The 54,484-nt window shown below is 61.8% G+C and carries 50 protein-coding genes and 1 tRNA gene; 35 read left to right on the top strand and 16 right to left on the bottom strand.

Annotated elements, in window-relative coordinates:
* Positions 1-221: 221 nt before the first annotated feature.
* Entirely contained in the window at positions 222-863 is a 642-nt protein-coding gene (locus tag BM413_RS29060) for a cysteine hydrolase family protein (protein WP_091918334.1), read from the bottom strand.
* Positions 864-999: 136 nt separating this feature from the next.
* On the opposite strand from BM413_RS29060, the gene BM413_RS29055 reads away from it, so the two are divergent.
* On the top strand, positions 1,000-1,971 hold the full coding sequence (locus BM413_RS29055) for a helix-turn-helix domain-containing protein (RefSeq protein WP_091918343.1): 972 nt from the start codon (positions 1,000-1,002) through the stop codon (positions 1,969-1,971).
* Between the two features lie 7 nt (positions 1,972-1,978).
* On the opposite strand, the gene BM413_RS29050 is transcribed toward BM413_RS29055, so the two are convergent.
* Together BM413_RS29050 and BM413_RS29045 are read right to left on the bottom strand one after the other, a co-directional pair.
* Positions 1,979-2,533, bottom strand: coding sequence for a sugar O-acetyltransferase (locus BM413_RS29050; protein WP_091918333.1), 555 nt, complete (start codon positions 2,531-2,533; stop codon positions 1,979-1,981).
* Positions 2,534-2,567: 34 nt separating this feature from the next.
* Entirely contained in the window at positions 2,568-2,990 is a 423-nt protein-coding gene (locus BM413_RS29045) for a MarR family winged helix-turn-helix transcriptional regulator (protein ID WP_244538085.1), read from the bottom strand.
* Between the two features lie 216 nt (positions 2,991-3,206).
* On the opposite strand from BM413_RS29045, the gene BM413_RS29040 reads away from it, so the two are divergent.
* Positions 3,207-5,621, top strand: a complete 2,415-nt coding sequence (locus BM413_RS29040; protein ID WP_091918331.1) for a membrane-bound PQQ-dependent dehydrogenase, glucose/quinate/shikimate family — start codon at positions 3,207-3,209, stop codon at positions 5,619-5,621.
* A 325-nt stretch (positions 5,622-5,946) separates the two neighbouring features.
* A complete protein-coding gene (locus tag BM413_RS29035) occupies positions 5,947-7,074 on the top strand; it encodes an SH3 domain-containing protein (RefSeq protein WP_139238688.1) in 1,128 nt (375 codons plus the stop codon).
* A 55-nt stretch (positions 7,075-7,129) separates the two neighbouring features.
* On the opposite strand, the gene BM413_RS29030 is transcribed toward BM413_RS29035, so the two are convergent.
* Positions 7,130-8,251: an acyl-CoA dehydrogenase family protein gene (locus BM413_RS29030; RefSeq protein ID WP_091918329.1), complete on the bottom strand. Its 1,122-nt coding sequence runs from the start codon at positions 8,249-8,251 to the stop codon at positions 7,130-7,132.
* A 201-nt stretch (positions 8,252-8,452) separates the two neighbouring features.
* On the opposite strand from BM413_RS29030, the gene BM413_RS29025 reads away from it, so the two are divergent.
* The 5 genes from BM413_RS29025 to BM413_RS29005 all read left to right on the top strand — a co-directional run bounded on the left by BM413_RS29025 (position 8,453) and on the right by BM413_RS29005 (position 15,157).
* Positions 8,453-9,145 carry a winged helix-turn-helix transcriptional regulator gene (locus tag BM413_RS29025; protein WP_091918328.1) on the top strand — a complete coding sequence of 231 codons (693 nt, stop codon included), beginning with the start codon at positions 8,453-8,455 and terminating at the stop codon, positions 9,143-9,145.
* Between the two features lie 159 nt (positions 9,146-9,304).
* Positions 9,305-10,492, top strand: coding sequence for an MFS transporter (locus tag BM413_RS29020; RefSeq protein WP_091918327.1), 1,188 nt, complete (start codon positions 9,305-9,307; stop codon positions 10,490-10,492).
* 222 nt (positions 10,493-10,714) lie between these two features.
* Complete coding sequence (locus tag BM413_RS29015) at positions 10,715-12,904, top strand: anthranilate synthase (RefSeq protein WP_091918326.1); 2,190 nt, start codon at positions 10,715-10,717, stop codon at positions 12,902-12,904.
* 172 nt (positions 12,905-13,076) lie between these two features.
* Positions 13,077-13,985 carry a cation diffusion facilitator family transporter gene (locus BM413_RS29010; RefSeq protein WP_091918325.1) on the top strand — a complete coding sequence of 303 codons (909 nt, stop codon included), beginning with the start codon at positions 13,077-13,079 and terminating at the stop codon, positions 13,983-13,985.
* An 83-nt stretch (positions 13,986-14,068) separates the two neighbouring features.
* Positions 14,069-15,157: an AbrB family transcriptional regulator gene (locus BM413_RS29005; protein WP_091918324.1), complete on the top strand. Its 1,089-nt coding sequence runs from the start codon at positions 14,069-14,071 to the stop codon at positions 15,155-15,157.
* Between the two features lie 67 nt (positions 15,158-15,224).
* On the opposite strand, the gene BM413_RS29000 is transcribed toward BM413_RS29005, so the two are convergent.
* Together BM413_RS29000 and BM413_RS28995 are read right to left on the bottom strand one after the other, a co-directional pair.
* On the bottom strand, positions 15,225-17,129 hold the full coding sequence (locus BM413_RS29000) for an ABC transporter ATP-binding protein/permease (RefSeq protein ID WP_091918323.1): 1,905 nt from the start codon (positions 17,127-17,129) through the stop codon (positions 15,225-15,227).
* A 299-nt stretch (positions 17,130-17,428) separates the two neighbouring features.
* Positions 17,429-18,328 (bottom strand): DMT family transporter, encoded by a 900-nt coding sequence (locus BM413_RS28995; RefSeq protein ID WP_244538083.1) that lies wholly within the window; start codon positions 18,326-18,328, stop codon positions 17,429-17,431.
* 107 nt (positions 18,329-18,435) lie between these two features.
* On the opposite strand from BM413_RS28995, the gene BM413_RS28990 reads away from it, so the two are divergent.
* The gene (locus BM413_RS28990) at positions 18,436-18,996 is read left to right on the top strand and encodes a helix-turn-helix domain-containing protein (RefSeq protein ID WP_197716841.1); all 561 of its coding nucleotides are present in this window, start codon (positions 18,436-18,438) and stop codon (positions 18,994-18,996) included.
* 642 nt (positions 18,997-19,638) lie between these two features.
* On the opposite strand, the gene BM413_RS28985 is transcribed toward BM413_RS28990, so the two are convergent.
* A complete protein-coding gene (locus BM413_RS28985) occupies positions 19,639-20,112 on the bottom strand; it encodes a VOC family protein (RefSeq protein WP_210188999.1) in 474 nt (157 codons plus the stop codon).
* Between the two features lie 250 nt (positions 20,113-20,362).
* Here BM413_RS28985 and BM413_RS33295 point away from each other — a divergent pair, with 250 nt between their 5' ends.
* From BM413_RS33295 to BM413_RS28955, 5 genes are all read left to right on the top strand, one after another.
* Positions 20,363-20,623 carry a hypothetical protein gene (locus BM413_RS33295; protein ID WP_162931574.1) on the top strand — a complete coding sequence of 87 codons (261 nt, stop codon included), beginning with the start codon at positions 20,363-20,365 and terminating at the stop codon, positions 20,621-20,623.
* A gap of 525 nt (positions 20,624-21,148) precedes the next feature.
* A complete protein-coding gene (gene leuA, locus BM413_RS28970) occupies positions 21,149-22,810 on the top strand; it encodes a 2-isopropylmalate synthase (protein ID WP_175544484.1) in 1,662 nt (553 codons plus the stop codon).
* Positions 22,811-22,958: 148 nt separating this feature from the next.
* Positions 22,959-24,743 carry a tetratricopeptide repeat protein gene (locus BM413_RS28965; RefSeq protein ID WP_244538082.1) on the top strand — a complete coding sequence of 595 codons (1,785 nt, stop codon included), beginning with the start codon at positions 22,959-22,961 and terminating at the stop codon, positions 24,741-24,743.
* 97 nt (positions 24,744-24,840) lie between these two features.
* Entirely contained in the window at positions 24,841-25,599 is a 759-nt protein-coding gene (locus tag BM413_RS28960; protein ID WP_091918320.1) for an alpha/beta fold hydrolase, read from the top strand.
* A gap of 101 nt (positions 25,600-25,700) precedes the next feature.
* Entirely contained in the window at positions 25,701-26,309 is a 609-nt protein-coding gene (locus tag BM413_RS28955) for a hypothetical protein (RefSeq protein WP_091918319.1), read from the top strand.
* Here the strand turns inward: BM413_RS28955 and BM413_RS28950 are convergent, their stop codons facing one another.
* Complete coding sequence (locus tag BM413_RS28950; RefSeq protein ID WP_091918318.1) at positions 26,310-27,236, bottom strand: metallophosphoesterase family protein; 927 nt, start codon at positions 27,234-27,236, stop codon at positions 26,310-26,312.
* 53 nt (positions 27,237-27,289) lie between these two features.
* On the opposite strand from BM413_RS28950, the gene BM413_RS28945 reads away from it, so the two are divergent.
* Positions 27,290-27,790, top strand: a complete 501-nt coding sequence (locus tag BM413_RS28945; RefSeq protein WP_091918317.1) for an NUDIX domain-containing protein — start codon at positions 27,290-27,292, stop codon at positions 27,788-27,790.
* On the opposite strand, the gene BM413_RS28940 is transcribed toward BM413_RS28945, so the two are convergent.
* Positions 27,791-28,780 (bottom strand): glutathione S-transferase family protein, encoded by a 990-nt coding sequence (locus BM413_RS28940; RefSeq protein WP_091918316.1) that lies wholly within the window; start codon positions 28,778-28,780, stop codon positions 27,791-27,793. It lies immediately after the preceding gene.
* A gap of 268 nt (positions 28,781-29,048) precedes the next feature.
* Between BM413_RS28940 and BM413_RS28935 the strand changes: the two genes are divergently transcribed.
* From BM413_RS28935 to BM413_RS28910, 6 genes are all read left to right on the top strand, one after another.
* A complete protein-coding gene (locus BM413_RS28935) occupies positions 29,049-29,594 on the top strand; it encodes a GNAT family N-acetyltransferase (RefSeq protein ID WP_091918315.1) in 546 nt (181 codons plus the stop codon).
* Between the two features lie 125 nt (positions 29,595-29,719).
* On the top strand, positions 29,720-30,481 hold the full coding sequence (locus BM413_RS28930; RefSeq protein ID WP_091918314.1) for a 3-hydroxyacyl-CoA dehydrogenase: 762 nt from the start codon (positions 29,720-29,722) through the stop codon (positions 30,479-30,481).
* A gap of 12 nt (positions 30,482-30,493) precedes the next feature.
* A complete protein-coding gene (locus tag BM413_RS28925) occupies positions 30,494-31,642 on the top strand; it encodes a CaiB/BaiF CoA transferase family protein (protein WP_091918313.1) in 1,149 nt (382 codons plus the stop codon).
* A gap of 35 nt (positions 31,643-31,677) precedes the next feature.
* Positions 31,678-32,448: a HugZ family pyridoxamine 5'-phosphate oxidase gene (locus BM413_RS28920; protein ID WP_091918312.1), complete on the top strand. Its 771-nt coding sequence runs from the start codon at positions 31,678-31,680 to the stop codon at positions 32,446-32,448.
* A gap of 155 nt (positions 32,449-32,603) precedes the next feature.
* A complete protein-coding gene (locus BM413_RS28915) occupies positions 32,604-32,954 on the top strand; it encodes an ArsR/SmtB family transcription factor (RefSeq protein ID WP_091918311.1) in 351 nt (116 codons plus the stop codon).
* A 151-nt stretch (positions 32,955-33,105) separates the two neighbouring features.
* A complete protein-coding gene (locus tag BM413_RS28910; RefSeq protein WP_091918310.1) occupies positions 33,106-33,909 on the top strand; it encodes a TrmH family RNA methyltransferase in 804 nt (267 codons plus the stop codon).
* A 7-nt stretch (positions 33,910-33,916) separates the two neighbouring features.
* Here BM413_RS28910 and BM413_RS28905 read toward each other — a convergent pair whose 3' ends face one another.
* A complete protein-coding gene (locus BM413_RS28905; protein WP_091918309.1) occupies positions 33,917-35,071 on the bottom strand; it encodes a coiled-coil domain-containing protein in 1,155 nt (384 codons plus the stop codon).
* Between the two features lie 91 nt (positions 35,072-35,162).
* Complete coding sequence (locus BM413_RS28900; protein ID WP_244538086.1) at positions 35,163-35,699, bottom strand: DUF1134 domain-containing protein; 537 nt, start codon at positions 35,697-35,699, stop codon at positions 35,163-35,165.
* 373 nt (positions 35,700-36,072) lie between these two features.
* Here BM413_RS28900 and BM413_RS28895 point away from each other — a divergent pair, with 373 nt between their 5' ends.
* Positions 36,073-36,702, top strand: coding sequence for a histidine phosphotransferase ChpT (locus tag BM413_RS28895; protein ID WP_091918307.1), 630 nt, complete (start codon positions 36,073-36,075; stop codon positions 36,700-36,702).
* A 208-nt stretch (positions 36,703-36,910) separates the two neighbouring features.
* Positions 36,911-37,276: a response regulator gene (locus BM413_RS28890; RefSeq protein ID WP_091918306.1), complete on the top strand. Its 366-nt coding sequence runs from the start codon at positions 36,911-36,913 to the stop codon at positions 37,274-37,276.
* Between the two features lie 154 nt (positions 37,277-37,430).
* On the opposite strand, the gene ctrA is transcribed toward BM413_RS28890, so the two are convergent.
* On the bottom strand, positions 37,431-38,126 hold the full coding sequence (ctrA, locus tag BM413_RS28885) for a response regulator transcription factor CtrA (RefSeq protein WP_091918305.1): 696 nt from the start codon (positions 38,124-38,126) through the stop codon (positions 37,431-37,433).
* Positions 38,127-38,578: 452 nt separating this feature from the next.
* Between ctrA and BM413_RS28880 the strand changes: the two genes are divergently transcribed.
* Positions 38,579-38,956 carry a flagellar export protein FliJ gene (locus tag BM413_RS28880; RefSeq protein WP_091918304.1) on the top strand — a complete coding sequence of 126 codons (378 nt, stop codon included), beginning with the start codon at positions 38,579-38,581 and terminating at the stop codon, positions 38,954-38,956.
* A 179-nt stretch (positions 38,957-39,135) separates the two neighbouring features.
* Positions 39,136-40,017, top strand: coding sequence for a class A beta-lactamase (gene bla, locus BM413_RS28875; protein WP_091918337.1), 882 nt, complete (start codon positions 39,136-39,138; stop codon positions 40,015-40,017).
* A gap of 31 nt (positions 40,018-40,048) precedes the next feature.
* Here the strand turns inward: bla and BM413_RS28870 are convergent, their stop codons facing one another.
* Positions 40,049-40,453, bottom strand: a complete 405-nt coding sequence (locus BM413_RS28870; protein WP_162931572.1) for a winged helix-turn-helix transcriptional regulator — start codon at positions 40,451-40,453, stop codon at positions 40,049-40,051.
* A gap of 93 nt (positions 40,454-40,546) precedes the next feature.
* Between BM413_RS28870 and BM413_RS28865 the strand changes: the two genes are divergently transcribed.
* Entirely contained in the window at positions 40,547-41,470 is a 924-nt protein-coding gene (locus BM413_RS28865) for an NADP-dependent oxidoreductase (RefSeq protein WP_091918303.1), read from the top strand.
* A 67-nt stretch (positions 41,471-41,537) separates the two neighbouring features.
* Here the strand turns inward: BM413_RS28865 and BM413_RS28860 are convergent, their stop codons facing one another.
* Positions 41,538-41,813 (bottom strand): CtrA inhibitor SciP, encoded by a 276-nt coding sequence (locus tag BM413_RS28860; RefSeq protein WP_006203587.1) that lies wholly within the window; start codon positions 41,811-41,813, stop codon positions 41,538-41,540.
* Between the two features lie 275 nt (positions 41,814-42,088).
* On the opposite strand from BM413_RS28860, the gene mnmA reads away from it, so the two are divergent.
* Together mnmA and BM413_RS28850 are read left to right on the top strand one after the other, a co-directional pair.
* A complete protein-coding gene (gene mnmA / locus BM413_RS28855; RefSeq protein ID WP_091918302.1) occupies positions 42,089-43,279 on the top strand; it encodes a tRNA 2-thiouridine(34) synthase MnmA in 1,191 nt (396 codons plus the stop codon).
* 13 nt (positions 43,280-43,292) lie between these two features.
* Positions 43,293-43,673, top strand: a complete 381-nt coding sequence (locus tag BM413_RS28850; protein ID WP_091918301.1) for a YkvA family protein — start codon at positions 43,293-43,295, stop codon at positions 43,671-43,673.
* Positions 43,674-43,685: 12 nt separating this feature from the next.
* Here BM413_RS28850 and BM413_RS28845 read toward each other — a convergent pair whose 3' ends face one another.
* On the bottom strand, positions 43,686-44,639 hold the full coding sequence (locus tag BM413_RS28845) for a Gfo/Idh/MocA family protein (protein ID WP_091918300.1): 954 nt from the start codon (positions 44,637-44,639) through the stop codon (positions 43,686-43,688).
* Between the two features lie 237 nt (positions 44,640-44,876).
* On the opposite strand from BM413_RS28845, the gene BM413_RS28840 reads away from it, so the two are divergent.
* The 3 genes from BM413_RS28840 to BM413_RS28830 all read left to right on the top strand — a co-directional run bounded on the left by BM413_RS28840 (position 44,877) and on the right by BM413_RS28830 (position 46,224).
* Positions 44,877-44,953 (top strand) — tRNA-Met (locus BM413_RS28840).
* A gap of 159 nt (positions 44,954-45,112) precedes the next feature.
* Positions 45,113-45,691 (top strand): hypothetical protein, encoded by a 579-nt coding sequence (locus tag BM413_RS28835; protein ID WP_091918299.1) that lies wholly within the window; start codon positions 45,113-45,115, stop codon positions 45,689-45,691.
* 158 nt (positions 45,692-45,849) lie between these two features.
* On the top strand, positions 45,850-46,224 hold the full coding sequence (locus BM413_RS28830) for a COG4315 family predicted lipoprotein (protein WP_091918298.1): 375 nt from the start codon (positions 45,850-45,852) through the stop codon (positions 46,222-46,224).
* 68 nt (positions 46,225-46,292) lie between these two features.
* Here the strand turns inward: BM413_RS28830 and BM413_RS28825 are convergent, their stop codons facing one another.
* A complete protein-coding gene (locus BM413_RS28825; RefSeq protein ID WP_091918297.1) occupies positions 46,293-47,636 on the bottom strand; it encodes an NAD(P)-binding domain-containing protein in 1,344 nt (447 codons plus the stop codon).
* 272 nt (positions 47,637-47,908) lie between these two features.
* On the opposite strand from BM413_RS28825, the gene BM413_RS28820 reads away from it, so the two are divergent.
* From BM413_RS28820 to BM413_RS28805, 4 genes are all read left to right on the top strand, one after another.
* Positions 47,909-50,278, top strand: a complete 2,370-nt coding sequence (locus BM413_RS28820; protein ID WP_091918296.1) for a trimethylamine N-oxide demethylase — start codon at positions 47,909-47,911, stop codon at positions 50,276-50,278.
* 149 nt (positions 50,279-50,427) lie between these two features.
* Positions 50,428-51,630: an HPP family protein gene (locus BM413_RS28815; RefSeq protein ID WP_175544483.1), complete on the top strand. Its 1,203-nt coding sequence runs from the start codon at positions 50,428-50,430 to the stop codon at positions 51,628-51,630.
* A gap of 267 nt (positions 51,631-51,897) precedes the next feature.
* The gene (locus tag BM413_RS28810; RefSeq protein ID WP_091918295.1) at positions 51,898-53,604 is read left to right on the top strand and encodes a trimethylamine N-oxide permease; all 1,707 of its coding nucleotides are present in this window, start codon (positions 51,898-51,900) and stop codon (positions 53,602-53,604) included.
* 305 nt (positions 53,605-53,909) lie between these two features.
* Positions 53,910-54,484 (top strand): formate--tetrahydrofolate ligase (locus tag BM413_RS28805; RefSeq protein ID WP_139238687.1); only part of this gene is annotated, 575 nt, incomplete at its 3' end.

Below are 54,484 nucleotides of genomic sequence, written 5' to 3'. Positions count from 1 at the left end.
GGCACTCTCCTCCAATCCGCAAAGCGGATTGGAGCAACCCCCACCCCTAACCCCTCCCCACAAGGGGGAGGGGAATTTCGCGGCCGCTATGCCGCACAAAACCGTTAATCGACGATCCTCGCACAGACGCCACCGATCCCCCTCCCCCTTGTGGGGAGGGGTTAGGGGTGGGGGTGCTTCAGACGCACACGCCTTGCCGTTCACATCAAGGCAAAGAACCCCTACGCCGCCTGCTTCGACAGCGCCCGCTGATACGACGCCGGAATATTATCCCGCTCCGGCAATGTGCCAGCCTTGAGATGACCTACCCATTCGTCGGTTTTCAGCACGGCGGCGAAACGCGACTGCAGGACGACCGTCATGACGCGGTGGATTTCCTCCGCCGAGGCATAACCGGCACTGTTGGCATACGCCAGCGACCCACTTGCATCGCTCAGGAACTCGACCGCAAAGCCCATATGCAGGGCATGGATGATGGTCGACAGGTCGCAATTATGCGTCATGTAGCCGATCACCGTGATCGTATCGATGGCATTGGCGCGCAGCCATTCCTCGAGGTCGCTGTCGGTGAAGGCGCTGGGCAGCTTCTTCTCCACATAATGATCGCGCGGCCGTTTCGCGACTTCGGGATGCAGTTCGCCGCCATGGCTTCCCGCGGCAAAGACCGGTGAGGTTTCCGGCGCCATCTGCTTGACGACAACGATCTTGACGCCGGCCTCAGTGGCCGCGTCGATGGCTTTCGCAACATTGAGCACCGTTTCCTGGAACGGCGGATACTGGATGGCGAGATTGCCGCCGCGGTCATACTCGTTCTGCACGTCGACGACGATCAGTGCGCGGCGTGGTGCGGTGGTTATGGACATGGCCTCTTCCTTTCGGTTGCGTAAGGGATGATCGACATTACCACGGCTGCCGCAGGGCAAAATTGGCCCGATTGACAATATTCGAAAGAATTGGGACAATCCATGCTTTCACGGTCAGACAAGCATGACAGCCTCCATCAACCCACCCGTCGTCGCCGCTATCGCCTTTAACGACATCAGCCCGTTCCATCTCTCGGTGCCCTGCCTGGTCTTCGGCGAGGACCAGACCGCTCTCGGCCTGCCCCGCTTCGATTTCCGCGTCTGCGCCATCGAACCCGGTCCGCTACACACCGGCGCAGGCTTGACGCTTGTCACCCCGCATGGGCTGGAAGGGCTCGACGGAGCCGATATCGTCATCGTGCCGAGCTGGAAGGATCTGAACGCCCCGGTGCCCCAGCCGTTCATCGACGCCCTGCGCGCTGCCCATGCGCGCGGCGCGCTCATTGTCGGCCTCTGCCTCGGCACTTTCGCCGTGGCGGCGGCAGGGCTTTTATCGGGCAAGCGCGCAACGACGCACTGGGCCTATGCCGACCAGCTTGCCACGCTCTATCCGGACGTCGTTGTCGACCCGGAAGTGCTCTATGTCGATAATGGCGATGTCGTCACCTCGGCGGGCGTGGCTGCCGGACTGGATTGCTGCCTGCACATCATGCGCGCGCGTTATGGCGCTGAGGCGACCCTGAGGCTTGCTCGGCGCATCGTGCTTTCGCCGCACCGCCAGGGCGGCCAGGCGCAATTCATCGAAAAGCCCGTGGCCAAGGCACCGGCCACCGATCGCTTCATGCAGGCACTGGACGACGTTCGCGCGAGCCTCGACCGAGCCCACAGCCTGGACCGCGTTGCCGACGACGCCGGCCTCACCCGCCGGACTTTCACCCGCAGGTTCCAGAAAACGGTCGGCACGAGCTTCGGCGACTGGCTGACCGACCAGCGCGTGACGCTGGCGCAGCGTCTTCTGGAATCGACGGAGAAATCCATCGACGCAATCGCTTTTGAGGCGGGTTTCGGCAGCGCCACATCCCTTCGCCAGCATTTCGCCGCGCGGCTGAAAACCTCGCCGGTCCAATATCGCCGCGAATTCTCGAAGCGCTTCGACGCAGTGGCATGACGCGGCCTCAGCCGCGCACCACCCGCGCCGGATTGCCCACCACCGTCGCGCCGGCAGGCACATCCTTCGTCACCACCGCGCCTGCGCCGACAATGGCTTCATCGCCGATCGTCACGCCGCCAAGGATGATCGCCCCGCCGCCGATCCACACGCCCTCGCCGATCGTTACCGGCCGCGCGATCTCCAGCCCGGCCCGCCGTTTCCCGGCATCCTTGTGATGCTCGGCGCAATAGATCTGCACCACCGGGCCGAGCAATGTGCCGGCGCCGATGCGCACCGGCGCGGTATCCAGAATGACCGAGCCGGCATTGATGAACGCGCCATCGCCGAGCGAAATGTTGAAGCCGTAGGGGCAATAGAACGGCGCTTCGACGCGGGCGTTTTCGCCCACCGCCGCAAACAGCTGCCGCAGCGCCGGGCCGATATTGCCGCGCTGCCTCGGCGGCAGCGAATTGTGCTCGAACACCGCCTCCTGCGCTGCGGTTCTCAGCGCATCAAGTTCGGCGTCGATGCACACATACCACTCGCCCGCCCCCATTTTCTCGCGTTCGCTGGCACCCATCGCATTCCTCATCAAGACCGTTTCCGGCCGGGGATCATGCGTCGGATTCGGCTTCGCGCGCGAGCAGTTTTTCTTCCAGCCGCGTGAGAACGCCGACCACCGCGTCGAGCTCGTCATCGCCGACATCGGCCAGAAGCTCGGCACGCAGCCGCGCAAGGATTTTCTCGATCCTGTCCACGCGCGCCCTGCCGGTCTCCGTCAGCGTCAGGATTTTCGCGCGGCGGTCGGCGCGGTCTTCGGCCCGTGTCACCAGCCCCTCGGCCAGCAGCAGGTCGACCACGCGCACCAGCGACGGTCCCTCCAGCCCGAGCTGGTCGGCAATGACGCCCTGGCGGAGATTGTCGCCGAGCCGCGACAGCGTCAGCAGAGGCATGGCAGTGGCGTGCGAAAGCCCGCAATCGTCCAGCGCCTGATCGGCCGCGCGCCGCCACAGCCTGGCCACGGCCAGTATATGCATTCCGAATTTGGCTCGGTTCGAACCTTGCTTGGACATCCCGTAAAAGATAACATACTATCTATTAGGATGCGATCAGATTCTCCCTCGCAGGCGACGCTCCGTTGCCTACCCGGAAGGTTGGCGAGGCCGGTTTCGAACCGTCGATACGATGGTCCGGGCCGATCCCAAATCAACCGCACGGTCCCGCATCCGGTTCAACTTTGCGAGTAAGGCAACATGGCAGAACAAACTTCATCCAGACCCGGCGGCTCCTGGCTGCTGGTGCTATTCGGCGTGATCCTGGTGATCATCGGCCTGCCGCTGGTTTATGGCGGCGCACAGCTCATCTTCCTTGGCGGCTCGTGGTATTACGCGCTTGCCGGCCTCGGCATCATCCTTTCCGGCGTTCTCTATGCGCTGCGCCACAAGACCGGCTTCTGGCTCTATGCCTTGATCTTCCTCGCCACCATCGTCTGGGCGTTGTGGGAGACGGGCCTTGCCTTCTGGCCGCTCGTCCCGCGCCTCGTCGCGCCGACCGTGCTCGCCATCCTGGCGCTGCTGCTTCTGCCGGTGTTTCCCTATTCGACCGGAAAGCGTGGACCGTTCTCGATTGCCGGCCTGCTCGTTCTGGCGCTGATCGCCACCGGCATCTACGCCTTCCAGCCGCATGAAGTGACACGCAACGCCTTCGCCAAGGTTGAGAAGCCTACCGTTCCTGCAGCCGCGGCGAGCGCCGGCGACTGGCGCTATTACGGCCGCACCCCGGCCGGCACGCGCTACGCGCCCTTCGACCAGATCAACACGGACAATGTCAGTGGCCTCGAGGTCGCCTGGACGTTCCGTTCCGGCGACACGCCGGCAGGCTCGGCACAGGACCAGAACACGCCGCTCTTCGTCGGCGACACGCTCTACACCTGCTCGCCCAACAACATCGTCAACGCGCTGAACCCGGATACGGGCGAAGTGAAGTGGAAGTTCGACCCGCAGGCCAAGGCGCCGCTGTGGCAGCGCTGCCGTGGCGTCAGCTACTACGAGCCGGTTGCAACCCCGGTCGAGGCCGCACCCGCCGCCCCGGCGGATGGCGCTGCTGCACAGCCCACGGCTCCGGCAGCTCCCTCAACGGCTGCATGCACCGCCCGCATCGTCATGACCACCATCGATGCGCGCCTGATCGAGCTCGACGCCAAGACCGGCGAGCCTTGCGCCGATTTCGGCACCGGCGGCACGGTCGACCTCAAGCAGGGCATGGGCGAGATCAAGCCCGGCTTCTACTTCCAGACCTCTGCCCCCACCGTCATGCGCGACCTGATCCTCATCGGCGGGTGGGTATGGGACAATGTCGAAACCGGCGAGCCTTCCGGCGCCGTCCGCGCCTTCAGCGCCAAGACCGGCGAACTGGTCTGGGCCTGGGATCTCGGCAACCCCGCCATCACCAAGCTGCCGCCGGAAGGCGAAAGCTACACGCGCGGCACGCCCAACGTCTGGTCGACGCCGGCCTATGACGACGCTCTTGGCCTCGTCTACCTGCCGACCGGCAACGCCACGCCCGACTTCTGGGGCGGTCACCGCTCGAAGGAAGCGGAGGAATATTCCTCCTCCGTCGTTGCCCTCGACATCGCCACCGGCCGCGAACGCTGGAAATTCCAGACCGTCCATCACGACATCTGGGACTATGACGTGCCTTCGCAGCCCGCACTCTACGACGTGCCGGACGGCAAGGGCGGCACCGCGCCTGCGCTGATCCAGGTCACCAAGCGCGGGCAGATTTTCATGCTCGACCGCCGCGACGGCAAGCCGATCGCCGAGGTCGAGGAAAAGCCCGTCCCGCAGGGTGCTGCTGAAGGCGACTGGACGTCGGCTACCCAGCCTTATTCCACCGGCATGCCTTCGATCGGCACCGAGCCGTTCACGGAAGCACGCATGTGGGGTGCAACGCCCTTCGACCAGCTTTACTGCCGTATCGAGTTCAAGAAGATGCGCTACGACGGCGAGTTCACGCCGCCGAGGACCGACTACAGCCTGATCTATCCAGGCTATTACGGCGGCATGAACTGGGGCAGCGCCTCGGTCGACGAAGCCAACGGCCTGCTGATCGTCAACGACATCCGCATGCCGCAGTTCATCACGCTTCTGCCGCGCGAACAGGCCGACAATTATGGCCCGTCGGCAGCCCATGACGGCCTCGGCACGCAGCTCGGAACACCCTATGGCGCGTTGAAGAACGGCTTCATGTCGCCGCTCGGCGTGCCTTGCCACCAGCCGCCCTACGGCACCATCAGCGCCATCGACCTGAAGTCGCGCCAGCTCGTCTGGCAGGTTCCGGCCGGCACGCTGCAGGACACCGGCCCGCTCGGCATGAAGACCGGCCTGCAGATCCCCATCGGCATGCCTTCGCTGGGTGGCCCGATGACGACTTCAGGCGGCCTCGTCTTCTACGCCGGCACGCAGGATTATTATCTGCGCGCCATCGACGTGACGACCGGCGAGGAACTGTGGAAGGGCCGCCTGCCGGTCGGTGCGCAGGCCACGCCGATGACCTACACCTCGCCCGAGACCGGGCGTCAGTTCGTCATCATCTCGGCCGGCGGCGCACGCCAGTCGCCGGATCGTGGCGACTACATCGTCGCCTATGCCCTGCCGAAAAAGAACTGACACGACGGGTCAAAACCCGGTTGAAAATAAAAACACCGCACGGGCAACCGTGCGGTGTTTTGCATTCCAGCGGCCTGCAACTCGCCCAAACGAGCTATTTTCCGGCAAAAAAGATGCGCCGGCTGTAGATTTTTCGCTCAAAAATCCTAATCTAGGCACAGCAGCGCCACAATCAGAGGTGATTGTGCTGACCGCGTGGCCGCGGGGGCTTACCGGACTATCCGATGCGCGATTTGGCTCGCCAGGCAGAAATCTTATCGCATGACGAGCAAGCGAAGCGTTTGGCCGTCCGGTTTTTCGCGTTTGTAATGCGTGGAGTAGCCCCTTGAAAGCCTCTCGACTCGCAGAGATCCATGGCCCGCAGGATGCGGGCACCCTTGAAGACGAACTTTGGCGGAGCCTGCCGGCTTCATCCCCTGCCCCCGCTGGCAGACAGGAGACCGGATCGTCATCGCCCTTGTGGCAGCGCCCGTTCCCGGCCCCCGCCAATGATCGCACACGGCCCTCCCCCGATGCGCAGCGCAATCCGCCTGCCCAGCCGGAACCGGCCAATCAGGACAGCGCTGCCCGCAGCACTTCCCACTACACGTCGACCGAGCCTGCGGCAGAGATGCCGGCATATGATCCCGTCGAGGACGCGTCGCACCGGCATTACGACTGGGATTGCAAGATCGCGGACGATCCGGTCGACGACACACCGAGCAGATTTGAGAAGCTGGACCGCGTCTATCAGGCTCTGGCGGCCCGCCTTGGCTGGCTAGGCAGCGTCTCGCCGCGCGCATTGGCGCTACCCGCAGCCGGCGTGGTTGTGGTCGGCGGCCTGATCGCCGGCATGACCTTGCTTTACGACCCGCTTTCGCATCCTACCGCAGAGCCGGCAGCGGCAGAGACCACCGTGGCCGCCGAAGCTCCAGCCCAGCCCGCTCCCCCGGCAGTCGTGCCGCAAAATGGAACCGCGCAGCAGGCCGCCATGGCAACACCTCCGGCGCCGGCAGCAGCCGTGCCGCAGCCACAGGCCACGGTAAACGCGCTGGAGACCGACAGCGAACGTTGGGCGCGCACGGACGCCGAACAGGCAAGCCCTTCAGCGGACCAGAACCAGCCGGCGACTGCGGCTAAGGATGCCGGACCCTCGCAACCCGAGGCCACCGCCTTCGCCGACGAGGAAAAGACCGCGGCAATCCCGGCGGACAAGCCTGCGGCCGTGCAAGCCGCAGCTGCCACAGAGACCCCGCCTGCCGCCGCTGCCAAGCCTCAACCGGCCGCCTCGATCGGCAAGGGCCGCATCACCACCGCGGTCAATATGCGCGCTGGTCCCGCCGACGAATCCAAGGTCCTGCGGACGATACCCGCCAGGGCCACCGTCGACATCATCACCTGCAAGGGCTGGTGCAAGATCGCCTACGAAGGCCAGCAAGGCTGGATCTACAAGAAGTTCCTCAACCGCAGCTAATCTTGCGGTGAGATGAATTGAAGGCGCCGGATTCCGGCGCCTTCTTCGCAAACGATCAGAACACGGTCGCGACCGGCAGTCCCAGCGCCATGGCTCCGGCATAGTGCGCCTGCGGCCCGCGCTGAAGCGGATGGAAGCGCGCGCCCTGGATATCGCGGAACCGCTGCTCCAGCCCGTTCACCCGATAGAAGCCGGCACCGCCAGCCAGTTCGAGCGCCAGTTCGACGGTCTTGATCGCATTCTCGGCGACCAGCGAACGCCCGATCATCACCTCGTTGACGCTTTCAGCCGACGGAGCGTTGCGTTCCACGATGTTCACCATCCAGCGATGGGCAAGCTGCGCTGAACGCAAGGCCGTGTCCATCTTGCCGGCAAGGTCCGTCGCATAGGCGTTTGGTTCCTTTTTCTTGGCCAGATTGATCGCGATCTCGCGCGCACTCTCCGCCACGCCCAGATAGGCCGAGTAGATCAGCGGCATCGCGATCGTGGCGATGATCTGGAACACCGGGTGCCATTCCGCCGCCTTGCGCGAGAAGGAAACGCCGGCATCGGCAACGAACAAATCGTCTATCACGACATCGTTCGAGCCGGTTCCGCGCATGCCCATCGCCCGCCAGGTCTCCACCACCTTCACCTCCGGCGCCTTCATCGGCACGCCAAAATGAAGCACCGACTTCGAGCCGTCTTCGCCCTCCAGGATCGCACCGGTCATCAGGATATCGCCGGCCTGCGCACCCGAGGTGAACACCTTGCGCGCCGATATCCTGTAGCCGCCGTCGACCTTGACCGCCTTGCCGGAGCCGGCGAGCCAGTCCGACCCGCCGCTCGAAAGCAGGATCAGCCGCTCGGTCGCAACGCGCTTGAGCAGGCCTTCGACCACCGCCACCTTCTGGTGCCGCCAGCGCCATGCCGGAATGGCCACCTGATGCGTGTGCATCGAAAAGGCCAGTGCCGTCGAGCCGCAGGAATGCGCGATCTCGCGGATCATGTCGCAAAGTGCTGCGATTTCAGCGCCGCGCCCGCCAAGCTCGGCTGGGACAGCAGCTTCGACGAGACCGGCTTCCTTCAGCAGGCGGTAGTTTTCGGCGACGAAACGGTCCTGCTCGTCAGCACCGGCCGCGCTTGCAGCAAATTTGGGAGACAGGCGCCGCACGATATCGACAATGTCCTCAACCATAGCGGGTTTCTTGTCGTCTTCTGCCAGCGCAAGATTAGAATAAGTACTCACGTTTACATCCTCCAACTTCAACACGCATGGAGGATCGCTCCGATTGGCTCTGTGATCCAGTTCACGAACTGTACTACCCATTTCTGTTATCTGTTTTCAGCGGTATTTCTGCGCTATTATATAAGAATAATCTCAAACACCGGTTTTCACATGGACCCTCACGGAGGATACGGCCAGTTCTGCCCGGTATCGATGGCGGCGGAGATATTGTGCTCGCGCTGGACCGTGCTGGTGATCCGCGAGCTTCTGGCCGGCACCACCCGTTTCAACGACCTTCGCCGCGGCGTGCCGCGCATGTCGCCCGCCCTTTTGTCCAAGCGCCTCAAGGAACTGGAGCGCGCCCATATCATCGAGACGGTTCGCGGCGCAGGCGGCGCGGTCGAATATCATCTTTCGCAGGCCGGCCGCGATCTCGAGCCGATCGTCTTCGGCATCGGCTTCTGGGGCCAGCGCTGGGTGGAATCGCAACTGTCGCTGAGAAATCTCGACCCGTCGCTGCTGATGTGGGACATGCGGCGCCACCTCAACCCCGAGCCCTTGCCGAAAAAGCGCTGTACGATTCAGTTTCTGTACCCGGAACTTACCCAAACCAAACAGAACTGGTGGCTGGTCGTCGAAAGCAACGTCGTGGACCTGTGCGGATTCGATCCCGGCTTCGAAATCGATCTCCTGGTGACGAGTTCGCTCCGCAGCATGACCTCCATCTGGATGGGCCTGTCGCGCGTGCGCCGGGAAATCGATGAGGGCCGCGTGAGCCTCGACGGCGATCCCGCGGTCGCGAAAGCGATGCAGCAATGGCTTGGCCTGAGCCCCTTCGCCAGCGGTTCCCGCGCCGTGGCTTAGAGTCCCACCTGACCTGTCCCATTCCCATTGCGAGACAATCGGCTAGAACCGATCTCATCCCTACCTGAAAATGCATTGCTGCGTTGCAGCATAAGCACTTGTTCGCCGGCCCCAATCGGACAACATCACGTTTCAATCGTTTTATGTTCCGAGCTTGCCATGCCATTGCCCATCCTTGCCCTCGCCATTGCATCCTTCTGCATCGGCACCACCGAATTCGTCATCATGGGCCTGCTGCCGGAAGTCGCCGCCGATCTCGGCGTGTCGATCCCCGCTGCCGGCCTGCTGGTCACCGGCTACGCGCTCGGCGTCGTCTTCGGCGCGCCGATCATCGCCATCGGCACGGCGCGCCTGCCGCGCAAGGCTGTATTGGTCGGGCTTGCCTCGCTATTCGTCGTCGGCAATCTGTTCTGCGCGCTCGCCCCGAACTACTGGACGCTTATGGTTGCGCGCGTCGTCACCGCCTTCGGCCATGGTGCCTTCTTCGGCATCGGCTCGGTCGTGGCCGCAAGCCTGGTGCCGAAAAAGCAGCGCGCCAGCGCCATTGCGCTGATGTTCGCCGGCCTGACGCTCGCCAACATCCTCGGCGTGCCTGCCGGCACCGCACTCGGCGAGGCTTTCGGCTGGCGCTCGACCTTCTATGCCGTGGTGGCGATCGGCATCATTTCGGTCGCAGCCATCGGCTGGCTGGTGCCGGCCGGCGTTGCGCCGCCCAGTTCGGGTGGGCTTGCCAGCGAGGTCAAGGTTCTCGGCAAGCTGCAGGTGTGGCTGGCCATGATCATCTCCGCGCTCGCCTCGGCCAGCCTGTTTTCCGTATTCACCTATATCAAGCCGATCCTCACAGACGTCTCCGGCATTTCCGTCGGCGCAGTCACCTGGGTGCTGCTGCTGTTCGGCGCGGGCATGACTGTCGGCAACATCATCGGCGGCAAGCTTGCCGACTGGAAGCTGATGCCGACCGTGCTCGGCACGCTGGTGCTGCTTGTCGCGCTCTTCCTCTTCCTGGCCGAGATCAGCAGCCTGCCCATGCTCACCATCGCCACCGTCTTCATCTGGGGCGTGCTCACCTTCGTCATCGTGCCGCCGATGCAGATGCGCGTCGTGGAAAAAGCATCCGAAGCGCCTAACCTCGCCGCTACCTTGAACCAGGGCGCCTTCAACATCGGCAATGCCGCCGGCGCCTGGATCGGTGGCGTGGCGATCTCGCTGGGCATCGCCTATCAGCACCTGCCCTTCGTCGGCGCGGCAACGACATTGCTTGCGCTCGCGGTTGCGCTCTTCTCCTTCTGGATCGACCGCCGTCCGGCCGAACTCGACTACGTCGAGCCGGTCGGCAGCACGAGCTGATCGAAACATCCCCTCGAATCCAGTTGCGCGATTTCTCATTCGCCGCTAAGGAAAAATCATGAACACGTTTTCGAACACGACGTCTTGGTGGTGGGCCTGCTGACAGCGGCCTCGTAAGCGCGTGCGCGTGAAATCTGGTGGCCGCAACGGGAAGTCCGGGCGGCCATTTGTTTTTTCAAGGGTTTTTCCGGGTCTGCCTGGCGGCGAAAATGGAGACGGGAAATGACGATCGAAACTCTTGAGGACGGTGCCGAGCGCTTCGTGACCGGCGGCGGCGTGACCATCACGCGAAGCCGCCACGACACGGCCTATGCCGGCGCCATCGAGACCTATATCGACGGCCTGAATTCGCGGCGCGGCGCGGTCTTTTCGTCCAACTACGAATATCCCGGCCGCTACACCCGCTGGGACACCGCCATCATCGACCCGCCCGTGGTGATCAGCGCCCGCAACCGCGCCATGCGCATCGAAGCGCTGAATGCGCGCGGCGAGGTGTTGCTTCCCATCATCGCGCACGCTTTGCTGGCCGAAAAGGACGTCAGCCTCACCCAGACCACGAAGCAGCGGCTGGCCCTGACCATCGCCGAGCCCGGCCGTGTCTTCACCGAGGAAGAGCGCAGCCGCGTGCCTTCGGTCTTCACCGTGCTGCGCGCCATCACGGCTTTGTTCAAGACCGACCAGGATTCCAATCTCGGCCTCTACGGCGCTTTCGGCTACGACCTCGCCTTCCAGTTCGATCCGGTCGAGCACACACTGAAGCGCGCGGAAAGCCAGCGCGATCTGGTGCTTTACCTGCCGGACGAAATCCTCGTCGTCGACCATCATCAGGCATTGGCCTGGCACGACCGCTACGACTATTCCGGCGACGGTTTTTCCACCGAAGGCCTGCCCCGCGATAACGAGGCGCTGGCTTTCAAACCGTCCGACCGCATACCGCCGCGCGGCGATCACGAGCCGGGCGAATATGCAAAAATCGTCGACAAGGCCAAGGAAAGCTTCCAGCGCGGCGACCTGTTCGAGGTCGTGCCCGGCCAGATGTTCTACGAGCGCTGCGAAACCGCGCCCTCGGAGATTTCGCGTCGCCTGAAGAAGATCAACCCGTCGCCCTATTCCTTCTTCATCAATCTGGGCGAAGGCGAATATCTCATCGGCGCTTCGCCCGAGATGTTCGTGCGGGTGAACGGCCGCCGCGTCGAGACCTGCCCGATTTCCGGCACCATCAAGCGCGGCGACGACGCCATTTCGGACTCTGAGCAGATCCTGAAGCTGCTCAATTCCAAGAAGGACGAATCCGAGCTCACCATGTGCTCGGATGTCGACCGCAACGACAAGAGCCGCGTCTGCGAGCCCGGCTCGGTGCGCGTCATCGGCCGTCGCCAGATCGAGATGTATTCGCGCCTGATCCACACCGTCGACCACATCGAGGGCCGCTTGCGCGAAGGCATGGACGCCTTCGACGCCTTCCTGTCCCACGCCTGGGCCGTCACCGTCACCGGCGCGCCGAAGCTGTGGGCGATGCGCTTCATCGAGAAGCACGAAAAGAGCCCGCGCGCCTGGTATGGCGGGGCGATCGGCATGGTCCACTTCAATGGCGATCTCAACACCGGCCTGACCTTGCGCACCATTCGCATAAAGGACGGGATCGCGGAGGTTCGCGCCGGTGCTACACTGCTGTTCGATTCCGTTCCGGAAGATGAAGAAGCCGAAACCGAACTGAAAGCATCCGCCATGCTATCCGCCATTCGCGACGCCAAGGCCGGCAATGCCGCCGCCACCGAACACCAGTCCGCCCGCGTCGGCGACGGCGTGAAGATCCTGCTCGTCGATCATGAAGACTCCTTCGTCCACACGCTGGCCAACTATTTCCGCCAGACCGGCGCCGATGTCTCCACCGTGCGCTCGCCGGTGCCGGAAGAGCTGTTCGACGAGCTGAAGCCCGATCTCGTCGTGCTTTCGCCCGGCCCCGGCACGCCGAAGGATTTCGACTGCGCCGCGACCATTAAGAAGGCGCGTGCCCGCGACCTGCCGATCTTCGGCGTGTGTCTGGGCTTGCAGGCGCTGGCCGAGGCCTATGGCGGCGAGCTTCGCCAGCTCCACATTCCCATGCACGGCAAGCCGTCGCGCATCCGCGTGTCGAAGCCCGGCGTCATCTTCTCCGGCCTGCCCAAGGAAGTCACCGTCGGCCGCTACCACTCGATCTTTGCCGATCCGGTGCGCCTGCCGGACGATTTCATCGTCACCGCCGAGACCGAGGATGGCGTCATCATGGCCTTCGAGCACAAGCGCGAGCCAGTCGCTGCCGTGCAGTTCCATCCCGAGTCGATCATGACGCTCGGCCAGAACGCCGGCATGCGCATGATCGAGAACGTGGTTGCCCATCTGCCCCGCAAGGCGAAGGAAAAGGCAGCGTGAGATTGAGGCTCGGCGCTCCCCTCCCCCTTGAGGGGAGGGTGGCCCGCAGGGCCGGGTGGGGTCGCTGCCGCAGTGCTCGACGTTCCTTTGCGCCGAGCGCTGCCGCAACGACCCCCTCTGGCGCTTCGCGCCATCTCCCCCTCAAGGGGGGAGAGTGCGCCGTGGATACAGCATGACCTCCAAGCAAAAGATCGAACGTCTCGCCTTCTGGTCGATCATCATCGCGCTCGGCGTGATGGGGCTGAAATACCTGGCCTATCGCATGACGGGTTCGGTGGCGCTGTACTCCGACGCGCTGGAATCCGTGGTCAATGTCATTGCCGCGGCCGCCGCCCTCTGGGCCATTCGCGTCAGCCACAAACCCGCCGACCAGGATCACCCGTTCGGGCATCACAAGGCCGAGTATTTCTCCGCCGTTCTCGAGGGCGTGCTCATCGTGCTTGCGGCGCTGCTCATCCTGCGCGAGGTCTGGTCCGCTTGGCAGGTGCCCGCCCCCATGGAGCAGCCATGGGAGGGTCTTGCCGTCAACGGGCTCGCCGCAGCCATCAATGCTGGCTGGGCGTTTCTGCTGATCCGCACCGGACGACGCGAGAAATCGCCGGCGCTTCTGGCGGACGGCCAGCACATCATGACCGACGTCGTCACCTCGGTCGGCGTCATTGCCGGCCTGGTCGGTGCTGTCCTCACCGGCTGGACCATCCTCGATCCCGCGCTCGCCGTCATCGTTGCGCTCAACATCCTGTGGCAGGGCTGGCATGTCATCGGCTCGTCGCTCAACGGCCTGATGGACCGTGCCGTCGACACCGAAGAGCATATGCATATCCGCGATATCATCTCCGCAAACTCGAAAGGTGCGCTCGAAGTCCACGACCTGAAGACCCGCATCGCCGGCCGCGCCGTCTTCATCGAATTCCACCTCGTCGTCGACAAGGAAATGAGCGTCGGCGAAAGCCATGTCATCTGCGACCGCATCGAGGAAGCGCTGAAGGCCCAGATCCCGTCGGTCCGCATCACCATCCATGTCGAGCCGGACGACGAAGCCAAGCTGCCGCTCGGCACCGCCGCGGTGCCATTCGCGTGAGCGAAGGAATCGCGTAAGAAGGCCCGGCCTGTTCAGGAAGGGCGTCAGAAAGAGGCTCTCGCGGCCTCGTTGAAAGAGAGCCTATGGAAGCGCCAGTCCGACCGCCAAAACCCGAGCCGCTGGCTCGCATGGCGCCGGGCATGCAATGGGGCCTCATCCTCCTCGTTTCCTTGATCTTCGCCGCCCTTCTGGAGTTCGCCGGCCTGCCCGCGGCCCTCCTGCTCGGCCCGATGTTTGCGGGCATTCTCGCCGGCACCAACGGCGCGACCGTGCGCCTGCCGCAACCGCTGTTCTTTGCCGCGCAGGCCATCATTGGCTGCCTCATCGCTGCATCGGTCGAGCTCGAGATCCTCACCTTCTTCCTCAGGGATTGGCCGCTGTTCATGGGCACCGTCATCGCGACGCTGGTGGCTTCGAGCTTTCTCGGCTGGCTGATCAGCCGCTGGAAGGTACTGCCCGGCACCACCGCCGTCTGGGGCACCGCGCCCGGCGCCTCCACCGCCATGGTGCTGATGGCCGGCGCCTTCGGAGCCGATGCGCGCCTCGTCGCCTTCATGCAATATCTGCGTGTCATCTTCGTTTCGGTCGCAGCCGCCGTCATCGCGCGGCTGTGGGTCGATACCTCAGGCGTGGTCTTGCCGGAGGTCGACTGGTTCCCCGCGATCGACTGGCAGTCCTTCCTGTCGACGCTCGGCATCGCCGTCGTCGGCGGGCTGGTCGGGCGCCTGCTGCGGCTGCCCTCGCCCTATTTTCTCGGCTCGATGTTTCTGGGCGTTGCCCTGCACCTCACCGGCTACGTCAGCTTCCAGCTGCCGGAATGGCTGCTCGCCATCAGCTATGCGGTGGTCGGCTGGACCATCGGCCTCAACTTCAACCGCACCATCCTGCGCCACGCCGCCCGGGCGCTGCCGCAGATCATATTCTCCGTGCTGGCGCTGATGGCGTTCTGCGGCGCGCTGGCCTGGATGCTCAGCCACTATCTCGGCATCGACCCGCTGACCGCCTATCTGGCGACCAGCCCCGGCGGCATGGATTCGGTGGCGATCATCGCCGCTGCCTCCAACAATGTGGACATTTCCTTCGTCATGGCACTGCAGACGGCACGCTTCATGTTCGTGCTGCTGTTCGGCCCGGCCATCGCAAGGACGGTGGCGCGGCTGGTGAAGGAATAGCGCCGTGCCGTTTTATTCTGGCGCATGATCCTGTCCGAAAAGTCTGCAACTTTTCGGGGTCATGCGCTTACTTCGTCCGCAGCCGGATGCGCGGGAACACCGGCCGTGCCTCTTCGACCGGCTGCTCGGCCTTGGCGAGGATCGTCGTGATCTCCAGCGGCAGGCTGGTCAGTGCCTTCTTCGAGGCCACGCCGTCGGAAAGCGTCAGCACGCTGTCGTAGAATTCGGCCCCGCTCGCCGATTTCGGCGGCGTCACTTCATGCATGACGCTGATGACGGTCACGCCGGGGCAGTTGTCCTCGATGGCCTGGTGGAAGGCGATCTTGGCGGCAGGATCGAGCGCACCCGTAGCTTCGTCGAGGAACAGCAGGCCGGGCTGCTGCAGAAGGATGCGCGAAAGCACCAGCTTCTGCTTCTGCCCGCCCGAAAGCACCTGGTCCCACAGCTTGCCCTCGCGGGTTTCCTCGCCAAGATATTCGATGAATTCGCCAAGCCCTGCCTTGTGCAGTGCAGACGCCACGCGCGCATCGGAATGCTCGTCGGGGCTGCCGGGCAGGCACACCAGCTGCTTGAGCGAGACCTGCGGCAGCTTCACTTCCTGCGCGGCATAGAAGCTCTTCACCCCCTCGGGGAACACGACATCGCCGCGGCCATAGGGCCACAGACCGTTGATCGCCTTCATCAGGCAGGTCTTGCCGCTGCCGGAAGCGCCGCGCATATAGGTCCACTCGCCGCGGCGGAAGCGCAGGTTCGGTGCCGTCAGGAAGGGCAGCGCATCGTCGCCCTGGTGCATCAGCGCCAAGTTCTGCACGGTCAGGCCGAACACCGAGTGCTGGCTGCCATACTGGAAGTCGGACTGGCCGGTGAGCGCGTAGAATTCGCTCGGCTTCTGCACATTCTCGATCGCCACCGCCAGATCGGTCACGCGCCGTGCATTGGCCTTGAGCGAGGCGATGTCAGGCATGACATGGATGAACCACGAGCACTGCTGGATCAGCGAATTGACCAGCTCCGCGCCGGTGACATAGCCCTTCAGGCTGATATTGCTGTTGATATAGGGGATGAGACCCGGGCCGTAGGCGACGAAGCGCGCGGCGATGAAATTATACACCAGCTCGAACGACATATAGGCCGCGTTGATCCTGTTCAGCCGGCCCCAGGTCCAGTCGATATCCTTGTAGAGCCTGTTGTTGACCTGCTTCTGCACGCGCTCGCTGCCGGAAGCGGCGACATGGAAGCTGCGGCGCAGGAAGGTCGTCAATTCGCCACGATAGCTGCCTTCGGCCTGCTGTATCCTGACGGTGAGGCGCTCCAGCATGCGGCCGAGCTTGACGGCGATATAGGTGTTGAGCGGCACATAGGTGACGACCGCGACGAAGGCCAGCACGGCGCTGCCATAGTCGCCAAGGAACTCCAGACCCTTCACCTGCGTCGAGGTTTCGAGCAGCTTCTGGCCGACGAAGAACAGCGACATGACCACGCCCATGACGCCCATGGCGAGCCCGATGGCGCCGCCGGTCATGCCCTTGATCGATTCCTGGACGCGCTGGTCGATATTGTCGGGCGCGACCGGCGCGTGAGCGGCCTGCTTGCCTGCGCCATGCTGCAGATGGAAATGCGTGTGGTTGCCGTCGAGCAGGGCTTCGTTGAACCGGCCGTCGAGCCAGCCGCGCCACTTGCGATGCAACGTCGTGGAAAACAGGTGCCTGATGCCGGTAAAACCCGCATCCTTGACCAGGACGAGAGCAAGCAGGATGCCGGCGCTGGTAAACAGCGTGGCGAGCGGCGTCTCATTGTCGGTAGCGTGGAAATAGGCGATCGAATTGACGAGCTCGCCCGAAGCTTCGGCCATCCAGACGCTTGTCTTGCTGGAAACGGCCGTGAGAAGAGTGATCGCCAGCGTCAGCCCCCAGGCTTCCATCCAGCGATCCGAGAACCAATAGGCCTTCATGAGGCCCCAGAAGCCGCGCATCGAGGAGACAGGGGTGAGCGGCGGCGGCCTTGCAGGACGGCGGCGCCATCTGTCGGTCAATATCAGTCGTGGCCAGTGTACCCGAATCACTTGCTCCAACCCCGGTTATTATTTTTGTTACACAGGGTAACACGACTTGATCGTTTGCAAACGCTTTTGTCGATCACACCTTCGAGGGGCGGAGGATCATCCATGCGGCACTGTGCTTTTGCCGTCACATCCATAAGTGCGATGATCGCGCCGGATGGTGAAGTTTCCGTTGCAGTTGGTGGGGAGGCTGGTCTAGCTATCGAGATATTTCACCGGCGAAAAAGCCTGCCATCGATGATGATAAGGCTGGCCAAAATCAGGCCCATTCCGGCGAACTCAAACGGTTCCAACCGTTCTCCCAGGAAAACCGCACCGAGCATGATCGCGCTGACCGGCACTACCAGCGTTACCAGGGATGCGTTCGTTGCTCCCGCCGAGGCGATGAGATTGAAATACAGTATGAAAGCGAAGGCCGTGGTGAGGATAGCGAGCGCAAGTACTGCCATCCATATCGAAACGCCCGACGTGACGATTTCCGCAGGACTGTAGAAAAGAAAGACGATCGGCGCCATGAGGACCGTTGCGGCGGTAAGCTGTCCAGTTGCTACGAGCGTCGGCTTCATGTCCTTGAAGCGCTTCGCGTATACAACGGCAAAAGCATAGGAAACAGCCGCCCCGATGACGGCGAATTTTGCCCATGTAGGCCCGCCGAGATTGGACAGGAGGCCCGGACCGATCATGACGGCAGCCCCGGCGATTCCGAGCCCCACGCCGGCAAGCTTGGAGACCGAAAGCTTTTCGTCGGCCGTCAGCAGATTTGCAACGAGGATCGTCCACAGGGGTGTGGTCGCATAGAAAACCGACGCAAGGCCAGCGCCGATCTCTGTTTGTCCGGTGAAAATCAGGGAAAAGGGAATGACGTTGTTGAGCAGCGCCAGGCACAAGAAAGAGCCGGGCTTAGCGACGACAGGCGCGAAGGAAATGCCGCGCAGCCTCAACCAGAGATGTAGGACTATCGCGGCAATCGACACGCGATACAGGACGAGGGCTAACGGCGGAATATCCGCCACGGCAATGCGGGCGAAGAAGAAGGAGCCTCCCCAAAGAAGGCCGAGGAGTAGGAGTTGGCCCCAATCGCTTGCCGACATAGACCGTGAGGGTGTTGCCATGATCGACGCTTTTTCCACACCACCGACGCTATTGCATTTGATTGCTGACCGTTCGATATAATGAACGTTCTGCAATCGTTCGTCAAGTCGAACGATATACCATTATAATGAACGGCATCATGAACCCGACAGACCTCATAGCAAGCGCCATCCGCCGCGAGAGAGAACAGTCGGGCATCAGCCTTTCCGCTCTCGCGGCCAAGGCCAATCTGGCGAAATCAACCTTGTCCCAGCTTGAGGCAGGTAAGGGAAATCCGAGCATTGAAACCTTGTGGGCGATTGCGTCTGCACTCGAAATTCCGTTCAGCTTTCTGTTCGAAGGCGCATCTTCGCACAGCCAATTGATCCGGGCAGACGAGGGAGTGAAACTCAATTCCGACAGTTCGGATTTTTCGACCGTGCTTTTAAGTAAATGCCCTCCGGCCTGCCGGCGCGATCTCTATCGCCTTACCCTTCGGCGCGGATCGGTACGCAACGCCGAACCGCATCCCAGAGGGACCATCGAGCACATAATTACCATCAGCGGATCGGTTCGTCTGGGACCGGCGGGGGCTACTGCCGACATTGGCCCCGGTGACTATTATCGCTACCCGGGCGATGGGCCACATTCCTATGAAGCCCTATCCGAAAATGCCGTCATCTTGCTCGCCTTGGAGAGCGCCCGTTAATATCAGACGCCTCAGAAAGCTCCCGTTTAGTGGATAAATTTCGAATTTCTCAAAAATAAAATATCGTAAAAACAATCTCTTAACTCTCCGCACTTCTCTTTTTTATCCCCCTCCTTTCCACCTCCCTTACCCTTGGTCCCAGTTCCTCCCGCGGGAACGCCGGTCGCGACGGTGATCTGTGGGGAGGAACCGGCGCTTCCGTCTTGCGGCAAACGTAGCAGCAAGGCCGGGGAGGTTCCGTCCAAGGGTTCCCCTGCGGGTAATACGGCCCGCGCGTGCTGGACGAGCACATAGGCCCTGCAAACCAAAAGGTTTGCAGGGAGCAGCGGAACGGACGGGAACAGAAATCGCCGGCGGGGCGCGGACGTCGCGCCACGTACTAAACACTAGGAAGGCACGGCCATGCGCCCCGCTTCCCGGTTCTTTGACAATGGCCAGATGCGAAAGCAGGCGTGGCGATGATGAAGTGCGCCGGCGCTTACCTCCCCCTTGAGGGGAGGTCGCGCACTGAGCGAAGCGAAGGAAGCGGGTGGGGTCGGTCAAGGCAGCGCTCGGCGCAAAGGAACGTCGAGCACTGCCGCAGCGACCCCACCCGACGGCTTCGCCGCCACCCTCCCCTCGAGGGGGAGGGGAACGCCGCGCTCAGCCTTTCGCTGCCGCTTCCAGTCCCGCGATATCGAATTTTATCATCTTGAGCATGGCTTCGGTCACGCGCTTGGCCCTGGCGGGGTCGGGGTCGTTCATCAGTTCGCCGAGACGCTTCGGCGTGATCTGCCAGGAGAGGCCCCAGCGGTCGCGCAGCCAGCCGCAATGTTCGATCGAACCGCCCTCCTTCAGCGCATCCCACAGCCGGTCGATCTCGGCCTGGGTCTCGCATTCGACGATGATCGAGAAGGCATGGTTGAACGGGTCGAGCGGCCCTGCTTCGATGGCCATGTAGCGCTGGTCGCCGAGGGTGAAGCCGGCAAGCTGCACGCTGCCGGCCGGCCCGCTGGGATTGTCGGCCGGAATGGCCGACACCCACTCGACCGACGAGCCGGGGATCAGCGACGTGTAGAAGTTGACCGCGGCCTGCATGTCCTTTTCGAACCAGAGATGCTGGGCGACCTTCATCATGTGTTCCTCCTTCGTGATCTACCCCGCAGGGCTGTGATCAAAGGACGAAGCTGGACGGGCCTTCCCGACAGGAGGCCACAAAAAAATCATGCGGACGCGCCAAAAGCGCCTGCCCGACAGACAGCAGTTCAGGTTCCAAACAGGGAAAACCCCGGCTGTACCGGGGTTCTCTCGATGCTACGGGTTAAAACCGAACCCAGATCCAGACACGCTCGCGATAGCAGCGCGTAATCCGCCGGCCATGGCGCCAGTGTCTGCGGCACACCCGTCTCCACACACGCCGCCGGTGCCGGCGGTTGTGTCTGCGATCGTGCCTGCGGTGCGAGCGGCGGTGATCGACAAGCTCCACTTCGGCTTGATCATCTTGACCGTCGAAGACGGCAGTCTCCGGCTGGTTGAGTTCATCGAGAATTCCACTGCCATCCGGAATCCCGGCAAGCGCACTGGCTGGCCTGGCAACACTTACCAGGGCAGCGCCTCCCACGAGGCCAAGCATTCCGGTCAGAAATAGTCGTCGATCCATAAAAACCTCCCGATCTTGCGACCACAGGCAACGTCAACCCGAGTATTAGATTACGGCGATGCCGAATGCGCAACTCAAACGGGTGAATTTGGTTCCGTTCGCACCCGCTTCCCGGCTCTTTGACGTTGACCGGATGAAAAGCCGGTGCGGTGAGCATGAAGCTGCAACGCCGCCCTCTTGCACCAAACCCGCCCCTGCTATATGAACCCGCGCATGACTTCGCGTCCGAACCATTCCGCATCCCGTCCGTCCGCCTTCGCGGGCGAGACCGTTCGCGCGCTTTCGGCAACGCTGCTTCTTCTCGGCCTTATCGGCGATCGCCGGGCTCGTTAAGGGAGCGTCCGGCGGTCGAATTGCCGCCGAGGCATAGCTCCTTTTGCTCTTCACAACAGAACCGAAATTCTGATTTAAGACCGCTTGGATGTTGCGCGCATTGTCGCGCATGGCGGCAAGAGAACGAGACCGAAAATGACCAAGATCACCCCCGTATCCGCTGCCGAGCGAACGGCCGGCATGCCCATAGCTTCCGCCAAATACGAAGCCTACCAGAAGGTCGACCTGCCCGACCGCACCTGGCCCTCCAAATCCATCGACAAGGCGCCGATCTGGTGCTCGGTCGATCTGCGCGACGGCAACCAGGCGCTCATCGACCCGATGGGTCATGACCGCAAGGTGCGCATGTTCAAGCTGCTCGTCGATATGGGCTTCAAGGAAATCGAGATCGGCTTTCCGTCGGCCTCGCAGACCGATTTCGACTTCGCCCGCTGGTGCATCGAGGAAGGCGGCGTGCCGGATGAAGTCGACCTGCAGGTGCTGGTGCAGTGCCGGCCCGAACTGATCACCCGCACTTTCGAGGCACTCCAGGGCGCACGCTCGCCGATCGTGCATTTCTACAATTCCACCAGCGAGTTGCAGCGCCGCGTCGTCTTCGCCAAGGATGTCGCCGGCATCAAGCAGATCGCCACCGACGCCGCCAAGATGATCACCGACATGGCCGCCAAGGCCGGCGGCGGCTTCCGCTTCCAGTATTCGCCCGAAAGCTTCACCGGCACCGAACTGGAAGTGGCGCTGGAAATCTGCAACGCGGTCACCGAGATCGTGAAGCCGACGGCCGAGAACAAGCTGATCATCAACCTGCCCTCGACCGTCGAGATGTCGACGCCCAACATCTATGCCGACCGCATCGAGTGGATGATCCGCCACCTCGACAACCGCGAGAACCTGATCATCTCGCTGCACCCGCATAACGACCGCGGCACCGGCATCGCCACCACCGAGCTCGGCCTGCTGGCCGGTGCCGACCGCGTCGAAGGCACGCTCTTCGGCAATGGCGAGCGCACCGGCAATGTCGACATTGTCACGCTGGCGCTCAACATGTTCACGCAGGGCGTCGATCCGGAACTGGACTGCTCCGACATCAACCGCATGAAGGACGTCTACGAATATTCCAACCAGTTGAAGATCCCGGAGCGCCACCCCTATGTCGGCGAACTGGTCTACACGGCATTTTCCGGCTCGCATCAGGACGCGATCAACAAGGGCATGAAGGCGATCAAGACCGCCAACAAGCCGTTGTGGGAAGTGCCCTATCTGCCGATCGACCCGCAGGATGTCGGCCGCAGCTACGAGGCGATCATCCGCATCAACTCGCAGTCGGGCAAGGGCGGCATCGCCTATGTGCTCCAGGCCGACTACGGTTTGCATCTGCCGCGCCCGCTCCAGGTCGAGTTCAGCCAGGACATCCAGGCAATCACGGACGCGGAGGGCAAGGAAGTGTCGTCTAACCGCATCCATGAGCGTTTTCTCGAGCGCTATGTCGACCAGCCCGGCGCGCGGCTGAAATTCGTCGACCACCAGACCTTCCCGGATACCGAGGTGAAGGGCCGGCGCATCGTCGAGGCGACGATCGTCGACCAGGGCAAGGAAGTGACGATTTCCGGCACCGGCAACGGCCCGGTCGATGGTTTCGTCGATGCGCTTTCGCGCCATATCGGCGTATCCATGTCGGTGCTCGACTATTCCGAGCACTCGATCCAGCGCGGCTCCAACGCCTCGGCCATTTGCTACATGGAGATGGAACACCCCGGCGGGCGGATTTTCGGCATCGGCATCAACACCAACATCGTCGCCGCCTCGCTCGAAGCCGTGGTGTCGGCAGCCAACCGCGTGGTGTGATCCTCGATCGAGGTTAACCATGTCGCGCCTTGCCCGGGGATATATCGGGCAAGGTGCGCGCCAGACAAATTCTGCGTACTTGTGAGTTGGCGCAAGCACGCTATGATTGAGTTCCATAACGGCGCCGCTCTCGAAAAAGGTCCGACGCTTGCCACAGAATAAGCCTGCTGCCCCCGCAGTGCTCGAAACGCTGGAAAAGCTGCTCGCCAGCGAAACCTTCGGACGTTCGGAGCGTGCCCGCAAACTGCTGCGTTACCTGGTCGAACAGGAGCAAGCCGGTCGTGCTGACCGGCTCAAGGGTTTCGCCATTGCGGTCGACGTCTTCGGCAGGGATGCCGGCTTCGATTCATCGGCTGACGCCGTGGTCCGGGTGCAGGCCGGCCGCCTGAGAGAACTTCTGGGACAGTATTTCGCCACCGAAGGCGCGTCCGACCTCATCCGCATCACCATTCCGCGCGGCAGCTACGTTCCCGCCTACGAAATCGCGTTTGACGCGACCGTAAAGCCTGCTCCGAAAATCCTGCCCCTGGACGAGCCGATCGTCCTTGCGCAACCGCAAATCCAGGCCGATACACCACCGGCAGATGCCGGCCAGCCACCGGCTTTCATCGCTGCTGCCCAGCCTTTGCCTCCAGCGTCGCAGGTCATGCGGCACCTCTGGTTCTTTTGGGGAGCCATGGCCGTCATCATCGCCATGCTCGGTTTCCTTGTGTTTCGCATAACGGAGCCGGCAACGCTGGACGACGTTGCGACGCTGGCGGGCACCTCTTTCACCGAAACCGGCAGCATCACAAAATCGTCCACGATCGAGGCCCTGCCGCCCGTCTACATCACCAACGCGTCGGAGGATGCCGACGCGACGCGTGTCGCGACAGTCCTGCGGGCCGGCCTTTCCGGCTTCGACACCGTCGACTTCATCGCCAAGGATGTTCCGGCCGGCACCAGTCCCGTCAATCCCAATCAGTTCGTCTTCAACGTATCGCCGGGCACATCGGCTGGAACGGTGGCGGTCGAGCTGCAGCACAGCGGCAGCGGAAAAATTCTCGTCAGCCGCACGCTTTCGCCAGCCGACCTCGATCCGAAGGTGCTTGATGACCGCATCGCCGACATTTTGAGCGCCACGATACCCGTCTCCGGGGCGATCTACGGCTTCATCGACCAGAACGATACCGATACCGGGCTCACGCGCTGCCTGCTGCTCAACGACAATTACTATCTCGACCAGACCCCGCAGAAACACGAGGAGGCCTATCGCTGTTTCGAGCAACTGCTGGCAGAAAATGCCAAATCGCCGTTGATATACAGTGAACTGGCTTCACTTCATCTGGAAGCAGTCACCGACCACCACCCCTACCCGCCCGGTGCAACTGCCGAGCAGGCGCTGGCGCTGGCGCATCGTGGCGTGCTGACCGGCCCGACCAGCCCCTATACGCATCGCTCCTACGGCTTCCTGAACTCGCGCGTCGGCGATCCGACCGAAGCCATCCGCTTCATGCGCAAGGCCTATGAGCTCAACACCTATGATCTCTCGATGGCGGCCGCCTATGGCTATGCGCTGATCTTCTCGGGCAACTACACCGACGGCGCGCCCATCATGGAGCACGCCGTCGAAGCTTCGAGCGCCCATCCGATGTGGTGGGATTATGGGCTCTTCCTGGCCAAGCTCATGACCGGCGACATGGAACGGGCGGCACGCGCCACCGAATCTTTGGCTGCAACGAAGAAATCGCATTACCTTGCTGCTCGGCTGATTGCCTTCAATGTCTCAGGCAAAACCGATCAGGCCAAGGCTATCGCAACCGAACTCGTCAACGACTTCCCGAAGTTCGCGGCCGATCCACGCCCAACGTTCGAGAAGGCCAACTATCCCGCCGACCTGACGGAAAAGCTGGTGAATGCGCTGCGCGCAGCGGGGCTCGGCGGGTCAAGCTGACCGGTTCTCACGGTGAAGCCGCTCCGGGTCGTCCACGGTCATTTTTCCAGGCAGCAAGTGCTGCCAAAAGACAGTCCTGCCGGAGAAATCACTTCAGATGACCCAACCGCTTTTTGCCGCCGAGACTGGCACCGGCTCTCGCGTTGTCGTGCTCATACATGGCTTCGGCGGCTTTCATGGCATTTGGGATCGGGTTGCCAACGAACTTGCTTCGGAAAATCGCGTCATAGCCTATGACCTGCCCGGCCATGGTAGCTCACTTGGCTGGCCCGACGCAGGCCCGGCAAAGATCGCCGTGCGCGCAATCCTTGCTGATCTCGCCGCACGTGGCGTCGAAAAAGCTCATCTCTTCGGCCATTCGATGGGCGGCGCCATTGCGGCACTGGTAGCCCTTTCCGACCCTGCCCGCGTCGCATCGCTGACCTTGCTCGCACCGGGCGGCTTCGGAGAAGAAATCGCCGGACCCTTGCTGCGCCGCTTTGCGGCGGCAAGATCGCAGGCCGAGATTCGAGACTGCCTCAATGCGATGTCGGGACCGAAATTTCACCCCGCAGACGATTCCGTCGAGGCGCTGGAGACGGTGCGCAGCATCGACGGCCAGCGCGAAAAACTAATCGAAATCGCCGCCGCCATTACCGAGAATGACCGGCAGGGCGTCATTCCACGCGAAATGCTGGCGAAGCTGACCATGCCGGTCGCCGTCGTCTGGGGAACCGAGGACTCGGTCTTGCCCTTCTCGCAGACCGAAGGTTTGCCATCGGCCTTCAGGCTTTACCCCCTGCAAGGTGTCGGCCACATGCTGCCGGAGGAAGCACCCGAAACGGTGCTGGACATCATCCGCAGCACCATGGGCTGAGCCGGTCGCGGACGGTCGAATTTGGCGTTGGAACAGATGCAATGCCACATTCGCTATGTTAAGAGTTCGTTAACGTAGCCGCGGGTTTGGAGCCACTGCCCATGAGCGATGCAGGGGAAAACGTCACGCCGATCGACCAGACGCACCGGCTTGCCGACGTCATTCGCGACGTCAAGAACGCCGCCGCCGACCGCGAGGATGTCGTCGTGGAGTTGCGCGAGGCAAGCCGTATGCGGCTCGATCTGCTGGCGCAGGAGTTGGCGCCCGTCTTTGCCGATGTGCCTGCCGATATCGACCTGTTCGACTTCGCCGTCTCCTCCGGCCTGCAGCCGCGACTGTGGATCGACGCGGTCAGCCATGTCAGCCTCGGGCGCGACCGCCGTACCTATCGCTTCCTGCACGACACGCGCATCGGCCGCGTCGTGCTTGCCGAATCCACCAGCATCAAGCCGGTCGCCGACCAGGTGACACGCTACATCGCCGAACGCATCGTCGAGCGCCAGCGCTTGATGGATGCCGGCCCAGCGCAGAGCTTCGCCCGAAGCGCGGAGGTTGCCGAAGCGGCTCCCGCCCTTCGCACCACCGGCTCCGACGGCTGGAAGACATTCTTTTCAGGGCTTGGCATCATCACCGCCGGTGCGCTGGTCGGCGTTGCGGTTGCCGCCATCCTGTTCTGGGAACGCCTCTCCGCGATCAAGATTTCGTTCTGATTAGCGCCCAACCGTTTCATGCGCACTGGTCAGGTCCAGCGCCATGATCTCGGATGGAGGCATCGCCGTCCCGGTCAAGCCATGGCGGCTGAGGCGGATGTCCCATGCCCCCGCCTCGCCGGAAATATCGATGAGATTGTACTGCGCCGCAGGCTTGTGGCCGCCCGGTGCCTGCCCGGCCGCGGCAACGCCCACCACCGGCACCCGTGCCGATCCGCGCTTGCCGATCCAGTAGAGCGACGGTTCATGCGAATGTCCGTGCAGCACCAGTTCAGCGCCGTGGCGGGCGACGATCTTCTGGAAGCGTCTTATGCCGAACAGCCGCTTGTGCTGGGCAACGGCGCTTCGCACCGGTGGATGATGGATCATCACGACGCGGCACAGCCCGCGCTTGCCGGCATCGTCAAGCATGCTGCCAAGCCTGTGAGCCTGTTCCTCGCGGAAAAAGCCATTGGCCATGAAGGGCGCAGTGGCCCGCGCCGACGAAACGCCGATCAGGGCGACCTGACCACGCACGCGCAAATAGGGGAAACCATGACGGTCGACCGGCGCATTCTGCCCGTCGCCAGCCATCCAGGGCCCCCAGGCGCGGCAGATCTTGTCGAAGGCGCCGGGCACATAGGCGTCGTGGTTTCCCGGCACCACCGAAACATCCTCCGGCTTGCCGACCATCTCAAGCCAAAGCTTCGCCAGTTCGATTTCGCCATCCAGCGCCAGATTGACGAGGTCGCCCGTCACCGCCAGATGGTCCGGGTTCTTGGCCTTCAGGTCGGACACGATCGCATCGATCACGCCGTCATGCAGGTAGCGGCGGCGGTTTCGTTGCCAATTGACATAACCGACCGCCCGCTTGGAGGCGAGTTCGCGATAGGTTACAGCGGGTAGAGGTCCCAGATGGATATCGGAAATATGTGCAAGCCTGAACATGAACCCCTTTTAGGATACGAGCTTGCAGCTTTCCACCCGCCGGTTGCCGCAGGATGACAATCAGCGAGCGCGAAGCACAACAGGGCAAGAGCCTATGGGCGCGGCTGCGCTCCAACATCTTTCATTTCTATTTTTTGCTGCGCCGCCCGATGACGCTGGGCGTGCGCGGACTGGTCTACGACCGCGAGGAAAATGCCGTCTTTCTGATTCGCCACACCTATGTTCCGGGCTGGCAGTTACCGGGCGGTGGCGTCGAGACAAGCGAGATCATGGCCGATGCCCTGGCGCGCGAACTGGTCGAGGAAGGCAACATCGAAATCACAGCGCCTGCCGTGCTGAAATCGCTGCACTTCAACCGGCAGGCCAGCCGGCGCGACCATGTCGCCCTGTATCTGATCGAAAGCTATCGGCAGACAGCGCCGAAGCGGCGCGATCACGAGATTGCCGAGGCCGGCTTCTTCAAACGCGACGCCCTGCCCCCGGAGACGACCCCGGCAACGCTGCGCCGCATTGCCGAGGTTCTGGATGGAGCGGAAGTATCGCCTTACTGGTAATCAGGCAGCCTTCTTGAACCGGTCGCGGTCATGCGCCGCGAAATGATCGATCTCCGGCCCGAGGGGGATTATGCCTGTCGGATTGATCGTGGCATGGCTGCCGTAGTAGTGCGCCTTGATGTGCCGCATGTTGACGGTTTGCGCCACGCCCGGCACCTGAAAGAGGTCGCGCAGATAGTTCGACAGGTTCGGATAGTCGGCAATCCGCCTCAGATTGCATTTGAAGTGGCCGACATAGACCGGATCGAAACGCACCAGCGTCGTGAACAGCCGCCAGTCGGCCTCGGTCAAGCGATCGCCGACCAGATAGCGCTGGCGTGACAAGCGGTCCTCCAGCGTGTCGAGCGCACCGAAAAGCTCCTTGAATGCCTCTTCATAGGCCTCCTGCGTCGTCGCAAAACCTGCCCGGTAGACGCCATTGTTGATCGCCGGATAGACGAGATCGTTGATGGTATCGATCTTACCGCGCAGCGCCTGCGGGTAGAGGTCGACCGAGGCGTCACCCCATTCGTCAAAGGCCGAATTCAGCATGCGGACGATTTCGGAAGACTCGTTCGAGACGATCGTCTGCTCCTTTTTGTCCCAGAGAACCGGCACGGTGACCCGCCCCGAATAGGCGGGGTCGGCCTTGGTGTAGATCTGATGCAGGAAGTCGAGGCCATAGAGCGTGTCGCCGGTGGCGCCATCATCAGTCAGGAACGTCCAGCCGTTTTCACCCATGAAATGGTGGACGACCGAGACGGAGATGATGTTGTCGAGCTTCTTCAAGGCACGGAATATCAGCGTGCGATGCGCCCACGGACAGGCCAGCGAGACGTAGAGATGGTACCGTCCCGGCTCGGCCTTGAAGCTAAGCTCCCGGCCCGGCGCAGGCTTGCCGTCGGCCGTGATCCAGTCGCGCCACCCCGATTGCTGGCGCACGAAGCGTCCGCCGGAATCCTTGGTATCGTACCAGCGATCCACCCATTTTCCGTCGACCAGCAGTCCCATGGCAATACTCCTTTGTTGGCCACAATGTAGGGACCCTGGCGGCAGGCAGAAACCCTTGTTGCCTGAACAGTTCGTCAACGCGATCGTTTCATTGAAGAATTCCGGTGGACGACGTCGAAATTTGATGGTAGCGGGTCACCTCAATGGCAACACACTTTGCACATATTCGGTTCGACCGACGACGAATGGGCGCCCGCGCTTAAACAAGCGCTGTTTCCCGACCGCTGCCATGCGCTGCGGATAGTCTCCTCGACCGGATGCAAAGACCATGACTCTTGCCGTGACCTACCTGCCGGAACTGCCGGCACATGATTCCGAAATCGACGCGATCAATGAAGAGGCCTTTGGCCCGGGCCGCTTTGCGCGCGCCGCCTACAAGATCCGCGAAGGTGGCCCCCACGAACGCAAAATGTCCTTCGTCGCGACCTATGACGGAGCGGTGATCGCCTCGGTGCGGATGACCTGGATTGCCGCTGGAGAAGGCCGCGCCTTGCTGCTCGGACCGCTTGCTGTGCGCCCCGCCTTCAAGAACATGGGCATAGGACGCAAACTGGTGGCTATGGCTGTGGAGGCGGCGAAGAAAGCCGGCGCGCCCTCCGTCGTTCTGGTCGGCGACGAGCCTTATTACGGCCCGCTCGGCTTCAAGCGCATCCCGCGCGGGCAGATATCGATGCCGCGCCCGGTCGATCTCGACCGGATTCTCGCAGTCGAAATCCAGCCCGGCGCTGTCGCGACGCTGACGGGCGAGGTTTGCCACGCCGACCTGGCCGGGCTCCAAATCGATTGCGTGGCCGAGCAAGCCTCCGTAGCATGACGCTCACATCCCGATTCCGGAGGGTTGAAATCCTCCGGAACGGTTTGTCGTTGACACAAACGGCCCGAAGCATACCCGCTTCGGGCTGAAATTTATTTGCTTTGAACCTAGGAGGAAATTCGCCCATGAACCCCAACGGCCAGATAGCACTTGTCACAGGCGGCAGTTCCGGTCTGGGCGAAGCCACGGCGCGTGCGCTCGCTGCGCGCGGCGCAAAGGTCGGGGTTCTGGATATCAGCGTCGAGCGTGCGCAAAGGGTTGCGGGCGACATCGGCGGATACGCGGCCGAATGCGACGTCAGCAGCGCCGAAAGTGCTGAGGCCGCCATTGCTGAGATCGCCGCGAAACTGGGCGAACCACGCATTCTGGTAAACTGCGCCGGCATTGCCATCGGCATGAAGACGGTCGGCAAGGACGGCCCTCACCCGCTCGACCTCTACCGCAAGGTGATCGAGGTCAATCTGATCGGCACCTTCAACATGATCCGCCTGTTCGCCGACCGCGCGGCCAAGCTCGATGCGCTGGAAGGCGGCGAGCGCGGCGTCATCATCAGCACCGCTTCCGTCGCTGCCTATGACGGGCAGATGGGACAGGCCGCCTATTCATCCTCCAAGAGCGGCATCGTCGGTATGACCTTGCCGGTGGCACGCGACCTCGCCCGCTCCGGCATCCGCGTGATGACGATCGCGCCCGGCATCTTCAAGACGCCGATGATGGCCGGCATGCCGCAGGAGGTACAGGATTCTCTGGGTGCTGCCGTGCCGTTCCCCTCGCGCCTTGGCGAGCCATCGGAATATGCCGCCCTTGCGCTTCACATTGTCGAAAACCAGATGCTCAACGGCGAAACGATCCGCCTCGACGGCGCGATCCGCATGGCGCCGAAATAGATCCGACAATCCATGACCGCAAAGCCGGGACCGCTTTCAGGCCTGACCGTCGTCGAGATGGCCGGGCTTGGCCCGGTACCGCTGGCCGGTCTGATCCTGTCGGAGATGGGAGCGGACGTCATCCGCATCGAGCGCCTGCGGACGGACCGGGCATTCCTGTCGCTGCCGCCCGAATATGATCTTGACCGGCATGGCCGCGAAATCCTGCGCGTCGATCTCAAGCAAGCGCTAGGCGTCGAACTGGTGCTGCGCTTGGTCGAAAAGGCCGACGCGCTGATCGAGGGTTTCCGCCCCGGCGTCATGGAAAAGCTGGGTCTAGGCCCCGAGATCGCCTGTGCCCGCAATCCCGGTCTGATCTATGGCCGCATGACCGGCTTCGGCCAGACAGGCCCCATGGCCCAGCGCGCCGGCCATGATCTCACCTATCTCGCCTATACCGGCATACTCCATGCCATCGGACAGAAGGGCGGCAGGCCGGTGCCGCCGCTCAATCTCGTCGCCGACTATGGCGGCGGGACGATGCTCTTGATCACGGGCATGCTGGCGGCGCTGTTCGAACGCTTCAAATCCGGGCGGGGTCAGGTGATAGATGCCGCCATGGTCGATGGCGCATCCATGCTGGCGACGCCCTTCTTCGGCTTCATGGCCGCCGGGCTGTGGCAGGATCGCCGTGGCGAGAATCTGCTCGACTCGGGCGCGCCCTTCTACGACACCTACGAAACCGCCGACGGGAAGCACATCGCCGTGGCCTGCCTTGAACCGCAGTTCTTCGCCGAGTTCTGCAGGCTCCTGCCGCTCGACCAGCGTTTCGCTGAAGCGCAGTATGACAAGTCGCAGTGGGATGAGATGCGCGAAGCGATTGCAACTCGCGTGCGGGTGAAAAGCCGCGATGAATGGGGCGCCTTATTCGAAGACACGGATGCCTGCGTGGCGCCTGTACTGTCGCTGAAGGAAGCGCCGAACCATCAGCACAACCGCGCGCGTCAAGCGCATGTCGAGGCTGGCGCATTGCTGCGCCCGAGCCCGGCACCGCGTTTTTCGCGCAGCGGCACGCAGGCCGCAATGCCCGTCGACAGCACGTCCGCGACGATCCTCTCCCGTTTCGGTATTTCCGGGACCGAGATCGAAACGCTTGCCAAGGAGGGCATTGTCGGCAAATAAGTGGATATTGTTAGTCATGATTTTGTGAGGACGGGGTGGAGACGAAAAAAGATGTCATTCGCGAGACCGATGCCGAGGCGATCCTTCTCGCCAAGACGCTGATCCGCACAGCGCGACACGGCGCCATCGCCACCCTTGACCCCGAAACCGGTGCGCCGCTCGCAAGCCGGGTCGGCACCGCAACCGACGCCGATGGGACACCGCTGATCCTCGTTTCGCTGCTTGCCGCCCACACCCGTGCGCTTCTCGCCGATCCGCGCTGCTCGCTGCTGCTCGGCCAGGCTGGCAAGGGAGACCCGCTCGCCCACCCGCGAATTTCGCTTTACTGCCGGGCAAGGAAACTGGAGCGGGACACACCCGACTATGCGCGGGCGCAACGCCGCTATCTGAACCGCAATCCCAAGGCAGAGCTCTATGTCGGGTTGGGTGATTTCTCGTTTTTCCGGCTCGAGATCGACGGCGCCAGCCTGAACGGAGGCTTCGGCAAGGCTTACAATCTGACATCGGCGGATCTGCTAACTGAAAGCCCGGCGCTGGAAGCGCTTGCCGAAAGCGAGCAGTCGGCGCTCGACCACATGAATTCCGACCATCTCGACGCGATCGCGGTCTATGCCCGCCACTACGCAAAGGCGGATGGCGACGGCTGGATCGTCACCGGCTTTGACGCCGATGGTATGGATATTGCCACAGGCGACCAAATTCGACGCATTTTCTTCCCGCGTAAGTTGACGGAAGCCGGCGAATTGAGAAAGATGCTTGTCGAAATGGCCAAGAGCGGACGTGAAGCAGATCACATACGGCGCTAGCTCGGGTCTTTAAATGAACAGCAGGGCCTCGAATTAGCAAAATTGCTTTTAGGCTTTGCTTTTTTAGAAATTGTCGGTCTCAGGTGAAACCGACGCGCGTTTCTCGACGTTATTGCCCCCATAACGTCGAGGGAAAAGTTTTCAGTGGGGGAAGTATGACCGCCAGTCCGCTTATCGATAATGCAGGAGCTGCAGCCACGCTGCTCAGCCTCTTGGGTAATGAGAAGCGCCTCGTCATCATCAGCCATCTTCTCGAAGGCGAAATGTCTGTCGGCGCGATCGCCGAGAAGGTTTCGCTCAGCCAGTCTGCGCTTTCTCAGCATCTGGCCAAATTGCGCAGCATCGACATCGTCGAGACGCGACGCGACCGGCAGATGATCTACTATTCGTGCAATTCCGCCGCGGTGCGGCAATTGATCGGCACGCTCGATGGAATCTTCAACGGCGCAGATGAGGTCTACGAGAAATCCTACGCTCAGAGCCCGGCCCTCGCTCAGAAGTCTTGACCGGGAGCCGTTGGCGCTCTTTAAGAAGTCCATCACTGGATCGTAGCGCGTCCCTGCGGACCCACAAGCGACGATCCAACACCTTGAATGAGCGTCGGAATATTTCGAAAGCTGGATTCCGCTTTGGTCCGATGCAGACCGACCGAGCCCGATGGACCCGATACGCATCGACGACCCCGCCGACCCTCGCGTCGCGCCCTACATGGACATTCGCGAACGCGATCTGGCCGGCCGGCAGGGTCGTTTTGTCGCCGAGGGCAAGGTCGTGCTCAACGTCCTGTTTTCAGCGCGGCGGTTCGAGGCGGAATCAGTTCTGCTGCTTGAAAACCGGCTCGCCGGCATGACTGAGACGCTGAAATCCGCTCCGGCCGAGGTGCCGGTCTACGTCGCCTCCGGCGACGTTCTGGACGGCATCGCCGGCTTTCACATGCATCGCGGCGTACTGGCGATAGGCCGCAAGCGGCCGCCCGAAACGATCGAGACGCTTCTGGAAGCCTTGCCGGAACGCGCATTGGTGGTGGTCCTGGTCGGCATCGCCAATCACGACAACATCGGCGCCATCTTCCGCAACGCCGCAGCCTTCGGCGCAGACGCCATCCTGCTCGATGAAACCTGCTGCGACCCGCTCTACCGCAAGGCGATAAGGGTTTCCGTCGGTGCAGCGCTCAAAGTGCCCTTCGCCGTCGCAAGCGAAACCGGCAGTCTTGTCGACACCCTTGGAAAACACGGCTTCGAGCAGATCGCCCTATCGCCTCAGGGCACGGTCGACTGCCGTGACATGGAACGGCCGCAACGGCTCGCTTTGTGGTTCGGCACCGAAGGCGAAGGCCTGCCGGAAGCACTGATGCGGCGACTGAAAACGGTGAAGATCGCAATGGCCGGCGGCTTCGACAGCCTGAACGTGGCGGCGGCTTCTGCAATCACCTTGCATCACTTCACCGACCATCGAGTTTAGGGATTATTCAGTCCGCAGACGTCGCCGTCTGCAGGGCCCGCACCCGGTCGGCTAGGCTGATCGTTCGGCCTGCACCCTCACCTGTCTCGGCGGCCAGCGCCTTGGCAATCGGCGAATCGGGGCCGTCCAGCTTCGCCGCCAGATTGACGACGTGGGCCGCCAGTTCGTTCATCTGCTCCCGCAGCCTGGCGTTTTCGTCAACTTCGCCGGGACCATTCGGCAAAGCAGGAACGGAATTTTCCGTCTTCAGCCGTTTGTTCTCGCGCGCCAGCGTGGTCAGCCGTTCTTCCAGCCGCTCACGGTCGGCAGACAATTTTGCCAGTCGTCTATCGATATCGGCATCCGCTTCCACGGAGGCCAGGGCCGATGCTTGCGAGACCGTATCTACGGAAACATTGCCCTTCGACGCATCCCGGAGCCGCGCCAGTTCCCGCTCACGTCGCTCCAGCCTGTCGTCGCGGTCGGCAAGCGTGGCGGTCAGCGTCTCAACCTTCCTGGCAAGGTCGCTCGCCCGCTTCTTTTCTGCCGTCAGTGCTTCACGCGCTGTTCTGGTCTCAAGAGCCATGGCCTTGCCCTGAAGGTCGGCTTCCTTGCGCTGAGCCTTGAGCTTCGACAGCTCGCTGGTGAGCCTTTCAAGCTCGCTTTCCCGCGCCACCAGTTCGATCTGACGGCTGCTGGAAGAAAAACTCGCCTCGTCATACATGCGGCCGAGCTTTTCCAGTTCCTCGGCACTCATCGTGCTGGAGCCTTCAATCTCGGCAAGCCTTTCGCCGAGGCGCTTCAATTCCTCGTCGCGCTTGGTGAGATCGGCAGTCAAGGCACCCACCCTCACCGCCAGCGCATCATGCGCCTTGAGCTTCGCGTCACGCTCGGCGGCAAGCTTTTTGACCTGTTCCTGAGCGCGGCCGACATCGACGAGCTGCGAAGCATTCTTAGCCTGAAGGCTTTCGGCCTTCATTTCCAGCCGGCGAATCGACATCGCCGCTTCGGCGCGGATGCGATCCTTCTCAGCCTGGATTTCGCTTGGCGTCAGCGGCATCGAGCCTTCGATGCGCTTACGCGTCAGGTTCACAGCCCGCCGCCAGGCAACCGGTGTGATCAACACGGCAATGAAGCCGGCACACAGGAAGCCAAGCACAAAGAACAGGATGGACTGGATCACGTTACACTATCCGTTGCCGGTGGGCTCCGCCCGCCCTTGGCCTATCTGCCACAGGCAGGTGTTGGGGGCAACGCAATGGTGGTCCGTATGCTTAAAACGGGTTCCACGTCGCCCGCTGGGTCAGCTTCAGATATCCCATATTGATGCCAAGTCGGGCACCGACACCGGTTCGCACCGGCACCAGCAGCATATTGCCATTCTTCATGACGTTGAAGCCGACGCCTGCAACCACATAGGCAGAGCCCGCAACACCGCCGAAGCGGTTGTAGAGGTTGGAAACGTCGTCGAGATTGTACACCAGCATCATGGTGCGCGAACCTTCGCCGCCGAAATCCCAGCCCAGAGAAGGACCCTGCCAGAACACTTTATGGTCGCCGGCGTTCTTCGTGTAGAGCGAGCCTTCGCCATAAGTCAGGCCGCCGATCAGCGCGCCCGAGCCTTCCTCGCCGAGGATATAACCGTTCGGCAGGCCGTAGGACGAGAATATCTTCTCGATCACGGTCGCCAGTCCACCGGATGTGGCGCCGAAGAAGCGGTGGCCGGAATCCACGATTTCCTGAGCGGAATATTCCTGAGCCCGCAAGGCCGATGAAGAAAAAGCCACGATGCTCGAAACGGCGAACATCATTGCGATCAGCCGGAACAAATTCCGGTTGTATAGTCGGGAAAACATGCTTCCAATCTCCGTCCGGGAGCACACTCGCCGACGCCTACTGCCTGTCGCGGCTCTTTGCTGGCCGCTTTCAGGGTCACTCACCCGCAAATTATGCCGTAATCCTTTTTCAACCATTAAGCTTTCACATGAAGATGGCGGTTCGAAGGCTGGCGACAGCCTTGTGGGCCGTGCAAACGCTGATTTTAAAGACGAAAATGCTGGAACTTTTCGCTGGCCGCACGATGCCTGTATGATCGCGGCCTGAGAGCCAGGCGTGATTCGTTCGGGCTGGCGCGGTAGAACTGCTTCGCACTGATTCGTTAATTGATGTTAGGGATACCGTTCAATGTCCGATCTCTTCGCGCTGTCCGCACCAGATCTCGCTGCCCTTCTGTGCAGCCGCGTGTGCCACGACATCATTTCTCCCGTCGGAGCCATCAACAACGGGCTGGAACTGCTTGATGAAGGCGGCGCCGACGAAGACGCCATGAACCTCATTCGCGCCAGCGCCCGCAACGCCTCGGCGCGCCTGCAATTCGCCCGCATTGCATTTGGCGCGGCAGGCTCGGCCGGAATGCTGATCGACACCGGCGACGCGGAAGCCGTGGCGACCGCCTTCCTGAAGAACGAAAAGCCGGAACTGACCTGGACCGGACGACGCGCGCTTCTGCCGAAGAACAAGGTCAAGCTGCTGCTCAACCTGGTTCTGGTGGCCAACGCCGCAATCCCGCGCGGCGGCAAGATCGCCGTGACGCTCGACGATGTCGAAACCGAGCCGAAATTCACGCTCTCCGCGAGCGGGCCGATGCTGCGCGTGCCGCCGAAGTTCCTCGAGCTTCATTCCGGCCACCAGCCGGAAGAAGCAATCGACGCGCATGCTGTCCAGCCTTATTACACGCTGCTGCTGGCGCGCGAGGCAGGCATGACGATCTCCATCCATGCTACTTCGGACGAGATCGTCTTCACCGCCGCATAGTTCCGGCAAAGCAGGCTTCGCACTGCTCCATTTCGGGGATCGTGCGCTGAACGCGTATCCCCGAAACGCCTGGCCGTGGGGGCCAAGCCACTATTTTTACGAAAACTTTACCCAACGGATTTTCAGCTTTTTTACATCGCCGGGCTAACTTGCATCCGCACGATCCGTTCCTCTGGCTCGCGCGGGGGAAGCAAAGAGAGACGGTCTCATGAAACGCTGCATGTTCATCGACGACTCGAGCGTCATCAGGAAGGTCGCCAAGCGCATCCTGAGCGGCCACGACATGCTTGTGATCGAGGCCGCCACCGGTTCTCAAGCCATCGAGATGTGCGCCGCCGACATGCCCGACATCATCGTTGTCGACGGAGCGCTTCCCGATATGGCGAGCGCCGACGTGATCCGCCAAATTCGCGCCATAGACAGCCCGGTCAAGCCGAGGATCGCGATATGCCTGGTCGAGTTCGACATAGGCGCGATCATGCGCGCCAAGCGCGCCGGCGCCCAGGATTACCTCTTGAAACCTTTCAACCGGTCGCAACTGCTGTCGCGCTTCCGCGATCTGCGGGCAGCCTAGAACAATTCCAGGAAAAGTGTGCAGCGGTTTTCCTGGAATTGTGTAAAAACAAACCGTTAGAGCGGTTCAACGTTTCTATCAAAAACTGAACCGCTCTAAGCCAAAACGAAAAAACCCGGCAAAAGCCGGGCCTTTTCAATCGCTTGCAGAAAAATCAGGCGCTTTCGCGGATTTCCTCGGGCTCACGCAGCACGTAACCGCGGCCCCAGACCGTCTCGATGAAGTTCTGGCCACCGGATGCGGTGTCGAGCTTCTTGCGCAGCTTGCAGATGAAGACGTCGATGATCTTCAGCTCAGGCTCGTCCATGCCGCCATAGAGGTGGTTGAGGAACATTTCCTTGGTCAGGGTGGTGCCCTTGCGCAGCGAGAGCAGCTCCAGCATCTGGTATTCCTTGCCGGTCAGATGCACGCGCTGGCCGCCGACTTCGACGGTCTTGGCGTCGAGATTGACCACCAGGTCGCCGGTGAGGATGACCGACTGGGCGTGGCCCTTCGAACGGCGCACGATGGCGTGGATACGGGCGACGAGCTCGTCCTTGTGGAACGGCTTGGTCATATAGTCGTCGGCGCCGAAGCCGAGGCCGCGGACCTTGTCCTCAATGCCGGCCATGCCGGAGAGAATGAGGATCGGCGTCTTCACCTTGGAAAGCCGCAGCGTCCTCAGAACTTCATAGCCGGACATGTCCGGCAGGTTGAGGTCGAGGAGAATGATATCGTAGTCGTAGAGCTTGCCGAGATCGACGCCCTCTTCACCGAGATCCGTCGTATAGACGTTGAAACTCTCCGATTTCAGCATCAGTTCGATGCTTTGTGCTGTCGCACTATCGTCTTCAATCAGCAGAACGCGCATTTCATTCCCCTTTTCTGCCGCCGGACCGCATCGAGAGCCATCCGGTACCGGAGCAGTGATTGCCTAGGTCGCAGGCTGCCATCGAATGGTTAACAAATCCTAATTCCGCTTGGCAAGCAGTACCAGTTTTTTTAACCCTTGGATACACCCTCTTGAATCTAATGATGAATCCCAGATCCATTTCTTAACAGGCCGCATTAACAACCGGCCCTAAGTGATTCTTTCGACTCTTGTTGTGGTCGTTAGGCTTCGCAGCCAAATTTTTACCGCCCCTTAAGTCCTGACCCTTATGATTAACAATGCCCGTAAACGAATGGTTACCAGCGGCGAAAATTTTAGGGATTTGTTTCCCTTTTTGCCGGGAAGCCGGGGATGTGTGTGTTTGTCGGGCCTTTTCGGGCTGCAAGGGGGCGGTTTGATGGGAGAGTGTGCGTGAATTGGAGTATCGAATCATGAAATCACGTGAAAACCTGGTTCGGCTGAAGCAGTTTCAGGTGAATGAGAAACGCCGCCAGCTGCTGCAGCTCGACATGATGATTGCCGAATTCGATCGCATGGCCGGAGAACTGGAGTTCCAGATCAACGCCGAGGAAAAGAAGGCCGGCATTACCGATATCAATCATTTTGCCTACCCGACTTTCGCCAAGGCTGCCCGCCTGCGCCGCGACAACCTCAAAAATTCGCAATCCGACCTGCTTCAACAGCGAGCCGCAGCCGAATCATTACTCGGCGAAGCTGAAGCGGAGCTTTCCAAGGCCGAAATGCTCGAATCACGCGACAGTAAGAGCCGCGAGATCGAAAGCGACAACCGCAGCGCCATGATCGGCTGAGACAGCCGATCCCAATCAAGGCCGGCCGCCGGCACGCCCTGGACGCGAACAGCGTCCGGGCCGGCAAAAGAAATACGTTTCCCGTCACAATGTCGCTGCCAGTGCGGCAACAAAGCGCCCGCATTCGATGGCGGATTGCTGCCCGGACGGGCGGCTTTTTCGAATCGGGAGACGACTTCATGACAATTTCGCTGACACGGCGCTCGATACTGGCCGGCTCGCTTCTTGCTGCCCCTGCCCTGATGGTGGCGCGGACGGCATTGGCCGATGTAAAAGACGCCGCAGCGCAACTGCGTGCCCTTGAGAAGAAATATGGCGGCCGGCTTGGCGTCGCCATCCTCGACACGGCAAGTGGAACCAGGATCGAGCACCGCGCCGACGAACGTTTTGCCCTGTGCAGCACCTTCAAGGTCCTGGCATCGGCAGCTGTCCTGGCCCGCGTCGACAAGGGCGAGGAAAAGCTCGACCGCCGCATCACATATGAGAAGAAGGATCTCGTCACCTATTCGCCGGTGACCGAAAAGCACGTCGGCAAGAAAGGCATGACGCTCGCCGAGCTTTGCGAAGCGGCAATCACCCTCAGCGACAACACCGCCGGAAATCTTCTGCTTGCCAGTTTCGGCGGGCCGGCCGGGCTGACCGCCTATGCACGCACGCTTGGCGACGAAGTGACCCGGCTCGATCGCATCGAGACCGCGCTCAACGAAGCAAAGACCGGCGACCCGCGCGACACGACAACCCCGGCGGCAATGCTGGCAGACCTGCAGAAACTGGTGCTTGGCGATGCGCTGTCACCGGCTTCGAGAGACCAGCTCAAGACGTGGCTTCTGGCCAACAAGACCGGTGACAAGCGCCTGCGTGCCCATCTGCCCAAGGATTGGAAAGTCGGCGACAAGACCGGAACCGGCGACAATGGCTCGGCCAACGACGTCGGCATCCTGTGGCCGCCCAAGCGCGGTCCGATCATCGTTTCGTCCTACTTCACCGAATCGTCAGCATCGACGGACGAGAAGAACATCGTTCACGCCGAGGTTGGCCGCATCGCAGCCACCCTCGTCTGACAGGCATCGCTCGGCAGCCTTGCGGGTAAGGCTACAAGGCTGCCGAAACACTCTCCGAATCAGATGACGCCTGCTTGCGCGCTTCGACGATTTCGGGAACGTGACGTTCCGACCAGGCTCTGATCTCGTTGAGCAGGCCTGCCAGATTGCGGCCAAGCTCAGTCAGTTCATATTCCACTCGGGGCGGGATTACCGGAAAAACCTCACGCTGCACCAGACCATCGCGCTCCAGCACGCGAAGCGTCTGCGTCAGCATCTTTGGTGTGATGCCCTCGACCTTGCGAGCCAACTCGCCATGACGGCGGCGGCCGAAGCTCAGCGCACCGACAACGAGATAAACCCATTTGCTCGACAGCATTTCGAGAACCGTATGCGACATGCATTCGCGGCGGAATGCGTCGTAGCCGAAGGGCTTGTCCGGATCGTTGCTATACATTGGGTACCTATATATCCAAATTGTGCATACTAGACAACGGATAATTACTATCCAAATGATAGTGGCAAGGTTTTGCAAACAGGAGATTGCATCATGCGCGCTATCACCCAGAAGACTGCCGGCGGACCGGAAGTCCTTGAAATCGAAGACCGCCCCTCACCCGACCCCAGCCATGGCGAGGCAGTCGTCAAGGTCAAGGCGGCCGGCATCAATCCTGTCGATATCGCGGTGCGCGGCGGCTTCTACCCGCTGCTTGGCGAACCGCCCTTCACCATCGGCTGGGATGTTTCCGGCATTGTCGAAAAAGCTTCCGAAGGTGGCCGTTTCAAGGTCGGCGACGAAGTACTCGGCCTCTCGCACTTTCCCGGGCAGGCAGCCGCCTATGCCGAGGAAGCCGCGATTTTGGAAGACGAGTTCGTCCGCAAGCCAAAGACGCTCGACCACATTCATGCAGCAGCCCTGCCTCTTGCCGGCCTGACGGCATGGCAAGGGCTGGTGGGCGCCGGCGGGCTGAAGGAAGGGCAGCGCGTGCTGATCCATTCAGGCGCCGGCGGCGTCGGCCATCTCGCGGTGCAGATCGCCAAGGCGCGCGGTGCTTATGTCCTGGCGACCGCCAGCGCCGGAAAGATCGATTTCGTCCGCTCGCTCGGCGCCGACGAGGTGATCGACTACAAGGCTTCCGATTTCACGAACGAAGCGCGCGATGTCGATATCGTCTTCGAGACCATCGGCGGAGACCATGCCGCACAGTCTCTCAAGTCGCTGCGGAAGGGCGGCGTGCTCGTGTCGCTGCTCGATCCCGGCGAGAAGACGCGCGCTGAGGCGCCTGCGCTAGGCGTGCGCGTAGAACGCATCTCGGTTCGCCCTGACCGCGATGGACTCAATGAACTCGTCCGTCTCGTCGAAGCGGGCAAACTCACCGTCCACGTCGAAAAGACCTTCCCGCTCGAACAGGCAGGCAAGGCGCATGAATTCCTCGGCACCCGGCCAAAGGGCAAGGTGGTTCTGACGGCCTGATCGATACGCTCGACAAAGAAAACGGCCGGACCTTGCGGTTCGGCCGTTTCACTGGTGCTCTAGAAAATCAGTGTCGATATTGCTGGATGCGGGTGGTCCGCAGTCCGGCCAGGCCATATTCGTCGATCGATGCCTGCCAGGACAGAAATTCCTCGGTTGTCAGTTTATAGCGCTGACATGCTTCCTCGAGGCTCAAAAGCCCCCCGCGAACGGCCGCAACAACTTCGGCCTTGCGGCGAATGACCCAGCGACGGGTATTCGTCGGAGGAAGATCGGCAATGGTAAGCGGGCTGCCGTCAGGCCCAATAACATATTTGACACGCGGTCTAACCAGATCGGTCATAGTACTCTCTACACAAAACTTAAAGACCCAATCACAACCACATTACCGCCACAGCTTTAAAAATTGCCTAAACCGATGGTAAGCCTTGAGTAATGTTCGTGAACCTTTTGTTAACCATGAAGCGGCCCACTGGTGTTGCTGTATGGTGCCAATGAAAGTGTTAAAAACCTCATCTCACGTGGCACAAACGCCAACTGTGGCGCTTTGCGGCGGCTTGACCTATATTCCCGTCGTTGGCATGAAGCGCCCGAACAGCTGAAATGGACCATCCTTTTATGAACAGCCTGGACCTTCCCGGACGTCCTGAAGATACACGCGTCGTGGTTGCGATGTCGGGTGGCGTCGATTCGTCTGTCGTGGCCGGCATCCTGAAACGCGAAGGCTACGACGTCGTCGGCGTGACGCTCCAGCTCTACGATCATGGCGCAGCCACCCACCGCGCCGGCTCATGCTGTGCCGGACAGGATATCGACGATGCCCGCCGCGTCTCCGAGACGCTCGGCATCCCGCACTACGTGCTGAATTACGAAGAGCGCTTCCGCAAGGCGGTCATCGATCCCTTCGCCGAGAGCTATGTCTCCGGCGAAACGCCGATTCCCTGCGTGTCGTGCAACCAGACGGTCAAGTTCGCCGACCTTCTCGAGACCGCGCGCGAACTCGGCGCCGACGCACTGGCGACGGGTCATTACATCCGCTCACGCGCCAATGGCGCGCACCGCGCGCTCTACCGGCCCGTCGATGCCGATCGCGACCAGAGCTATTTCCTCTTCGCCACCACGCAGGAACAGATCGACTATCTGCGCTTTCCGCTCGGCAGCCTGTCTAAGCCCGAAGTGCGCGCCATCGCCGAGGATCTCGGGCTTTCGGTTGCCACAAAGCAGGACAGCCAGGACATCTGCTTCGTGCCGCAGGGCAAGTATTCCGACATCATCGCCAAGCTGAAGCCGACCGCCGCCAATCCCGGCGACATCGTCCATATCGACGGGCGCGTGCTCGGCCGGCATGACGGCATCCTGCGCTACACCATCGGCCAGCGCCGCGGCATCGGCATCGCTTCGGGCGAACCGCTTTACGTCGTCCATCTCGACGCCGAGCGCGCCCGCGTCATCGTCGGCCCGCGCGAGGCGCTTGAGACGCACAAGATTTACCTGCGCAACATGAACTGGCTGGGCGATACGCCGCTGGGCGAGATCGGGCCGGAAGGCATCGAGCTTTTCGCGAAGGTGCGCTCTACCCGCCCGCCGCGTCCGGCCGTGCTTCACAACCGCGACGGCGCGATCTTCGTCGAACTCGGCGACGGCGAATCGGGTATCGCACCGGGCCAGGCCTGCGTGCTCTATGTCGATGATGGCAACGACGCCCGCGTGCTCGGCGGCGGCTTCATCGAACGCTCCGAGCGGGGTGCCGAGGCCGAAGCCATGCTGACGAAGCTCGCTGCGCGCTCGAACACGATCGCTGCGGAATAGACGCGAGGCCTCGATGTTTGCCACGCTCAAAGACTGGGCGAGGCGCATCAGGCGAGACATAATCGCTTTGTATCTGGTGGCGCGCGACCCGCGCACACCTTGGCATGTTAAGATTGCCGCCGCCTGCGTTGCAGCCTACGCCCTCAACCCCATAGACCTCATTCCGGATTTCATCCCGGTTCTCGGCTATCTCGACGACCTTATCATCGTGCCAATCGGCATCTGGCTCGTCGTGCGTTTGACGCCCCCCGAATTGATGAGCGAATTGCGTGCGAAAGCCGCGCAAATGGATGTTCGACCGAAAAGTCGCGCGGGAGCACTGTTCGTTGCAGCGATCTGGCTTGCCGCCGGCGCACTTGTCTTGTGGTGGCTGCGGCCTGTACGAGCGGCCTGAGCCACCGGTCCGTCAACCGTGCGTGACGGTCCCGGCAGTCAGGATGCGAAGCACGGTGATTGCTTCCTCACCGCTGGTGCGCGGCTCTGCCCGCGTCTGGATGCACGACAGGAAGTGCTCCAGCTCGCGCGTCAGGGGCATGCCGCCTTCCACCGGAATGTAGGTCGGCTCGTTGGCCGTGAAGGCCCATTGGCCGCTGTCCTGCCAAACGGCATGGCGATAGACGGCAAGCTTGCGCTCCCACGGCTCGACATCGTCGAACACCGCCATTGCCCGCGTGCCGACCACCGTCAGCCGGCGCTCGCGATAAGGATTGAGCCGCGAAGTGAAGAGATGGCTGCGCAGCCCGTTGGGGAAGCGCATGTGCAGATGGGCAAAATCGCTCTGGTGATCCAGAAGGGCTGCACCCTCGCCACGTATTTCCGTCGGCGCCGAACCGGTGATCGCAAGGATCATCGACAGGTCATGCGGCGCCAAATCCCACAGCGCGTCGTTTTCGGTGTGGAACTTTCCAAGCCCGAGGCGGTGCGAGTGGATGTATTTCACCTCGCCCAGCTCACCATTGTCGATCAGCTCCTTGAGCTTCTCGAAGGCGGGATGGAAGCGCAGCACATGACCGGTCATGAAGATGCGCTTGTTGGCCTTTGCCGCCGCGACCGCGCGCTCGGCATCGGGAACCGTCAGCGCGATCGGCTTTTCGACCAGCACGTCCTTGCCGTTTTCCACAGCCTTGATCGCCGCCTCGGCATGAAACTGCGGCGGCAGCGCCATGACGATCGCGTCGATATCCTTGCGGGTGAACAGGGCGTCGGGCTCGATCGCAAGGCAATCCTGCTCCGAGGCAAAGCCTTCGGCGCGCGCCTTGTTGGCGTCCGAAACCGCGTGGAGGACACCAAGGCCCTTTAGAGTGCGGATATGGTTCGCACCCCAATATCCGCATCCCAGAACTGCAATTCGCGGTTTCATCAAATTATGAACTCAATAAATAGGTGGCGGAGACATAACGGCGCGCCGTTTCGAACTCAACCCCGCCCGCTGAATCAAATGGAATGCCAGAAAGGATTTCTTTGCATCAATTCTTGAAGTCGCACCGGCTCTCGGCGCTTGACAGCCCTACCGTCGCGACCTTATATCCGCCCGACCTTCGGCGAAGGCTTCGAAATGCCCGCGCAATTGCGGCAAATTTTCGGACCTTGGCCCTGTGGCGGGATAGCTCAGTTGGTTAGAGCACGGGAATCATAATCCTGGGGTCGGTGGTTCGAGTCCACTTCCCGCTACCAAAACTTCCAGACCGGCATCGATCATCGGCCTTGCAGCGCAGGCGCGCAAGGCTTTCCGGTTGCCCAATCAGCCTAAACTCCCTTTGCAGCATCGAACTTGTTCGGCATAAAAGGCTTGGTCCTGACGGATCGTGGGCAACTCTGGGGACTTGGATTGGCATGACGACGAACAACAGCGCTGGAAGACGCGTTCTTGCCTGGGCGATTGTGGGCGCGGCGATGCTGGCGGCTCATTCGGCACGGGCCGATACGATAAGCGAGGTCGTCGGCGACTGGACAGCCAGCGTCGAGGACGTCAACACCGGCCAGGACCAGCGCAAGACCTGCACGGCCACCGCATCGGCCAAGGATCCCGACGACACCGCCTGGACGCTCAAGGTCAGCATCTCGGATGGTGACGTGCTGCCACCGGAAGCCTATCCCGCCGTCACGGTGAGCGCCGAGAAAGGCGATTTTCCTGAAGGCGAAGGCATTCCGGCCGTGTTCGATGTCGACGGCACCAAAGTGGAGGTGACCGTTCTCGGCGAAGTCACCGACACCGGCCATCAATGGGTCATGGAAAACGACAACGACACCAGCCAGGCCCTGTTTGCGGCGATGAACGATGCCGATGCAGTTACCTTCGAACTGCAGGACTCGCCGGTCGCTTCCCTGCCCGTCGGCGGCTTCGACGACGCCTATCGCCAGTTGGGCGAATGGTGCGGCTTTCCCACCGACGACGTGGCGCCCGCCGAGTAAATTTCACGTGTACGAGCCCGGATGAGGTCGCGCCGCGTCTTCCTGGCCGCGACCCCTCCCCTATCTCTCCTCCTGTCCGGGACGAAACCGGACGCGAAAGGCGTTAGCGAGACAGGAAGCCAGTTTGGCTTTCGACCACGCCATTCAGGGAGAGAAACATGAAAACGATCATCGGACTTGCTGCGCTCATCATCGGCACCGCGTCTGCGATGGCTGCCGAACCGGCAATGACCACCGACCATGGCGGCGCAAAGATCTACACCGACATGAAGGGCATGACGCTCTACACATTCGACAAGGATGCCGCCGGCAAATCGAACTGCAACGCCGAATGCGCAATGAAATGGCCACCCTTCAAGGCCGAAGCTGATGCAAAGGCGGAAGGCGAATGGTCAGTCGTCGAGCGCGAGGACGGTTCAAAGATGTGGGCCTATGACAGCAAACCGCTCTATTACTTCGCCCAGGACAAGGCCGCCGGCGACATGAAGGGCGACGGCATGGGCGGCGCCTGGCATCTGGTCAAGGCAGACTGACGCCGGACTTTCGACAAGGGCTTGCCGCGTGAAAATCTTGCCGGCGACTTGCGTCGCCGGCAGAGAATTCACTTGTTGTGGAGGTAGGCTTCGAGCGAATCGTCCAGCGCGTCCAGCCATGGCGTGTGATGCTTGGGCGCCATTGTGCCGGTCATCAGCGACTTGTAGCCGTGGTTGCGGAAGCCCATGATGTCTTCCATCTTGTGGTGTTCCCACTCCATGAAGGTCTTGTTGACGGCCTCGATGTCGAAGTCCGGATAGTCGGTCGCGTCGATCAGTTCCTTGGTGTAGTCGCCCTGGAACCAGATCATCTGCTCGGCATCTTCCAGCGTTTCCTCGCGCTCGCGCCATTTCTGGCTGTCGGCGGCCATTGCTTCCTTCGATGGCAGCTTGATGCGTCCGAGGATGACGTCGCGGGCATACCAGGCCTGCGCGTCGAACATGTTGAAGGTGTAGAACTGGTCCTGCATGCCGATGTAGAACAGCTTCGGATTGTGCTCCCAGACCACGCCCTTGTAGAGATCGAGCGGCCACAGCCGGTTCGCGGTCTTCAGGCGCAGATCGTCGGTCAGGAACGGGAAATGGTGCAGATAGCCGGTGCACATGATGATGGCATCGACATCGCGTGACGTGCCGTCCTTGAAATAGCAGGTCTTGCCCTCGACCCGCATCAACAGCGGCACTTCCTTCCAGTTATCCGGCCAGTTGAAGCCCATCGGCTTGGAGCGGTAGCTGGTCGTGATCGACTTCGCGCCGTATTTGTAGCACTGCGAGCCGATGTCCTCGGCCGAGTAGCTGCGGCCGATGATGAGGATGTCCTTGTCCTTGAATTCGAGCGCGTCGCGGAAGTCGTGCGAATGCATGACGCGACCGGCAAACTTGGCAATGCCATCGAAATAGGGAACGTTCGGCGACGAGAAATGGCCGGACGCGACGACCACGAAATCGAATTCTTCCGAATAGACGACGTCGTTGGTGCGGTCATGGACGGTGACGGTGAATTTCTCGCTGGCGTCCGAATAGGTCACCATGCGAACCGGGCTGTTGAAGCGCACCCATTTGCGCACATCAGCCTTCTCGACACGGCCCTTGATGTAATCCCAGAGCACGGCACGCGGCGGATAGGAGGCGATCGGCCGACCGAAATGCTCTTCGAAGCTGTAGTCAGCGAATTCCAGGCATTCCTTCGGTCCGTTCGACCAGAGGTAGCGGTACATGCTGCCGTGAACCGGGTCGCCATGCTCGTCCACGCCGGTGCGCCATGTGTAATTCCACAAGCCACCCCAGTCGGACTGCTTTTCGAAACAGACGACTTCGGGGATTTCGGCACCCTTTGCCGCCGCTGACTGGAACGCCCGAAGCTGTGCGAGGCCCGAAGGTCCGGCGCCGATAACTGCTACCCTCTTGCTCATACAATCCCCTCCAGGACTCTTTTTCTTAAGCGAAAGAAATTTCACTGACAGGACAATAATTCGTTCTGTGATGCTGTCAACAAGTTCTGCCGCAAAACCAGATTCCGAAAAATTGGCTGCTCCAGCACTTCTTCCAGAGGCAGCCTGACGTTTCGGTACGATGAGCCATATGCTAGCCTGATGTAAACAGGTCTTGCCTTCATCTTGCAGGCTGCGTATTCTTTTAATTGAAAAAATTTCACACTCAGGAAAATACGATCGGGGAGGTCGCCGTGTCGCAAGCAATCTATCCCAGCGTGGTCTCTGGCCCGCCGCGTCCGAGCGCGATCCTGACGCCTGGGCTGCTTGCGCTGCCTGCCGGCATGGAGCGCTATCAGGTGGCGGGTGCAGGTGCTGTGTTCATCAGCGTCGAGGCCGGCGATACGGTTACGATCCGCGATGTCGAGGGTGGACAGGCCTGCGAACTGGTGGCTGCCGATGGCTCCGGCAAGACCGATGCCGGCATCCTGGGCACCAGGGCCAACAGCAATGCGGCAGGGCTGAAGGCGCTGCTGTTGGACGACAATGAGAGCCTGCGCACATTCCGTCACAGCCTCGCGCGCCGTGCGATCGATCTGGCCGAGCCGCAGGCGGTGCGCCTGTTCGGCAACACCAGTCTTCCCGGCTCCGAAGAGAGCTTTACCGTCGCCCGCGACGGTAGCCTGATCATCGCAGCACCCGGCGGGCCGATGCCGGTCGACGGCCACGACACGGCAACACCGCTGCTGGTCGTTGTCCAGCGCGCCCGCATTCAGCCTGCGGGAAAGTCCGACCTGCCCGAGCCGCTCGCCGACCCGGTTCTCGACCTGCGCGTCAAATCGAAGACGGCGCAGAGCTATTTCGTCAAGGCTGGCGATTTCATCCAGATCATCGATGTCGACGGGCGCCAGTGCACCGACTTCCAGTGCTTTTCGGCGCGCAAGCTCGACAAGGGCAAGGACCACCCGCTCGACGTGACGGTCACCCGCTCGCTGATGGGCACCAGCTATCCGATGCCCGGCCTGCATTCCAAATACTACGACCAGGACATGGAGCCGCTGGTCGAGGTGGTGCAGGACACCTGCGGCCGCCACGATGCCTTCGCGCTCGCCTGCTACGCCAAATATTACGACGACATCGGCTATCCCGGTCATCTCAACTGCACCGAGAATTTCAACGGCGCGCTTGCCGACAAGGGTGTCGCGCCCCGCGGCGGCTGGATGGCGATCAACTTCTTCTTCAACACCGGCATCGACGCGCATGGCGTGATCTATTCCGACGAGCCATGGTCGCGGCCCGGCGACTATGTGCTGCTACGGGCCCTGACCGACATCGTCTGCGTCTCGTCGGCCTGCCCCGACGACACGACGCCGTCCAACGGCTGGAACCTCACCGACATTCATGTGCGGACCTATTCGGGCGCGCAGAAATTCTCACGCGCCATCGCCACACGACCGACCCCGGATGCCGAGCCCAAAATGACCCGTGAAACCGCCTTCCATTCGAGCTTTGCCAAGCACACGCGCGACTTCGTCGAATATCGCGGCTACTGGCTCGCCAATTCCTTCGCCAAGGAAGGACCGCTGGAGGAATACTGGGCCTGCCGCGAGAAGGCCGTCGTCATCGACCTGTCGGCGCTGCGCAAGTTCGAGGTCACCGGCCCGGATTCCGAAGCGCTGCTGCAATACACACTGACGCGCGACATCAAGAAGCTCGCCGTCGGCCAGGTCGTCTACACGGCCATGTGCTACGAGCATGGCGGCATGATCGACGACGGCACATTGCTGCGGTTGGGCAAGGATAATTTCCGCTGGATCGGCGGCGATGACTACAGCGGCACGTGGCTGCGCGAGACGGCGCAAAAACTCGGCCTGAAGGTGCTTGTTCGCTCCTCCACCGACCAGATGCACAACATCGCCCTGCAGGGCCCGAAGAGCCGTGACATCCTGAAGGAGATCATCTGGACTTCCCCCGTGCAGCCGTCGATCACTGAGCTCGAATGGTTCCGCTTCGCTGTCGCCCGCATCGGCGACGCCCAGGGCGTGCCGATCGTCGTCTCGCGCACCGGCTATACCGGCGAACTCGGCTACGAGATCTGGTGCCATCCGCGCGATGCCGAACAGGTGTTCGACGCGGTCTGGCAGGCCGGCCAGCCGCACGGCCTGAAGCCGATGGGACTTCTGGCGCTCGACATGGTGCGTATCGAGGCCGGGCTGATCTTTGCCGGCTATGACTTCTCCGACCAGACCGACCCGTTCGAAGCCGGCATCGGCTTCACCGTGCCGCTGAAGAGCAAGACCGACGATTTCATCGGCCGCGACGCGCTGATCCGGCGCAAGGAGCATCCGGCGCGAAAGCTTGTTGGCCTCGACATCGACGCCAATGTGCCTGTCGGCCATGGCGACTGCGTCCACATCGGCCGCGCCCAGATCGGCGAGGTCACATCCAGCATGCGCTCGCCCATCCTCGGCAAGACCATCGCACTCGCCCGCCTCGATGTCGCCCACGCCGAGATCGGCACGGAAGTCGAGATCGGCAAGCTCGACGGCCATCAGAAGCGCCTGCCGGCCCGCGTGGTGCCCTTCGCTCACTACGATCCGCAAAAGACGAAGCCGAGGTCGTAGAAAACCGCAGTTCAGGCGGGTTCGAACGAGCCCGCCATGCGCCACCAAACCATTCATTCCCGAAACGCGACCATCCGCGCAAATCCATTCCTTGCGCGCAGGGCGTTTCACGGCGTAAGTGCCGCTGCCTTGAGAGCCATATCGCCCAAATGCCCGAGTTCCTGTCAGTCCTGAAGCGGTTGCTTCCAGCCCTGCCGTCCGTCAGCAATGCGGAGCGGATGCGCATCTGCGTAGGCGCGCTGATCGGCATTTTCTTCACCGGGCTCGCCACCAAGATCGCCTTCAGCTCGTCAGGTGCATCACCGCTGCTGATCGCCCCGATGGGCGCCTCTGCCGTCCTGCTCTTTGCCACGCCGTCCAGCCCGCTGGCACAGCCCTGGTCGATCATCGGCGGCAATCTGGTCGCCGCCCTCATCGGCATCACCTGCGCGCGATGGCTCGACGATCCGCTCATTGCCTCGACGATCGCGATCACCGCCTCGATCGGCGCCATGCTGTTGCTGCGCTGCCTGCATCCGCCAAGCGGCGCGGTGGCGCTCACCGCCGTGCTCGGCGGCCCGGCCGTGCATGCCGCAGGCTACGGCTTCGCGCTGTGGCCGGTCGGCGTGAATACATTGCTGCTGCTTGCCGCCGCACTTGCCTTCAACAACCTGACCGGCCGCCGCTATCCGCACCTCACGCCCGCGCCGGCGGTCAACCCGCACAAGACGGCTGATCCCGTCCCGACGGCACGCGTCGGCTTCACGTCCGCCGATCTCGAAGCAGCCTTGAAGCGCTATGACGAGGTCGTCAATGTCAGCACCGACGACCTCGACGCCCTGCTGCACGAGACCGAGATGCAGGCCTATCACCGCCGCTTCGGCGTCATCCGCTGCGCCGACATCATGTCCCGCGACGTGGCGACGGTCTCGCCACAGACCTCGCTTCGCGACAGCTGGAAAGAGCTTTGCGACCACCGCATCAAGGCCCTGCCGGTGATCGACGATGCCCGCAATGTCGTCGGCATCGTGACCCAGACCGACTTCATGCAGAGCGCTGACTGGGGGCCGCGTGGAGAACTGCATCTCGGCCTCGGCAAGCGCCTGCGCCAGGCCGTAAAGCCCAGGCGCAGTTTCAACAAGACCGTCAGCGACATCATGAGTGCGCCGGTGCGTTTCGCAGCGCCCGAGACGCCGATCGCCGAGCTTGTGCCGGTCATGGCCGATGCCGGGCTGCACCATCTTCCAGTCGTCAATGCCGACGGGAAGCTCGTCGGCATCATCACGCAGTCGGACCTGATCGCAGCGCTTTATCACGGCGCGCTCTCGGATCGCCCCGACGCCGTGGAACCGGCCCTCGTCGCCGCGCAATAGCCGGCGCTCGTCATCCGCCACAACTCTCCCCGGGCATAGCCCGCCTCGCCTCGAAACCGAGATCGCGGCTGAATTCCGCGCGTCTGCGAATGTGATCGGCGTGGTCAAACAAAATGCTTGACGCCACCAGCGGCTGTGTCAATCTTCACTGTTAGGAAAAAAAGAAAACTAAGCGGAAAAGCTGGTCAGGCCCGTGGAGGCGCACGCCGATCAGCCCAAAAAGAAATCCTTCCGGGAACACATCATCAACAATGGGGAACTTCGACAATGAGTTCGACGGTTAGCTATGCGCCTGCGAGCGATGGCGAATTGCACAGGACGATCGACTGGCGCGGCGCGTTCTGGGTGGCCAGCGGCGTCCCGCCACTTGTTCTCTTCTCGATCGGCGGCATCGCCGGCACAGCCGGAAATGTCGCCTTTCTGATCTGGATTTTCTCCATGCTGATGGGGTTTCTCCAGTCTTTCACCTACGCCGAAATCGCCGGTCTCTTTCCCAACAAGTCGGGCGGCGCTTCGGTCTATGGCGCGACCGCGTGGCTACGTTATTCCAAATTCGTCGCGCCCCTTTCGGTCTGGTGCAACTGGTTTGCCTGGTCGCCGGTCCTGTCGCTCGGCTGCTCGATTGCCGCCGCCTACATGCTCAACGCTCTGGCGCCGATCCCCGGCTTCACCGAAACCTCACCGGAGGTGCTGTCGTATATCGCGGCCAATGCCGGCACCTCTGCGGCTGATGCCATTGCCGCCGTGACGACCGCGGCAACGCCTGGCATCCGCACCTGGACGCTCTACAGCCATTCGCTCGGCCCGGTCGGCTTCTCGCTCAACGCCACCTTCTGGATCGGCGCGGTGCTGATGCTCATCACCTTCGCCATCCAGCATCGCGGCATTCTCGGCACCGCCAATGTGCAGCGCGTCGTCGGCCTGCTCGTCATCGTGCCGCTGCTGATCGTCGGCATCGTCCCGATCCTCACCGGCCAGATCAACTGGGACAACTATTCGCCCATCGTCCCACTCGCCGCCGCCTACGCGCCGGAACCGGGAGCCTGGAACATCCCCGGCTGGACGCTTATCCTCGGCGGCATGTTCATCGCCGCATGGTCGACCTATGGCTTCGAGACTGCCGTCTGCTACACGCGCGAATTCAAGAACCCGGCAACCGACACCTTCAAGGCCATCTTCTATTCCGGCCTGCTCTGCATGCTGCTCTTCATGATCGTGCCCTTCACCTTCCAGGGCGTGCTCGGCCTGAATGGCATGCTGGCGACCCCGATCGTCGACGGCTCCGGCGTTGCCGACGCCTTGGCAGGGATGGTCGGCGGCGGCGGGCTGGTGAAAAGCCTGCTCATCATGCTGATGATCCTGGCCCTGCTGCTGTCGATCATGACAGCGATGGCAGGCTCATCGCGTACCCTCTATCAGGGTTCGGTGGATGGCTGGCTGCCGAAATACCTCAGCCACGTCAACACGCATGGCGCGCCGACACGCGCAATGTGGACCGACCTCGTCGTCAATCTCATCGTGCTGGCCATCGCTTCGACTGATGCGACGAGCTTCTTTTTCATCCTCGCCGTGTCGAATTGTGGCTACATCATCTTCAACTTCCTCAACCTCAACGCCGGCTGGATTCACCGCATGGACAACGGGCATATCGCCCGGCCATGGCGGGCGCCGACATGGCTGATCGTGGTTGGCGGCGTCTTCGCCTATGTGAACGCGATCTTCATGGGCGCGGGCGCCAAGGTGTGGAACCCGTCGGCGCTGTGGGCCGGGCTCTTCACCGCAGCGCTGATCATCCCGGTCTTCTGCTTCCGCCACTACATCCAGGACGGCGGTAAGTTCCCGGATCACATGCTCGACGATCTCGGCATGAAGCAAAGCGACCTGAAGACAAGGAAGGCCGGCATCCTGCCCTATCTGACGCTGGTGGCAGGCCTGGCCGTCGTGCTGATTGCGAACTGGTACTTCGTGATCTGAAGATCGAAAGTCTCGGCCATCGAAAGCCGGCCCAAGGGCCGGCTTTTTTCATCATGGGATACTGAAATTTCGCCGTCAAAAATAATTCTTACTGTGAAATTTTCTTTCACACAGGTTGACGAGACGCACTCGAAATGGCTTATTGTCAATCCTGAAAGAAAAGGTGGAAATCAGGATTTTCGAACCTTGAAGCGTTGTTTTCGTGCCGGTCACCTGCGCCCGGCCGGAGATGGATTTTCCCGCATATTCCCCACCTCGTTCAGCCCACTGCGACCACAAGAATTCAGTATGGAGGACACGATTTCATGGCCGACGTAAAGAGCGACATCGAGATAGCGCGTGGTGCGCAGAAGAAGGTTATCCAGGAGATCGGCGGCAAGATCGGCATTCCGACGGAGCATCTTCTGCCTTACGGCCATGACAAGGCCAAGGTCTCGGCCGAGTTCATCCAGTCGGTGCAGGGCAACAAGGATGGCAAGCTCATTCTGGTCACTGCCATCAACCCGACGCCGGCCGGCGAAGGCAAGACCACGACGACGGTGGGTCTTGGCGATGGCTTGAACAGGATTGGCAAGAAGGCCATCATCTGCATTCGCGAGGCCTCGCTCGGGCCCAACTTCGGCGTCAAGGGCGGTGCTGCCGGCGGCGGCTATGCCCAGGTCGTGCCAATGGAGGACATGAACCTCCACTTCACCGGCGACTTCCATGCCATCACCACCGCGCATAATCTGCTCTCGGCGCTCATCGACAACCACATCTACTGGGGCAACGAGCAGGCCATCGACACCCGCCGCGTCGCCTGGCGCCGCGTCATGGACATGAACGACCGCGCCTTGCGCGAAATCATCTGCTCGCTCGGCGGCGTCGCCAACGGCTATCC

The organism is Mesorhizobium sp. YR577 (assembly GCF_900116595.1).
In the GTDB taxonomy this organism is placed as follows: domain Bacteria; phylum Pseudomonadota; class Alphaproteobacteria; order Rhizobiales; family Rhizobiaceae; genus Mesorhizobium_M.
Note: the sequence above shows the minus strand (reverse complement) of the source record. Positions and strands in the feature narration are given on the sequence as shown.

Excerpts from the sequence above, each read along its gene's own strand:
- mnmA (WP_091918302.1), top strand. The coding sequence starts at position 42,089 with ATGAACAGCCTGGACCTTCCCGGACGTCCTGAAGATACACGCGTCGTG.
- BM413_RS28890 (WP_091918306.1), top strand. The coding sequence starts at position 36,911 with ATGAAACGCTGCATGTTCATCGACGACTCGAGCGTCATCAGGAAGGTC.
- BM413_RS28925 (WP_091918313.1), top strand. The coding sequence starts at position 30,494 with ATGACCGCAAAGCCGGGACCGCTTTCAGGCCTGACCGTCGTCGAGATG.
- BM413_RS28985 (WP_210188999.1), bottom strand. The coding sequence starts at position 20,112 with ATGATGAAGGTCGCCCAGCATCTCTGGTTCGAAAAGGACATGCAGGCC.
- BM413_RS29020 (WP_091918327.1), top strand. The coding sequence starts at position 9,305 with ATGCCATTGCCCATCCTTGCCCTCGCCATTGCATCCTTCTGCATCGGC.
- BM413_RS28915 (WP_091918311.1), top strand. The coding sequence starts at position 32,604 with ATGACCGCCAGTCCGCTTATCGATAATGCAGGAGCTGCAGCCACGCTG.
- BM413_RS28960 (WP_091918320.1), top strand. The coding sequence starts at position 24,841 with ATGACCCAACCGCTTTTTGCCGCCGAGACTGGCACCGGCTCTCGCGTT.
- BM413_RS28990 (WP_197716841.1), top strand. The coding sequence starts at position 18,436 with ATGAACGGCATCATGAACCCGACAGACCTCATAGCAAGCGCCATCCGC.
- BM413_RS29045 (WP_244538085.1), bottom strand. The coding sequence starts at position 2,990 with ATGCATATACTGGCCGTGGCCAGGCTGTGGCGGCGCGCGGCCGATCAG.
- BM413_RS28880 (WP_091918304.1), top strand. The coding sequence starts at position 38,579 with ATGAAATCACGTGAAAACCTGGTTCGGCTGAAGCAGTTTCAGGTGAAT.
- BM413_RS29000 (WP_091918323.1), bottom strand. The coding sequence starts at position 17,129 with ATGCGCGGCTTCTGGGGCCTCATGAAGGCCTATTGGTTCTCGGATCGC.
- BM413_RS28940 (WP_091918316.1), bottom strand. The coding sequence starts at position 28,780 with ATGGGACTGCTGGTCGACGGAAAATGGGTGGATCGCTGGTACGATACC.
- BM413_RS28895 (WP_091918307.1), top strand. The coding sequence starts at position 36,073 with ATGTCCGATCTCTTCGCGCTGTCCGCACCAGATCTCGCTGCCCTTCTG.
- BM413_RS28870 (WP_162931572.1), bottom strand. The coding sequence starts at position 40,453 with ATGTATAGCAACGATCCGGACAAGCCCTTCGGCTACGACGCATTCCGC.
- BM413_RS29025 (WP_091918328.1), top strand. The coding sequence starts at position 8,453 with ATGGACCCTCACGGAGGATACGGCCAGTTCTGCCCGGTATCGATGGCG.
- BM413_RS28835 (WP_091918299.1), top strand. The coding sequence starts at position 45,113 with ATGACGACGAACAACAGCGCTGGAAGACGCGTTCTTGCCTGGGCGATT.
- BM413_RS29050 (WP_091918333.1), bottom strand. The coding sequence starts at position 2,533 with ATGGGTGCCAGCGAACGCGAGAAAATGGGGGCGGGCGAGTGGTATGTG.
- leuA (WP_175544484.1), top strand. The coding sequence starts at position 21,149 with ATGCCCATAGCTTCCGCCAAATACGAAGCCTACCAGAAGGTCGACCTG.
- BM413_RS28950 (WP_091918318.1), bottom strand. The coding sequence starts at position 27,236 with ATGTTCAGGCTTGCACATATTTCCGATATCCATCTGGGACCTCTACCC.
- BM413_RS28900 (WP_244538086.1), bottom strand. The coding sequence starts at position 35,699 with ATGATGTTCGCCGTTTCGAGCATCGTGGCTTTTTCTTCATCGGCCTTG.
- BM413_RS28810 (WP_091918295.1), top strand. The coding sequence starts at position 51,898 with ATGAGTTCGACGGTTAGCTATGCGCCTGCGAGCGATGGCGAATTGCAC.
- BM413_RS29010 (WP_091918325.1), top strand. The coding sequence starts at position 13,077 with ATGACCTCCAAGCAAAAGATCGAACGTCTCGCCTTCTGGTCGATCATC.
- BM413_RS28910 (WP_091918310.1), top strand. The coding sequence starts at position 33,106 with ATGGACCCGATACGCATCGACGACCCCGCCGACCCTCGCGTCGCGCCC.
- BM413_RS28845 (WP_091918300.1), bottom strand. The coding sequence starts at position 44,639 with ATGAAACCGCGAATTGCAGTTCTGGGATGCGGATATTGGGGTGCGAAC.
- ctrA (WP_091918305.1), bottom strand. The coding sequence starts at position 38,126 with ATGCGCGTTCTGCTGATTGAAGACGATAGTGCGACAGCACAAAGCATC.
- BM413_RS28865 (WP_091918303.1), top strand. The coding sequence starts at position 40,547 with ATGCGCGCTATCACCCAGAAGACTGCCGGCGGACCGGAAGTCCTTGAA.
- bla (WP_091918337.1), top strand. The coding sequence starts at position 39,136 with ATGACAATTTCGCTGACACGGCGCTCGATACTGGCCGGCTCGCTTCTT.
- BM413_RS28930 (WP_091918314.1), top strand. The coding sequence starts at position 29,720 with ATGAACCCCAACGGCCAGATAGCACTTGTCACAGGCGGCAGTTCCGGT.
- BM413_RS29005 (WP_091918324.1), top strand. The coding sequence starts at position 14,069 with ATGGAAGCGCCAGTCCGACCGCCAAAACCCGAGCCGCTGGCTCGCATG.
- BM413_RS29040 (WP_091918331.1), top strand. The coding sequence starts at position 3,207 with ATGGCAGAACAAACTTCATCCAGACCCGGCGGCTCCTGGCTGCTGGTG.
- BM413_RS28935 (WP_091918315.1), top strand. The coding sequence starts at position 29,049 with ATGACTCTTGCCGTGACCTACCTGCCGGAACTGCCGGCACATGATTCC.
- BM413_RS28995 (WP_244538083.1), bottom strand. The coding sequence starts at position 18,328 with ATGGCAACACCCTCACGGTCTATGTCGGCAAGCGATTGGGGCCAACTC.
- BM413_RS29060 (WP_091918334.1), bottom strand. The coding sequence starts at position 863 with ATGTCCATAACCACCGCACCACGCCGCGCACTGATCGTCGTCGACGTG.
- BM413_RS28945 (WP_091918317.1), top strand. The coding sequence starts at position 27,290 with ATGACAATCAGCGAGCGCGAAGCACAACAGGGCAAGAGCCTATGGGCG.
- BM413_RS29015 (WP_091918326.1), top strand. The coding sequence starts at position 10,715 with ATGACGATCGAAACTCTTGAGGACGGTGCCGAGCGCTTCGTGACCGGC.
- BM413_RS28955 (WP_091918319.1), top strand. The coding sequence starts at position 25,701 with ATGAGCGATGCAGGGGAAAACGTCACGCCGATCGACCAGACGCACCGG.
- BM413_RS28815 (WP_175544483.1), top strand. The coding sequence starts at position 50,428 with ATGCCCGAGTTCCTGTCAGTCCTGAAGCGGTTGCTTCCAGCCCTGCCG.
- BM413_RS28825 (WP_091918297.1), bottom strand. The coding sequence starts at position 47,636 with ATGAGCAAGAGGGTAGCAGTTATCGGCGCCGGACCTTCGGGCCTCGCA.
- BM413_RS28830 (WP_091918298.1), top strand. The coding sequence starts at position 45,850 with ATGAAAACGATCATCGGACTTGCTGCGCTCATCATCGGCACCGCGTCT.
- BM413_RS28860 (WP_006203587.1), bottom strand. The coding sequence starts at position 41,813 with ATGACCGATCTGGTTAGACCGCGTGTCAAATATGTTATTGGGCCTGAC.
- BM413_RS28850 (WP_091918301.1), top strand. The coding sequence starts at position 43,293 with ATGTTTGCCACGCTCAAAGACTGGGCGAGGCGCATCAGGCGAGACATA.
- BM413_RS29030 (WP_091918329.1), bottom strand. The coding sequence starts at position 8,251 with ATGGTTGAGGACATTGTCGATATCGTGCGGCGCCTGTCTCCCAAATTT.